This is a genomic window from Peribacillus sp. TH27 (genome assembly GCF_016650915.1).
GTDB lineage: Bacteria > Bacillota > Bacilli > Bacillales > DSM-1321 > Peribacillus > Peribacillus butanolivorans.
This window is the reverse complement of the sequence record NZ_JAEKEV010000002.1, coordinates 4,684,631-4,742,301: the sequence shown is the minus strand read 5'-3', so window position 1 is coordinate 4,742,301 and position 57,671 is coordinate 4,684,631. Positions and strand designations below refer to the sequence as shown.

Sequence of the window (57,671 nt, the reverse complement as noted above, 5' to 3'; positions counted from 1 at the left end):
CATTCACTTTGGAGACATCCTTTTTTCAGGAAACATTATCTTTGATTGATGTAGAAAAAATATAACTAGAAGTGAAACCACTGCATGAATTCCTAGAAAAGGGATCGCAGTGGTTTTTTATCATTGGATCCTTCATGAATTGAAATTCTTCCTGCAAAGGCTTCCCTCTGTCTAAACTGAAGGAAATTCGGGTATAAGAAAGTAAATAACCTAAGGTATTTCAGGTACATAAATTGCATTCTAGGGGGGAAAAAATAATGAAATGGAAGGGAAGATAGGGTAGCTCAAACGTTGAGGACAAAAGAGGAATGAGCGGCAAAGGTGTAGCAGGAATTGGAGGCGGAGTTGGATTAGTCTTGAATTACAGGCCGACTATTTGGCCGGAGTTTGGGCCCATCATGTCCAGGGAGAGAATTTACTTGAGGAAGGTGATCTCGAGGAAGCATTGAATGCAGCCAGCGGAGTTGGTGATGACCGTATTCAAAAAAAAGCACAAGGCTATGTTGTTCCGGATAGCTTCACGCACGGTACCTTCGAACAGAGAAAGCGGTGGTTTAATAAAGGATTTAAATCCGGAAACATGAATGAAGGCGATACCTTTAAAGCAAGTAATCTCTAGGTTTTTTTAAAAGATTCTCATTTTTTCTATCGATACTAATAAATAGAGGGTCTTTTATGAACCCCCTATTTATTATTTAAACAAGATGCTAATCATAATCATCAGTAGATGTTTTTAAGACTCCGAAAAAAACAAATAATCTATTCAAACACGTTCAAGCATTCGGTTCAAAGCTAGAATGGCGTTATCCGCAATCTTCTTTTCTACTTTTATCGGATTAATTACTGTACCTTCTGCAATTGATTCGAGAGCCCAAAGCAGATGCGGCAGATCAATTCGGTTCATCGTGAGACATGGACACATATTCGGGTTCAAAGAGATGATATTTTTGTCAGGATTATTTGCGATAAGCCGCTTGACAAGGTTCATTTCCGTGCCAATTGCCCAGGAACTTCCTGATTTTGCTTTTTCAATCATGTTAATGATATAGGATGTCGAGCCATTATAGTCTGATAAGGCGACTACTTCACGGCGGCATTCTGGATGAACAATTATATTCATTTCCGGTTGCTCAGCCCTAAGCGTTTCAATATTCGCTGTTGTAAAGTTTTCATGAACAGAGCAATGCCCTTTCCAAAGAAGCACCTTCAAGTCTTCTAGCTCCCCTTCATAGATTAATTCATCATTATGAGGGTCCCAAACAGCCATCTGCTTCAACGGGATTCCAAGGTCATAGGCTGTATTCCTCCCAAGATGCTGATCCGGAAGGAAGAGAATTCGTTCTTTTTGCGAGAGGGCCCAAGAGACCATTCCCTGTGCATTTGAAGAAGTTACAGTCGCTCCGCCGTTTTTTCCGACAAAGGCCTTGATTGCCGCTGTTGAATTGACATATGTTAGCGGAAGAATCGTATCACCAAACATGGACTGCAGCTTTGTCCAAGCACGTTCTGTTTGGTCAATATCCGCCATATCTGCCATCGAACAGCCCGCACGCATGTCCGGCAGGATAACTGTCTGTCCTTCTGTTGTCAAAATATCGGCTGTTTCAGCCATAAAATGCACGCCACAAAACACGATAAACTCCGCTTCACGATTTTGCGCAGAAAGTTGAGCTAGCTGAAGTGAATCACCAGTTACATCCGAAAATTGAATGACTTCCTCACGTTGATAATGGTGACCTGGAATATACAATCGGCTCCCAAGTTGCTGTTTAATCTTACGGACCCGCCTCTCCATTTCCTCCTTTGTCATCGCTTTATATGTTTCAGGTAATACATTCCCTGCTGTTTTGGCCATCTCCAGTATGTTCATTTAATTACCCCCTCACGTTCTGCAACCTTTGCACTAATATCAAGTGCCCTAACACTGTGCGTTAAACTGCCCAATGATATATAATCAACCCCTGTTTCCCGATATAAAGCTAAATTACTCAAGTTAATCCCGCCTGAAGCTTCAGTGATAATATGTTCAGGCACCAATTTGATCAGTTGTTTAATTTCTTCAGCACTCCGGTTATCGAACATGATAATATCGGCACCTGCTTCAACTGCTTCTTGCACTTGATCTGCTGATTCCGTTTCCACTTCGACTTTCGTGGTATGTCCCAGCTTAGCTTTGACTGTTTGTACTGCCTTCGTGATAGAACCGGCAAAAGAAATATGGTTGTCCTTAATCATGACGGCATCATACAATCCATATCGGTGATTGAAGGCCCCACCAGATCGGACCGCATATTTTTCAAGCATCCTCAGACCTGGTGTAGTTTTCCTAGTATCACAAGCCCTTGTTTTTGTACCAGCTAAAATCATGGTTGCTTTATGCGCCTGTGTTGCAATAGCGGACATGCGTTGCACTAAATTCAAAACTACTCTTTCCCCTTTTAGAAGCGCAGCCATATTGCCGGTTATTCTTGCAAGCTGTTGGCCTGTTTCAAACACTTCTCCATCTTGAACAAACAGATCAACCAGTATTTGGTGATCCAGTAGCGCAAATCCCGTGTTGATGACAGGACTCCCACTAAAGACGCCATCTTCTTTTGCAATGAACGTCAAAGTACCCTGTTCATCTTGATTAAAAATCGTATCACTCGTTACATCGCATTCACCTATATCTTCTATCAAAAATTGTTGCAGCATCTGCTTAAGCTTCAATGTGTTCATATAGTCTTCTCCCTTTCACTCGGTTTTTCACATCCGTGCAAGCAAGGATAACAGAGTTTTTCAGCCACAAGGAGTCATCTTCCCTTGGATAGTCACTGCGAAAATGACCGCCCCTGCTTTCCGTTCTAGTCAAAGCGGATTCAGCAATCAGCCACGCTACGAGTATGGCATTGATTTTTGTTATTTCGTTTATTGATAATGCAGTAACTTCCATATGCAGCAATTTTTCTATATCAAAAGATTCAAGATAGTCCTTTAAACGAGTTAAACCCGCTTCATCTCGAACAATTCCTGCTTCGCTCATTAACATTTCCTGCAATGTAGCCAAATCAGGTATTGCGGATAAAAGGGTGTAACATTTGGAATGCTCTTTTTCTAACGGTATGGTTCTAGAGGGCATATGAGCAAGGAAATGACCAAGCGTATTTCCAAAAACAAGCCCTTCTAGAAGTGAATTGCTTGCCAAACGGTTTGCTCCATGAACGCCAGTACAAGCTACTTCACCAACTGCATATAAGGAGGCGACAGAAGTTTGTCCCCATTGATCCACTTCAACTCCACCCATCAAAAAATGGTTTCCAGGTGCAACCGGGATTTTTCCGAATTTAAGGTCGATATCGCTTTTTTCACATAATGAAGTCACAGTTGGAAAACGTTTTTTAAAATCCTTAATCATCGAAATATCCAAAAATACCTTTTCACCGCGCTGCAAATAAGAAAAAATCGTCTGTGCCACAATATGTCTTGGTGCAAGGTCTTTCATTCTGTGGACATCTTCCATGATGGGCTTGCCCATTTCATTCACTAATTGTGCACCATCACCGCGGACCGCCTCTGAAACGAGCCCCTCTGCTTTACCATTAATAAAAAGAAGAGTCGGATGAAACTGGATAAATTCCATATCACGCACTCGTGCCCCAGCTTTGAAAGCAAGTGCGATTCCATCTCCTGAAACAGTCTGTGAATTAGAAGTAATTCTGTATAGAGAACCGCAGCCACCTGTTGCCAATACAGTTTGTTCTGCATAGTAAGATACAAATCCGCCTTCCTTTTGCAGCGTTTTGACCCCAATACAAGAACCATCTTTTCCTATAATCAATTCCACCGCTGCAGTATCCTCGAGCACCTGTATCGTTGATTTTTTCAAGCCATCTATTAGATGCTCCATGATGTACTTACCTGTAGCATCTCCATGACTATGAAGGATTCTTCTTTGGCTGTGCGCACCCTCCATGCCAAGCATAAGTCCGCCATCTTGATCGCGGTCGAATTGCATACCGGATTGGATGAGTTCAGATATCACCAAGGGAGCCTCTTCTACTAATTTTACGACAGCATGTACATCGTTATATTTCTGACCGGCTGCCAACGTATCTTTTTTATGATAAGATACTTCGTCCTGATCAGATATTGCTGCAGCAATTCCGCCTTGCGCTAAATAGGAATTACTGTGACGAATCTTTGATTTTGTGATGAGTATCACATGCTTATGCTGGCTTACTTCTAATGCAGTTTTCAAGGCAGCAATGCCGCTTCCTATCACTACGACTTCCGTTCTTTCCATTATTTCATTCCTCCTGTTTACGACAGGTGTCTTGACAACTATATTTACATATTATTAAACTATTATCAAGAGTTTTTTAAGTTTAGAGGATGGAAGTGATTTCTTGATTTATTTAGATTATGCGGCCTCAACACCGATGGATAATGAAGCACTAGATGTCTTTGTTGAAGCATCTCGGAAGTTTTTTGGCAATGCGAGCAGTTTGCATGATATCGGATCAGATGCAGCACGTTTATTAGATATGTCACGGCAGCAAATAGCGGAAATGCTAGACATAAAAAAGGAAGGGATCGTCTTTACGAGCGGCGGTTCAGAAAGCAACATGATCGCAATAGATACATTCATCGCCTCAAAGCCTGCCTGGCAGAATCACTTAATTGTAAGCCAAACTGAACATGCATCCATAGCCAATTATGTCAGCAAACTTGCAAACAACGGCTTCGATGTTACGTATTTACGTCATTTGAAAGACGGACGTGTTGACATCGAACATCTACAAGATTGTATTTCGGGGCGGACTTGCTTAGTCATTGTTCAACATGTAAATTCAGAAATCGGAGTCATTCAACCTATCGAACAATTAAGCAAAATCGTTCGCGACCATGATGCCTTTTTGCATGTAGATTGTGTTCAATCATTTGCTAAATTACCGCTTGATGAGATATCTGCCGTATGTGATAGTCTTGCTATTTCGAGCCATAAAGTATATGGCCCAAAAGGCATTGGGGCCGTCATTTTCCCGGGCATCCATCATCTAAAGTCCTCAATACCCAATATCACTCATGAACATGGTTTTCGTGCAGGGACTGTCAATGTTCCTGGTATAGCTTCCTTCGTTACGGCTGCAAAAAAATTAGCGAAAACCATGGAAGATGAACGAAACCGGATTTTTCAGATTCGGCAGCAATTGATTCGGCTACTCGAGGAAAAAAAGATTGATTTTCAAGTTATCGAAGCGTCAAACCAGCAATTGCCTCACATTCTGGCGTTGACATTTTCCGGATTACAAGGACAATACATCATGCTAGAATTAAATCAGCAGGGCTTTGCGGTATCCACGGGTAGCGCTTGCCAAATCGGCAAACAAAATCCGTCAAAAACAATGAAAGCTATTGGAAAAAGCGAAGAAGAAGCCCATCAATTTGTCCGGCTTTCTTTTGGAAAAAACACGACAGTGGACGATATTCGTATCTTAGCAGACTGTCTTGCAGGAATAGCTGTGATTCGATAAGATTCTCTATTCTGTGGTAAACTGTTTGTAAATAACGAGGTGAATTATTATGGAAAAAAAGAAATTACTTGGTGAAGAAAGACGGACGAAACTCTTACATATATTACAAACAAGCGAGCAACCAGTAACCGGTAGCGAGCTTTCACAAATAACGAATGTAAGCCGGCAGGTTATCGTCGGTGACATCACACTCTTGAAAGCACGAAATGAACCTATCATCGCTACTAGCCAAGGCTATATGTATTTACAAACAGGGAACACTCAAAAGCCGGAGCGGACCATTGCCTGCCAGCACGATCCATCTCGTGCCCAAGAAGAGTTATTTTTACTCGTCGATATCGGCATTACGGTGAAAGATGTCAAAATCGAGCACCCCGTTTACGGTGATCTAACTGCTTCCATTATGGTCAGCAATCGTAAAGAAGTTCAGCAATTCCTCACTAAGGTAACTGCAACAAATGCTTCTTTTTTATCAGAACTAACAAGCGGCATTCATCTCCATACACTTAGCGCGTCTTCTGAAGAACTACTTGACGAAGCCGAGAACGCCTTGAAAAATGCCGGCATTTTAGTTGATTGAATAAACGAAAACATCCTCAAAAGTTATACCTTTTGAGGATGTTTTTTTTAGATAAGAAATGGTCTTATTGATATCCACAACGGACCAATTTCCTTCACATATAAATACGTTTTTCACATGCAAAACACCTCCGATTATTCGTCCGTGACCAGGAATAATTCGACCTTCAGAGAGATTATTCGTCCGTCGCCAGGAATAATTCGACCTTCAGAGAGATTATTCGTCCGTCGCCAGGAATAATTCGACCTTCTAAGAGATTATTCGTCCGTGACCAGGAATAATTCGACCTTCAGAGAGATTATTCGTCCGTGAACAGGAATAATTCGATCTTCAGAGAGATTATTCGTCCGTCGCCAGGAATAATTCGACCTTCTAAGAGATTATTCGTCCGTCGCCAGGAATAATTCGACCTTCAGAGAGATTATTCGTCCGTCGTTACAAATAAATCGACCTTCCATCATTTCATAAATTAGAAAAAACAGTTTGCGTTCCATAACATGAGTTTCTATCGCTTTTCGGAACAGCCATTTGACGATTTACTAAGGAAAAAATAATCCTATTCTATCATCATTGGTTCTGCTTACACTAGAGATATCTCCATCGCCGTTATCTTCATTATTACTTCTCAATTGCCCTATAAGACTAATAATAGAACTCACCGCTTGTATCCAGCCTCCCATTACCTGTATTAATTCCCCTTCTGACTGTTCCTCCTCTATATTCCGATATTGATATTTTTGTTTTTCCTGTTCTTTATCTTGATCCTTATCCTTATCTCTTTCCGCAATAAAAATAGCCATTTCAGTTACCTTCAAAATCCTTCAATGGACATTCATTTCTTTTTGCCTATTTTCTTTATATTTTTACAAAATGTAAGGCAATCGTTTTAGGAACTCGTACACGAGAGAAATACAATTTCTATTGAACACTTGCACAAAAAAATGCCCCGGAATAGACTTCTGGGGCACTTTTCTTATTAAGTATTTTCCCTCATCAATGCACTAAGAGGGTTGTACCATTTACCTCTCTGTGAAAACAATTTGCAACCTTGTAAGCTTAAACGGTTTAATTCCGCATCTGGGTCAAACTTTGAGGAAAGGAACCTTTACTCTCAACTTTAAAGAAATCAACTTTGCGGTACACCATTTTGGACTTTAAAGCATGGATAGCTGCCCATGATTGAAACGGTACATCCAAGAGCCTCAAGCTCAGAAATCGCACCTGGGATGAGAACATCGTCAAGAGCCATTCCGACGTCGATAATGAAAAAGTAATTGCCTAATCCTGTTTTCATTGGTCGTGATTCAATCTTAGAAAGGTTAAGTTTCCTCCAAGAGAAAGCGGAAAGGACTTGGTGCAGCTGCCCTGAATGATCGGCAGGAAGCTGAACCATAAGCGTCGTTTTCCTGTCGCCCTCAGTAGTCAAATGCCCTTCAAAATCTACATCGCTATTAGATACGACGATAAATTTTGTATGATTATGTTCATAATCATGAATATTTTGTTTTACAATCGTCAAACCATACTCCGCAGCAGCCATGTCATTTGCAATCGCAGCAATATTGATATCGGAATTCTCCATCACCATTTTCGCAGCTGCCGCAGTGGACGTGACATATTCATAAGGTATGCCCCTTAGTTCTTTATGTAGAAATTTGCGGCATTGTGCGATAGCATGTGAGTGCGAATAAACCATATCCGGTTTAAAACCAGGATATGCATGATCCGGATGCACCATATAATGTTGTTGGATTGGAATCGTTACTTCCCCTTTAATCGGTAATGTCACGTCATGGACTAAGTAATCCATCGTAATATTTACCGAACCCTCCAAAGCATTCTCGATTGGGACGAGTGCGTGATTCACTTCCCCGTCACGAACAGCATCAAGGCAGTCTGGAATCGTATTCATTGGTATTTTTATATCATTAGGAAATAGTCGCGATACAGCTAAATCCGTGAACGTTGCTTTCGGTCCAAGAAATGCTATTTTTGATGTCATATTATAATCCCCTTTTCACGGAAAATCTACTATTTATGTTATGTCATTTTCTGATTTTTTACAATAGTTAATCGATAAATCGTCCCCTGATAAAAAAACAGCCTGTACATGTGAAATGTACAGGCTGTTTTTTTATGCGCCGTTCCCAATAATTTCGACTTTTTCGACGAACTCCATTTTACGCAGTTTAGTAAGCAGATCATTAATATCCATCGTCATCCCACCCGTGTTTAAAGATAGGGTAACATTGGCTCGTCCCTGCAAGGGAATCGTTTGGTGAATGGTCATGATGTTGCAACCTGATGAGGCGACGAGCCGTAAGAGCTCCGATAGAGTACCAGAACGATCTTCGAGATAGAAGAACAGGGTAATCAGCTTTTCTTTAACAACTGTATGAAACGGAAAAACCGTGTCACGGTATTTGTAAAAGGCACTTCTACTTAAGTCCACTCGCTGTACTGCTTCCCAAACTGATTCTGCTTTTCCCCGTTCAATCATTTCTTTTGCATCCAGCGTTTTTTTCATCGCTTCGGGAAGGACATCCTCTCGAACGAGGAAAAATTTCTGATCGGCCTTATTCAAACTCAGCACGCCTCCTTTTGCCTGCCATCATGGTATCTAATCAATCAACGAATTCAAATTCATATTCAAGGATACGGACGATATCACCATTTGTCGCACCTTTTTGGCGAAGGCCTTCGTCGACTCCGAATGAACGAAGTTGTCTAGCGAAACGACGGATGGACTCTTCACGAGTGAAGTCAGTCATTTTGAATAGACGCTCGATCTTGAATCCAGAGACGGCAAAACTTCCATCCGATTCGCGTTCAATGTCAAATTCATCTGACTGTGATGTATGTTTATAAAGAACACGGTGGATTCCAGTATTCTCTTCTTCATGATCAAGAGGGAACTCAGGTGTTTCTTCGATTTTATCAGCAATCGCATAAAGTAGCTCTCGGATTCCTACACGTGTTACGGCAGAAATCGGGAAGACCGGGAAGTCTTCTTCAAGCTTTTCTTTGAATGCGGCTAAATTCTCTGCTGAATCCGGCATATCCATTTTACTTGCTACAATGATTTGCGGACGTTCAGTCAAGCGCAGGTTATACTCTTCAAGCTCTTTGTTGATTGTCAGGTAGTCTTCATAAGGATCTCTACCTTCAAGGCCTGACATATCAATTACATGAACAATTACCCTTGTTCTTTCAATATGGCGTAAGAATTGATGTCCAAGACCTACTCCTTCAGAAGCACCTTCAATCAGGCCAGGCAAATCGGCCATTACAAAGCTACGGTGATCTTCCGTTTCTACCATTCCAAGGTTTGGTACAATCGTTGTAAAATGGTATTCGGCAATTTTAGGTCTTGCTGCAGATACGACAGAAAGTAAAGTGGATTTTCCGACACTTGGAAAACCAACCAAACCTACATCAGCCAATAATTTCAATTCCATAATTATATCGCGCTCTTGGCCAGGTTCACCGTTTTCCGCAATTTCTGGAGCAGGATTAGCTGGAGTCGCAAAACGAGAGTTTCCACGACCGCCGCGTCCACCCTTAGCGATAACGGCGCGTTGTCCGTGTTCTACTAAATCAGCAATAACTTCCTTGGTTTTTTCATCAATTACAACTGTACCTGGTGGAACTTTAATAATCATATCTTTAGCAGCAGCACCATGCATGTTTTTGGACATGCCATGTTCTCCGCGCGGTGCCTTAAAGTGGCGCTGATAACGGAAATCCATTAACGTACGCAGGCCTTCTTCTACTTCAAAAACGACGTTCGCTCCATTACCACCGTCTCCGCCGGCAGGTCCGCCTTTTGGTATGAATTTTTCACGACGATAAGCAACTATCCCGTTACCACCGTCTCCGCCTTTTATATAGACTTTCGTTTGATCGACAAACATGCTATCACTTCCTTGTTTTCTGCAAGTCATTTCTTGCTGTATACTTCTCTAAAACTTAATATCCATCTTAAAAAATAATTCATCTTCATTACATTCGAGAATATCAATTGATTGCTCCGCAGTTAACGACTTTTCTAAAAATTCCATCACAGCGGCTTGGTCGATAAATCTGCCTTGCATATGAAATGAACAACGCATATCGCTTATCTCTTTCTTACACATAGAAACAGCTAGAATATTTTCAAAAAATGGGTCTAGATTCTTTTCCAAAACTTTAAAGTAATCATTCGTCCAACGATACATCAGCTCGTCCAGCTCAGTAGAGCCTTCAAAAACATCAATAATTTCATATTCGCAATAAAATGATCCGTTATTCCAATTCGACGTCAACAACATCTCGCTGAACTTTGGCAAATTCAAATTGGTAAGGCGTGCTTCATTCTGGGTTTCAATAATGATTTCATCAATAATGCCTTTGACACGATCAATTTTGTTTAACTCCAGATTCCCTTTTATTATTTGAATTCTATTCAGCCAATCATGCCTGGTTTGACGAAGAGTTTCAATAGTCGTCCAATTTTTATCCATTATTAACACCTTCAATTATGATAAAGGAACTTTTTTCAGCTCTATCATGTTGAATACTTCCATTTGTACAGTATATCAAAAAAACAACAAACAGGAAATGAAGCTCGATTCACATGCCTTCACATGAAAGCCCCCGTCCAAAAAATACAGCCACACACCCTGAGTTCTTTGGACGATGGTAGAGCCATTTGAACTTATAAAGAGAATGGGCCTTATTTATGCACCAATTGGAGATATTATAGTTGAATTGGACTGTCTATTTGGCCTAACCAAATGTGATGGATAAAGTAATCTTAGATTTTCCCCTAAAAGGTAAGAAAGCCCGCCTATTGGCGAGCCTTTTGTAAGTCAGAGGTTGTTTTTATTATACTAATGACTAAAGTCTCCTGCAAAAAGCTGGTTATTTATCGTTCCTATAGTATAAATAAAGGGCCGGACCCCTTCTTCACTATATACCATACCATTATTAAAAATGACGCGATATATAGTGTCTTGTAGAAGGAATCAGACCCTTTTGAGTCAGCCTCTGTTCAAAGATGCCAATTATGCTTCTTGTGCAACTGGATATACGCTTACTTTTTTACGGTCACGTCCGAAACGTTCGAATTTAACAACACCGTCTACTTTAGCGTATAGAGTATCGTCTCCACCACGGCCTACGTTCTCACCTGGATAGATTTTTGTTCCGCGTTGACGGTAAAGGATAGAACCACCAGAAACGAATTGACCATCTGCACGTTTAGCGCCAAGACGCTTAGATTGAGAGTCACGTCCGTTCTTTGTAGAACCTACTCCTTTTTTCGAAGCGAAGAACTGAAGATTTAATCTTAACATTTGTTCCACCTCCTATTGGTTGAGGATAATTTTCATGTATTTACCATAATCACGTTCGATAGTTTGCAGCGATATGAGCATACTGTTCAAGAGCAGCTGCACCTTTTCTTCGGATTCCGGTGAAAGATTCTCCGGAATTACGCAGCGAAGATAGCCGCCCTCTCTCCCTTGCTCAATCTCAGGCTCTACATCCGTTAAGGACATAATCGCATTGACTGACCCGAAGGAAACAGCCGATACACCTGCACAAACGATATCTGAACCTTTTTTAGCAAAATTAGCATGTCCGCTTAAGGTGAACGAAGTAATCCGTTCCTGCGGAGCATCAAAGACAACTTTAATCATCTAGAATCAGCCCTTACGCGTTGATTGCTTCGATAACAACTTTTGTGTATGGTTGACGATGACCTTGTTTTTTACGATTGTTTTTCTTCGCTTTGTATTTGAAAACAGTGATTTTCTTTTGCTTACCTTGTTTCTCGACAGTACCTGTTACAGTAGCGCCTTCCACTAGTGGAGCACCGACTTTCACGTCTTCGCCACCTACGAATAAAACTTTGTCAAATGTAACAGTTTCGCCTGCTTCTGCGTTTAATTTTTCAATGTAAACCGCTTCGCCAGCTGCTACTTTAATTTGTTTACCGCCAGTTTCGATAATTGCGTACATACTTGCACCTCCTTAAATGTCTCAGACTCGCCAATCACAGGCGTCTTGTCAAAAAGACAAAAGCTTAAGACCTGTTGTTGAGCGGTTGTAGCACGGGTGCTACAAACATAACATTAAAATCCTATCATGAAACCGGAAGAGCTGTCAATATATTTGTAAGAATTCTCGTCCATCACTTGAAAGCTCGCTCGATTTCCTGAATGCTCCCAAAGCGCTTAATAGAATACGTATTTATAGAACCGGAGTGAAATGAAAGAAATAACTTTTTAGAAATCAATTCTTCCAATGTCGGCCTATATGATTCATTTTCACCTAGTAACACGTCTGCCACCGCTTTGTTTACTTCCACCCAGACCGCTTCATCATCCGCTTTGCGATGTTCCAGCAATTCTCGCTCCAACCGGAAGGCCACTGTTTCAGCACTCTCAACTTTCCCGCTTCCGCTGCATACAGGACAGGGTATCGTCAATATTTCGCTAAGTGACGGTGAGGTTCTCTTTCTCGTAACCTGTAAGATGCCTAGTTCTGTAAAGCCAATAACCTGGACGCGCTTCTCATCCCTCGCTACTTCCTTTTTGACAATGTCGATAATTTCAAGCTTATGCTGTGACTTCTCCATATTGATGAAATCTATTAGGATAATCCCGCTAATATTTCTCAATCTCAGTTGACGGGCAACCTCTTTCGCTGCCGCCTGATTCACTGCAAACAGCGTTGCTTCCTTTTCCACTTTACCAGTGAACTTACCCGAATTGACGTCGATTACAGTGAACGCTTCCGTTTCTTCAAAAATTAAATAGCCTCCGTTATCGAGCCAGACTATTTTCTTCATCACTTTCTCAACTTGCCCATCCACATTCCGTTCAGAAAAAATGTTTTTTGGACCCGTTTCATAGGATAATATCCATTCCTTACCGTTTTCCTGTATCCATTTTTTCAACTCTTGATATGCCTCGAAATCATCGATAGCAAGTTCCCCTGAACCCGTTCTCGACATTTCAGAGATAATCATCTCTAAGAAATTATCTCTCTCATAGAGGAGAGCTGGAGCCTTTAGAGAGGCTGCTTTCAGTTCAAGATTTTTATAGAGCTGACGCAATGAAGATAATCTGTTCAAAAAAACAGTTTCGCTTTCATTCTCCATCGATGTGCGGACAATCAACCCCTCATTAGGCTGTTTAAACTGTACAGCCGTTTCCCGCCACTGTTTTTGCAAGTGCTCGTTTTTGAATTTCTTAGAAACGCCAACATAATCTATTCCATGTATGTAAACGAGGGAATCTGTTGAAAACTCGATCAACCCTGTCAATTTTGCTCCTTTTGTACCGGTTGCATCCCTAGTCACCTGAACTAGCAGCTTTTCTCCTTGGCGGACGTATTGACCAATTGCCGCTTTTCCGTCTCGTTTTGTCAGTTGGAAAGACGGAATTTCGTCACGATGCAAAAAGCCATTCTTGTCTACTCCATAATCAATAAAGACTGCATCCATACCCGGTAATACCTTTGTTACTTTCCCAAGATAAATATTACCGACCGTACTGCATTGGTGAGGCGGCATGATTTCAATTTTACGTAGCACATCATTCTCCAGCACAGCCACTCTTTTTTCGCGCGAAGATAGGTTAGCGATCATCTTTTTCATTAAAAAAAATCCTCTCCTCAATTTGAAGAAAGGATATCATATTTAATAAGAATATAATAGGTCACCTATTTTCCCATTTGTCATTTTCTCTGAAAAATAGGCATGGAGGATTTCCGTTTCATCCAACGAACCACTCTCTTTGCCGTTTTTCATAATGATAACGGGGTGCTTACAGCCGCGTTGAAACATTTCCAGCACCTTATAAATCGGTTCTTGGGAATCCACCATAATCGGCTTTAGTTTCGCCAAATCGTTTGTATGACCATAATGACGCTGTAAAAGAAAGCGGATAAAAGCGTAATACCGCTGCCGCCATTCCATGACAAGTGACAGACTAATAAACAAGATGATCAGCCAGATATTCAAGTTAAGTGGTTCGAGAATGAGCCAAGTTAAAAAAGCCAGGAGTGCGAATGCGGCAGAAAAATAGAGCGTATATTTCTGTGCTTCAAGAAAGGTGCAGTAAAGAGATACACCAATGAATAAAAGCCTCCCTCCGTCCAATGGCCAAATTGGCAGCAAATTAAAAACCAACAACATAAGATTCATATATAAGAAAGGCTGATAAAGCTCATAGGAAATAAAGGAAAGGGAATAGAGCAAAAAAGCCGCTCCGATGAGCCAAACATGTTGAAGCGGACCGGCAAGCACGACGGCCAAATCCTCCTTCAAACTTTTATTTCCATACTCCTCAGTCTCGACCGCCCCTCCAAAAGGAAGCAGATGGATTGACTTAATTCGCCATTTAAAGTGCTGAGCACAGGTTGCATGCCCCATCTCATGAATAAAAACGATGAGTAACAACATCATCACTTCAACGAAATGGGCCGTAAGGATGGCGATTCCAATGACGAACCACAGTGTCGGATGTACTCTGATTTTAAATAGCAATTTTCCATACTCACTCAAAGGTTATCACCTTTTTAGGATCGATGAAGGCGTCATTTTCTTTTATTGCTAAATAAAACCTGCCCTTGGAACCGTCTTCACTTACTGTAACCTGTCCGACTTCGTTCCCTTTATTAACAAACTCATAAAGTTTCACATCAATCTTTTCTAGTTGCCCATACCAGGATTCACTCTTGTTAGCATGCTGAATAACAACCGTCTTTCCAATCCCCTCCTTTTCACCGGCAAAAATGACCACCCCTTCATTGATCGATTCAACCTTAGACCCTTTGCTTGTTTCCAATATGATTCCCTCGCCGTTTGTCTCAAAGGTTTGGGTAATCTTCCCAGAAGCAGGCATCGCATAGCCTTCACCTGAATCGACTGTTTCTTTCCCAGATTTAGTCGGTAAAAAAGCGATAGGCTTACCAAACGCACTTTCATACCAATTGGAAATCGAAGCAAACTGAAATTCCTGCTTCATGTTTTCCGTGACAAAACTCCTTGCAGAATCCAGCCGCGTTGAAGGATGCTTAAACATCACCGCAATAATAAGAAATAGACATACACTGGCCAAGATTTTAAAAAAGAAATATTCTTTCTTAAAGAGCGGATGATCTTTCTCGGAATACCCGTTAAATGAATCAAAACCATACGGTTCCTCATTATTGATCTCCGTCCAACTACCATTTCCTGCTGGTTTATCATTAAACTTCCGTCTCTTGGCAATACGATTGCGGATATCTTTCCTGCGATCATCCATTCCAAATCCACCCCCTGCTCATGTCAAAGCGCTATATTACAACGTATGAGCAACTTGTCCAGACTATGACGGAGAAAAGATTTTCTTTCTAAACACCTCTGAATTTTTCTTTCTAAAATAAATTTCGGAACAACAATTTAATTGAAAACTATGAGTTTTGATGTATTTTATGCTTTGATTTAGAAAATGAAATCATGGAGAAAAAAAATCCAATTGATATTGTTCTTCTTAATTTGTTATAATGAAGTTGTTTTAACATTATTGAGGGGGAACATTTTTTTATGTCAATCGAAATAGGCAGCAAAGTACAAGGTAAAGTAACAGGTATCACTAATTTTGGAGCATTCGTAGAATTACCAGGAGGCTCAACAGGTCTTGTGCATATCAGTGAGGTAGCGGATAGCTATGTAAAAGACGTTAATGACCATCTTAAAGTAGGCGACCAAATTGAAGTAAAAGTGATTAGTGAGAAAGACGGAAAAACTGCCTTGTCCATCAAAAAGGCTATAGATAAACCCGAAGGGCAAACCTCTTCTTATACCAAACGCCCACCACGCCAAGGGGATAGCCGTTCTAAAGACTTTCGTTCAAAAGGTAATTTCCAACCAAAGGAAAATTTCGAAGATAAAATGGTTCGCTTTTTAAAGACTAGTGAAGAAAATTTATCTACTCTTAAACGTAGCACCGAATCAAAACGTGGCGGTAGAGGCGGAAGACGCGGATAACCTGTCGCATTTATTAATACTTAATCAACACATAAAAAAGGCAAGCCAAGATAGATGGCTTGCCTTTTTTATATAATCTAACTCTCCATCCTTAAGCTTGCGATAGGATAAAAGAAAAAAAGCGAGGGCATTGAATGCACTCACTTCATAATTTTTGATTCAAATTTACCGCACGCTAAAGAATTTTTTCAATTTTGACATAAAACCTTTTGGTTCGACGCCAATCGGAGTCAAGGGCACAGATTCACCAAGAATCCTTCGGGCAATGTTCCTATAGGCAAGCGAGACTCTATTGTCCGGATTATAGGCAATGGGTTCCTTTTTATTAGCTGCTACAATGACCTGATCATCATCCGGAATGACGCCGATCAAATCAATTTTAAGAAAATCGGTTACTCCATCGATATCCATTTCCTCATCTTCATGAAGTAAATGGCCGCGTATCCGGTTGATAATCAATTGAGGCGGTTCAATCTGCTCTTCTTTTTCGAGCAGACCAATAATACGGTCCGCATCCCTGACAGCCGGTCTTTCGGCAGTCGTCACGATAATTGCTTTGTCAGCACCAGCTATGGCATTCCTAAAGCCCTGCTCAATACCTGCAGGACAGTCAATGAGGATATAATCATAGTCCGGTTTCATATCACTAATGAGTTTCCTCATCTGCTCTTCGTTTACCGCTGATTTATCACTATTTTGTGGAGCCGGAAGCAAATAAAGCAGATCCTCGAAATGCTTATCTTTAATAAGCGCTTGATGTATTTTGCAGCGCCCTTCGACCACATCGACCAAATCGTAGATGATTCGATTTTCCAATCCCATAATCACATCTAAGTTCCGAAGACCAATATCCGTATCAATCAAACAAACCTTTTTACCTAGAAGAGCTAACGATGTTCCTAAGTTGGCGGAGGTGGTTGTTTTTCCGACACCACCTTTACCAGATGTAATAACTATTGCCTCTCCCACGATTAGAGACCCCCTTCTAATCTATTTAAATTAGGTCTATATTTCTTTAAAACTTGCAGACTTTTCTATTATTATATTTTCTTCTTCGTCCATGAAGGCACATTCCAAGTCATGCCCCCATTTCGTATATTGGTCAGGAGATAAATTCACTTGTCCAGCAATACGCAACTGAGCGGGTTTCATAACAGAGGCTGCAATAATAGCCTCATTATTCCCCTTATATCCGGCATGGGCTATCCCTTTTAACTGTCCCATAATATATATGTTACCACCCGCACGAACCGTTCCGTCCGGATTAACATCTCCAATTAGCAGTAGATCGCCGGGAACTTCAAACACCTGTCCCGATCTTATCACCTTGGTCACAGTTGTCACTTGGTTTTCATCTTTCCAGCGTTTCGCTTCATCCTTTGTCAGGACATTCGAAAGCATCTCGTCAACGAAAAGTTTCTTCTTTTTATGGATAACCTCTTTAATCTTTTCCACTTGTTCATCATCTAGATAGCGGTTCCCTGTATGTACTTTTACGGAAATAGACGGGTCATTTTCTTGAAACTGATAGTTTGCAGAAAGCTTCGCTTCTAACTCTTTCAATAATTCGGAAAATGAGCAAGAATCATCGAGATGAAGCATAAACCCGTCTTTTGTTCCCTTAATCATAACATTTTGCTGAATTCTTTTATTCATGACGTTTGTTTCACCTCAATGAAATATAATTCGACATAGGAAAACAAATTTCCTTTTTCTACTTACATGGAAAAGTGAAAATACATTTTTAACCTACTATTAGAACACAGAAACGTTATTCTAATTCTCCTTGCAAATCAAGCTTTTCGATAATTCTCTTTAATGGATAGCAACTAATAATAATAAATACGAGGTTCAATAATAATGTCGGGACGAATCTCCGGTCCATATATTCCGCAAATCCCATATCTGCAAAAGATAGGATGATATTCATTTGAAAAATAACGACCTCTAAAACTGCCGTAAACAAGAGAGCTACAAGGCAGGAAATAAGTATATTATTTTGCAAGATTTTCATGCATTTTGAAATCAAATATGCAAGAAAAGGGATAAGGAACATGTAAACCCCTAAAATTTCTGTATATACGGCATCATATGTTAACCCAAGAATTGCTCCATAAAGCATCCCTATTTTTCTAGATCCGAACATAGTCAGGAAAAAAACAAAAATCATAATAAACCGAGGAACTAGGATTTTATCAGCGCCAAATACATCACTTGCAAATAACTGGGCAAAGATGCTTTCAAAAACAAAAAAAAGCAAGGCTATAAAAGAAAGGATGAAATGTTTCACTTAACTTCATCCTCCCCATCCATCTCATCTTCTACGCCGCCAACTTCACGTTTGACGACCATTACATTATTAATATCATAAAAATCCGTCGATGGTTCAATATACGCGGTTTGGTTCAATCCATATTGATCCACTTTAACATCGACCACTTTTCCGATTGGCAGACCTTTCGGGAAGATCCCTCCATAACCAGAAGTAATGACCAATGAATTTTTCTTGATTTTTTTATCATAAGGAATCCGTTTCATTAATAAAAGATTCTTTTCATCATCGAACCCTTCAATCAAACCAAATGCTTTATCTTTGCCTTGAATGATTGCAGAGACGCGGTTAGCTTTGTCGATTGAGCTTAAAAGTTGAACAGAAGCAGTGAAATCAGTGGCTACTTTTACCTTACCAACTAAACCAGTGGATGTAATGACAGCCATATTTTTTTCTACTCCATTACGCTTTCCTTTATTAATCGTAAGCATTTCATGCCAGCGTTCAGGATTACGCCCTATAACCGTCGCCTGAATTGGCGAATACTTCCGCAGATCGTCTTCCTTACCGAGGTTATCACGAAGTTCTTCATTTTCCTCTTTTAAATCTTGAACCTGGGTTTTCAATAAAACATATTCATCCAAACGGGCTTTCAACTTTTTGTTTTCATCGTATGTATGTTGAAGTTCTTTTAAGTCCCCTACAAACCCCGTTATACCCGATACAGGTTTATTAAACACATTTCCGACCCAGCCTGTTGTATCCTTTAAGAATTTCTCGGGCCAAGTTAACTCTTCTCTCTCTCTTAATGAAAAACCGATCAATGCCACGAGAACGATAATGCTAACGAGCAAGAGAAGGAGTTTTTTATTAAAAAACTGTGGCATGATGATTGCACCTCTATTTTCAATTTACTCAATTGTAATGATTAAACACATTAATAACAGCTAGCCATCAAATGTTTTTAGACAGCTTAAAGAAAAAGCAAAGCCGGCCCAAAATTGCAACCTTTTGTTGAGCCGGCCCTATTTGAGAAGTAATGCTTGTAATGCTTATCTTGAATCTCTTGATTTAGTCTTGAACAAATGAATGTGGTCCAATGCTTTACCAGTTCCGATTGCAACACAATCAAGCGGATTTTCAGCAATGATTACTGGCATTTGTGTTTCTTCACTGATGACTTTATCCAAATTGCGCAGCAAAGCACCTCCGCCTGTTAGTACAATACCTCTGTCCATAATGTCAGCTGCAAGTTCAGGTGGTGTTTTTTCTAAAGTGTTTTTCACTGAATCTACAATCGCAGAAACTGTATCACTTAATGCTTTAGAGATTTCCTCAGCTGTAATTTCGATCGTTTTTGGTAATCCAGTCAAAAGGTCACGGCCGCGAATTTCCATATTTTCAATACCTTCCGTGTCACCAGCAGAACCAATTTCCATCTTAATCGCTTCAGAAGTACGTTCACCGATCATTAGATTGTAGTTCTTACGAATGTAAACGATAATGGCATCATCCATCTCGTCACCAGCAATGCGAATTGATTGGCTTGTTACAATTCCACCAAGGGAAATAATCGCTACTTCCGTTGTTCCCCCGCCAATATCAACGACCATGCTGCCTGTAGGTTCCCAAACAGGAAGATCAGCTCCGATAGCTGCTGCAAACGGTTCTTCAATTGGATAGGCATCACGAGCTCCAGCTTGTCTAGCTGCATCGATAACTGCACGCTGTTCAACTGCTGTAATTCCAGAAGGCACACAAATCATGACATACGGTTTGTTACCGAATACGCCCTTTTTTTGAGCTTCTTTCATATAATACTTCATCATTGTAGCCGTTGTTTCATAATCGGCAATAACTCCGTCCTTCATCGGGCGAAGGGCAACCACGTTTCCAGGTGTACGACCGATCATGTTTTTCGCATCATTTCCGACTGCGACAATCTGTTTTGTATCTGTTTGCACAGCAACAACAGATGGTTCACGTACGGCAATTCCTTTTCCTTTTACATAAACAAGCGTATTAGCTGTTCCTAAATCAATTCCTATATCTCTAGCGCCAATTCCAAACATTATGGTATCTCCCTTTCGTAAACAAAAATGCCTTTTTATAAGTTCAAATAATAATTTGTCGTTTTTTGACAATAAGAGTTTTGAAAAAGTTTCCTCTTTTAAAAATCATAAACAATATTATATCGTATCATCAAAAATTTTGATAGTGTCATAAATAACCTTTTTCCTTCAAACTAACATATTTGTGCTCCCCAATAATGATATGATCCAATACTTCAATCCCAATTATTTTACCACATTCGACTAATCTTTTCGTTACTTCAATATCTTCTCTGCTGGGAGACGGGTCTCCGGAGGGGTGGTTATGAAGACAGATGATAGAGGCAGCAGACCTTCTGAAAGCTTCTTTGAAGACCTCACGCGGATGCACAATCGAAGCATTGAGACTGCCGATGAAGACTGTCGTTTTATGAAGAACTTGATTTTTCGTATTTAAATAGAGACAGACGAAATGTTCTTGTGTCAAAAAACGCATTTCTTCCATGCAATAATTGGCACCATCTTCAGGAGAGCGGATCACATAGCGGTCTGGATCATTTAATTTTTGAATTCTCCTGCCAAGTTCGACCGAGGCTAAAATTTGAATCGCTTTCGCTTCACCAATCCCTTTAATCCCGGTCATTTCTTCGACAGAGGCTTCTTTTAACAGACGCAGACCCTCGAAAGATTTGATGAGACGACTAGAAAGCTGAAGAACAGATTCTTCCTTTGTTCCAGTCCTCAACAGCAGAGCAAGCAATTCTTGATTGGAGAGGCTTTGCGGCCCGTCTTGCAGGAATCTTTCGCGAGGCATCTCTTCTTTCGGGTAACCCCGCATTTGCATTTTTTCACTCAAAGCATCCACCCTTCCTTATAAAAGGGAGAGTGCCAGAGGAGAAATCTATTACGTCATGTCTGATTGCATCACCTTAAGTTCGCGAGCTAGTCTTGAAACCGGAAGTCCGACAACAGTGAAATAGTCCCCATTAATTTGTTTGACAAGAAGTGAACCGTATCCTTGAATACCATAGCCGCCTGCCTTGTCAAAAGGTTCGCCGCTGTCCAGATAACGTTCGATTTCAGCTTCTGACAGCTCCCAAAAAGTCACTTCCGTTTTTTCTGCAAATACTTTGCTGTGCTTACCGAATATAATAGCGACACCTGTGTACACTTCATGTGTTCTTCCTGATAACATCTCGAGCATTCTTTTTCCATCGGCACGGTTGATTGGCTTGCCCAATATCTCACCATCAAGGACAACAACTGTATCTGAGCCGATTACCCAGCTTTCCTGATGATCAGCCGCAATGGCTGCCGCTTTCCTAGAAGCTAATTCTTGTACCGCCTCTTCCGCACGCATGTTTTCATCAATACTTTCATCGACATTGGAATTCATACTTTCGAAGGGTATTTGAAGGAATTGTAGAAGTTCTTTACGACGCGGTGATGATGAAGCTAAAATCAATGGTTGCATAATAAAAAGTCACCTTTCTTTACATAGAGAGATACATTTCTATCCTATCAAATTATGGAGAAATCCACAATTATTGTTTACTAGGAATCGACAATGGCCGTATCTTATTTCCCGGAAAATAAAAAAAAGTTGTCATAAAGGGGAGCTTGTCCTGTTAAATAACTCCCCTAGATCATCAACTTTCACCCTGTTATTTTTTGGTAATTCAATAAAAAGTCAAGCAGACTTCCTTGAGCCTGTAAAAGATATTCTTCCTTTTTTGATGTTTCATATTCGGTTATCAACTTTGCCGCAGCTGATAGATTATTATTCATTTGGGAAAGTTCTGATGATAAGTTCTCCCCCTTTAGCTTTTCCATATTTTTTTTCAGAGTTTCCTCGTTTACTGTTGTTTCCTTACCCCGAAGCTTGGTTGCGGATGTTTCTGCTAATGAAGAATATACAGCCTTCATAGTGTCGAGTGTTTCCTCATCTTTTTGGCTTTTACTCGCCGCTTCAAAATTGATTTCCTTCCAATAAACGTCTACATCATATGACTTTAAAAACAATGCCAGCTCCTTACTTGCAGTTAGGCTCTCCGCTGATCCTAAAAATAAATAATAGCTGTCTTCTAATTTGAAAATTTCAGCAGGAACCTGCTTTTCAATGATTTTTTTTTGAATTTGTTTCGCCGCATCCTCGCTGCTGAATACACCGCCTTGTACAAGGAATGTTTTCAGCTGAGCTCCTTGTTCCATAGTTTCTGGTTTTGTATCCTCAGCAGGAGATGCCGTTTTGATAGAGGTCTCAACTGAAGTATCAGCTGCCTTTTCCTTAGTAATGGTTTTAACGGCAATTAAGCCAAGTATCGACCCGAAAAACACCGCGCAAATGACTGCAATCAAGAATGGTTTTATTGGTCTTTTGTCCGGACTATTTAACGTGCCAGTACCAAAACCGATAAGCTTCGGCATTTTCTTCTTTTTCGGGGCAGGGACCAATACAACCTTGTTCTCGATTGAATCATCCGGTAGAATCCATTCAAAACTATCATCAGTTTGTTCCTGCTCCTCACCCGCTGCCTCTTGATCTACATTCTTATTTTTATCGGCAAATACTTTTTCTTCCCCATTTATTTTTATCTTAATACCTTTGCTTTTTTCGGACTTGTCCACTTTTTTTCCTCCTCTCCTGATCATTTTTTCCATCCTATCATAGAGGCAAAAAAAAATAACAAGACTTTTGTCGTCTTGTCATTAATAGGTTTCGTCAAATTTCTCTATTCATATTTCCCTAAACTAAGGACATTCTTCAAAATGCATAGGTTCCGTTATTTCTGATCCTTTGCCGTCGCATAATTTGCATTTCTCACCTTAAATAAATTCCTAGTAAACTATGTCAGTTAAAATAGTAACCATGTCCTTTAAAATCAAAAACGCAAGATGTCCAGAAAGTTTTTGACAAATTTCATCAAAACAAGGATCGTCCCTTTATGAAATAGATTCCCCTAATTATTATCATCTTAAAAAGTGCACATACCACTGTAGAATGGACTCGCCCCAAAAATAAGCAGTCAATGTCCCAAAAACGATATACGGTCCAAAAGGAATCAGTGTTTTCTTTTTAATCACGCCTGTTAGCATACCGATGATGCCAAAAAATGCCCCATAAAAGCTCGCAAACAGAAACGATAACAGCACCAACTTCAATCCGAGTGCAAAACCAATCACTGCAAACAGCTTGATATCACCGCCACCCATACCTCCCTTGCTCACCACAGCGATTAATAGAAGCAAACTAAAGCCAACCGTGGCCCCTACAATTGAATCCCACCAAGGAGATAGTGGAAAGAGAACGCGTAGAAATAAAAAAATCACTGCAAAGAAAAGTAGTACCTTATCAGGAATGAGCATATAGGCCACGTCAGAAACAAAGATGATCATAAACAAAGAAATCAATGTCCAGGCAATCCAGAGTTCGTCCACCCTACCAAGGAATAAAGGAGCTGAAACAAACAAAACACCTGTTAGCATTTCTACAACCGGATAAAGGGGGGAAATCCTGGCCTCACAGCCACGGCATTTACCGCCTTGTATCACATAAGAAACAACTGGTAGTAACTCGAACGACGTCAAGGTTCGTCCACAAGATTGACAAGCAGAGCGCCGATTGGTAAATGAATTTCCTATAGGAACACTTAAGCCGACAACGTTATAGAATGAGCCTAAAATTAGACCTAGGGCGAAGAGAAAGAGATAGAAAGGCATCATTTATTTTACTTGCACTCGGAATCTATTTACTTCGATTGAATCCTTAGCATCAATTGTAAAAGTGCCTATATCAGAAATTCTAATTCCTTTTACAGAACATTCTACTTTGTCATAATCACCAGGGTTCTTCATAATTATTCATTCCTCTCGTTCTTTAATTTGCCATCTCTACTTCTGCCTTCAGTAGATCTCCCTCCTAGTAACTAGGATATTTCTCTTTAGATTGCCGAACTATTCTTTAGTCCTATAGAATCAATACTTAAACATATTTTAACAAAAATACAGGATAATAGGGAATTAATATATAGGTTTTTATTAAAAGTAGTTTTCTTCTTTTAAGGCTCTGTTAAACGATTATGCTGATAGTTACCAAAAATAAAAAGGACCTTGAACAGGTCCTTTTTGTGAAAATAACTCATTTTGTCATGAAACCCGTTATTGATTATAGATCTATCAAAATTCAGATATAAATTCCCTCACAAGTGAAAGGAAATAAAGGGAACCTGTAATGACAAGAATCTCTTTTTCCCCTGTTTTCTGTCTCCCTTTCCTTATCGCCGACTGCCAATCCTTATCTATGCTTTTATTTTCATGACTGCATTGTTTATAAAGTTTTTCCGCATCAGCCGCTCGTTCATGGTTGAATTCGGTAATGATGATTTCAATCGCTTCCTTTTCCAGCATATGCAGCATCTGTGAATAATCTTTATCCCGAAATGAACTGAAGATAAATCGGTAAGTGTAATCTGGATAATGTGTCTTAAGTGTTTCTATCAGTACTTCGATGCCAGCAGGGTTATGCGCCCCATCAATGATTACCAACGGCTCGTCAGATATTTTTTCAAAACGGCCATTCCATTTCGCCTCCCTTATTCCCTTTCGAATGCTTTTTTCATCTATGCCTTCTATAACTAACATGACAGCAGCGACGGCCAGTGCTGCATTATCTATTTGGTGACGACCTAACATCTGAAGGTCAATATTCCGGATAGACCTACTATCAAGTGAGATTGAGAAGCTTTGCCCATGTTTACTTTGCTTCACATCATTCACATAAAAGTCCCTTCCTAATTGATAATAGGGTACGTTTGCTGAAGCTGCTTTTTCTTCGATTACTTTTGCTGGCTCCTCGGCCGTGACTCCACTGATAATCGGTGCACCACTTTTAATGATGCCAGCTTTCTCTGATGCAATTTCCGCAAGGGTGTTTCCTAGAATATTCGTATGTTCCAAAGAAATAGAGGTAATGATCGAAAGAAGCGGCTGGATGACATTCGTTGTATCGAGCCTGCCTCCAAGTCCCGTTTCCATTAGAACTAGATCGACTTCTTTTTTGCTAAAATAAGAGAAGGCCATCGCTGTTAGGATTTCAAATTGAGTCGGTCCGTTCCCCGCACTATCCATCTCTTGTACAATTGGCCAGAGTTCCTGGAAGGCAGCGACAAAGTCATTGTCACTGATTTCATCTGTATTTATCTTCAGTTGTTCATTCATGCGTATTAAATACGGCGATGTGAAGGAAGCGACCCGAATTCCTTCTGCTAGCAGGATTTCTTTTATATAATGCAAGGTAGATCCTTTCCCGTTTGAGCCTGCAATATGAATATACTTTAGACCTTCTTGGGGATTACCTAATTTAGTTAATAATGTTTCCATTCGTGATAGGCCAAAATTCATACCTAATTGAACCTGTCGTTGTTCGAAAAAATGATTGATTTCTTTCATGGTCTTTCCCATTTATCAATAAGCCTCCTCTTTCTTTACACCGCTCTTATGCGTTAAAATTATTTTATCAATATATTAACGATTTACCTAGATGAAAGGTAGTGATTTACCGTGAAACCTTCTGCACTCCACTGTTGGATTGTCGTCAACGGCTATTTACAACATGATAAGTTTTCTAGTTTAGCTTTATTTATTAAAGAAGCAGCTGAAAGAAAAGAGATTTCGGCAACCCTTGTCCGTAATTCCGAACTTATTCCTGTAATTGAAAAAGGATTGCCTATGCTAAAAGGAAAATTTGAAAAGTTGCCTGATTTTGTCCTGTTCATGGATAAAGACATTCATTTGGCTCGCCATTTGGAATTGCTCGACATTCCCGTATATAACAGCAGCACAGCGATTGATATTTGCGATAGCAAAGCAAAAACGCATCAAGCGTTAGCAGGGCATGGCATTCCAATGCCGAAAACCTTATTTCCTCCGTTTACGTATGAAGGAATTGAAAGAATAAATGTGGATGCTTTTAAAGATATCGGCCTTGAACTTGGATACCCGCTTATCGTAAAGGAAGCATACGGCTCATTTGGTGAACAAGTGTATTTAATTCAATCAGAGGCTGAATTTTTGAAGACAGTCCATAAGCTTGGACACAAACCATTTATTATTCAAGAATTCATCGAGCACAGTAAGGGCCGTGATATTCGCGTGAATGTCGTCGGAGATCAAGTCATAGCTGCAATGCACCGCAAATCCGAGCATGACTTCCGAGCTAACATGACAGTTGGAGGCCATGCATTACCATACAGCCCCACCAAGAAAGAAGCGGATCTGGCTATCCGATGTGCTTCGATTCTCGGTGCAGACTTTGCAGGCGTCGATTTATTGTTCGGTGAAGATGGCCCACTTCTATGCGAAGTGAATTCGAACTCGCATTTACTAAATATTTGCGACTGTACTGGCATCAACATCGCTGATAGCATGTTTGATTATGTGTTGGACAAATTAGAAAAAGGAAGTATTTCAGATGAACAAACAAACAGGTTGGTTGATCTATAACCGTGATGATGCCGAAAAAAACAGAGGATACATAGACTGGATGCTCGACGAAGCTAAAAGGCTAGATCTTGATTTACATTTTCACTTCCGAGAAGACATCAAAATTGGTCATCGTTTCAATGAGTTGTTCGTGGAACATAAGCAACATCCTATTGAATTGCCAGACTTTGCGATTGTTCGGACCATCGATCCTTTTCTCACAAAACAGTTGGAGCAAGTGGGTATTGCCTGCTTTAACTCCTCTTTCGTATCCGAAATGGCGAATGACAAAGCAAAAACGCATCAATATTTGACCTCAATCGGAATTCCGATGGCCGATACCGTGTATTGCCAAGGAATGCCGAGTGCTGATGATATGGATTTCCCGTTCATCGCTAAAGAAGCCCATGGGCGCGGCGGGAAACAAGTATATTTGATTGAACACGCACATGATTTAGCCGAATTGTCGGAAGGAAATTGGATTGTCCAAAAGCCCTGCGTATTCGGCAAGGATATCCGCGTTTTTGTGATTGGTAAAAAAGTGGTGGCCGCTGTACTTCGAGAGTCCTCCTCCAGCTTCAAGGCAAATTATACGTTAGGTGGATCAGCTTCATTATATGAGCTGTCTGTACCTGAAAAAGCGCTTGTTGAAAGAGTAATCGCAGCTTTTGAGTTTGGCATGGTCGGAATCGATTTTATTTTTGCCGAAGATGACAGCCTAATGCTCAATGAAATCGAGGATGTAGTGGGTAGCAGGACACTTAGTGCACTAAGTGACATTAATATTGTAAGAGAGTATCTTATTTTTATTAAAGATAGAATTTCCTCTCAACCGGACATTTAATCACGACTGATTGAAGATTAATATTTATTAAACACAAAAAAAGGATGAACCAGCATAATAGGCCGGTTCATCCTTTTGCATTTTACAGCTGTTTCAATTCGTTGATTCTGTGGATCACAGAGTCACGTTTTTCGCTGTAGTCTTTTTCTTTGGCACGTTCTTCATCAATAACGCTTGCTGGCGCCTTTTTAACAAAGCCTTCGTTCCCTAATTTTTTCTGTACGCGTTCGACTTCTTTATTAAGTTTGTCGAGTTCTTTTTCAAGACGTTTCACTTCTTCGTCGATATTGATCAGTCCTGTAAGCGGAAGGATTAGTTCAACACCAGTTACAACTGCCGTCATTGCTTGAGCTGGTTCTTCGACTTGGATGCCGATCGTCAAGTGTTCAGGATTACAGAAACGCTCGATATAGCTGCTGTTTTTCTGTAATGTTGCTAAGATGGACTCGTCTTTCGCTTTTAAAATCAAATTGATTTTTTTGCTTAACGGTGTGTTCACCTCAGCACGAATGTTACGAACGGAGCGGATGATTTCAACAAGCAGCTTCATTTCCTCGGCTGCAGCTGAATCTGTCAATTCTTCGTTCACTTCCGGCCAAGCAGCAACAGTGATCGACTCACCTTCATGAGGAAGGTTTTGCCAGATTTCTTCGGTAATGAATGGCATGAAGGGATGCAACAATCTCATCGTGTTATCTAGCACGTAAGCTAAGATTGAACGAGTCGTTTTCTTCGCTGCTTCGTCTTCGCCATATAACGGAAGTTTCGCCATTTCAATATACCAGTCACAGAAATCATCCCAAATGAAGTTGTAAAGCACACGGCCGACTTCACCGAACTCATAACGGTCAGCGAGTCTTGTTACGTTTGAAATCGTTTCGTTCAAACGCGTTAAAATCCATTTATCGGCTACAGATTTTTCACCGCTTAAATCGATTTCGTCATACGTCATGCCATTCATATTCATTAAAGCAAAACGGGATGCGTTCCAGATTTTGTTGGAGAAGTTCCAAACCGCTTCCACTTTTTCGGTGCTGTAACGAAGGTCCTGACCTGGTGAGCTGCCCGTTGATAAGAAGTAACGCAGGGAATCAGCACCGTATTGATCGATAACATCCATCGGATCGACTCCATTACCAAGCGATTTGCTCATCTTGCGTCCCTGTTCGTCACGAACAAGACCGTGAATCAGTACATCTTCAAAAGGACGTTCGCCCGTGAACTCAAGTGCTTGGAAAATCATCCGTGAAACCCAGAAGAAAATGATATCATAGCCTGTCACAAGTGCTCCGGTTGGATAGTATCGTTTAAAATCAACGCTATCTTTGTCTGGCCAGCCCATAGTTGAGAACGGCCATAAAGCAGAGCTGAACCACGTGTCCAAAACATCTGTATCTTGTTCCCAGTTCTCAGCATCCGCAGGCTCTTCATGTCCTACATACACTTCGCCTGTTTCCTTATGATACCAAGCCGGAATGCGGTGGCCCCACCAAAGCTGACGGGAAATACACCAGTCGCGAATATTTTCCATCCAGTGCAGATACGTTTTTTCGAATCGATCTGGAACGAAATGAACTTTTTCATCATCAGACCCTTTTTGAAGCTCAACTGATGTATCCGCAAGAGGTTGCATTTTGACGAACCATTGAGTCGAAAGATATGGTTCAACAACAGCACCGCTTCGCTCTGAGTGACCAACTGAGTGAAGGTGATCTTCTATTTTAAAGAGTACTCCTTCATCCTGAAGGTCTTTGACGATTTGCTTACGGCACTCGAAGCGGTCCATACCTTCGTATTTACCGGCCTTTTCATTCATCGAACCGTCTTCATGCATGACAAGGATGCGCTCCAAATTGTGACGGTTCCCAATTTCAAAGTCATTCGGATCATGGGCAGGTGTAATTTTAACCGCACCAGAACCGAATTCCATATCCACATAATCATCACCGACAATCGGAATTTCTCGACCTGTAATTGGCAAGCAAACCATTTTACCGATTAAATGCTTATAACGGTCATCTTCAGGGTGTACGGCAACAGCAGAATCGCCAAGCATGGTTTCTGGGCGAGTTGTAGCTATTTCAATTTCACCTGATCCGTCAACTAATGGATATTTCATATGGTAAAATGCGCCCTGAACATCTTTGTAAATAACCTCGATATCAGATAACGCTGTTTTCGTTGATGGATCCCAGTTGATAATGTATTCCCCGCGATAAATCAAGCCTTTGTTATAAAGGGACACGAATACTTCACGTACCGCTTTAGAAAGCCCATCATCAAGCGTGAAGCGCTCACGTGTATAATCAAGACCAAGACCAAGCTTTGACCATTGTTCACGGATATGACTCGCATACTCCTCTTTCCATTTCCATGTTTCTTCTACAAACTTCTCACGGCCTAAGTCGTAACGGCTTACGCCTTCTGCACGAAGCTTTTGTTCAACTTTTGCTTGCGTAGCGATACCAGCATGGTCCATACCTGGCAACCATAAAACGTCATAGCCTTGCATCCGTTTCATGCGAGTTAATATATCTTGAAGTGTTGTATCCCAAGCATGGCCTAGGTGCAGCTTACCTGTTACGTTCGGCGGTGGAATGACAATCGTATATGGCTCTTTTTTGTCATCACCTTTTGTTTCAAAAAACTTTCCATCAAGCCACCACTTATAGCGGCCTTTCTCTATCGTCTGCGGATCATATTTAGTCGGCATCGAAATTTGGTTCTCTTCCATAATCATTTCCTCCTTTTAAGGGCATAAAAAAAACTTCCATCATCACAAAAGGACGAAGGAAGTTGTTCGCGGTGCCACCTTTTTTCCGAAAAAGAAAAGAATCTTCTTCGGCTCTCAAATGGGATAACGGCTCTTCACCGGCCATCGCTACTAAATAACTTTCACGAAAACTGCTCGCGGACGACTTCTGATGCTGCCAACTTAGAAACCTCTCACCAACGGTTCCCTCTCTGAAAAGCGCATTTCATCTTACTATTTCCGGTCTTTGCATTCATTTATATTCATATGTAAAATCACTAAACGCATATAGTATATAGTACAAAAAAAATAGGGCTCCAGTCAATCATCTTTCGAATACTTTCTTAAAGTATTCTCACTTTAGGCTATTAAATCTTGTCATTCAGTCTTTTTCTTTATTCTATCCTCTAAGATAAGTTCCTGTGACGGCTTTCTCACCTTTTCCACCTCATACCCATAGAATATAAGAAGTCCTACAAAGGAAGGTAATAATATGAAACGAAAATATTCCCCTTATACTTTACCGCCTTGGATGAAAAAATTCCGCGGTGTTTGCCAGCAGTTCATTATCCCTTTTATAGTATTCCAAGGGTTGCGGACGCTGATTTTCCCTACTTTCTTCGATATGCTTCTGCTAATCGCATTTATTTTCTTAGCTATGTCTTTATATTTCGAATGGATTTAATTATTCCCCTACAGAAAAAAAATATACATGACTGGAGGTAATCCAATCATGTATATTTAGCTTGGGGGTGATTGCTCTTCTTTAACAGCTTCAGTAGCCGCCTTTTTCTTCTGTTCAATATCTTCGATTTTCATCACCATATATTCAATATTCTTCAGGAGCCAAAATTGCCGCTGCAGTTGGGTTACATTATCTAGTTCTGTTCTATGGCCTCTGCCGTCCGAATAATTCTTCACTATATCTAGAGCCGATCCCGGAAAAGCAAGATAGCTTTGCATCAGCAGCAATTCTTCTTCTTTTAACGGGAAATAACGGAGATAGTTATATAGCCAATCGACACAGTCATCACATTGGACAGGATAGGTCCTCGCCGATTTGACTAGGAATGGGAGTAAATCGAAATGAGGCGGTGCCGTATTCGAATTCTCGAAATTAATAAAGTAACCATATCCACGTTCATCATAAACAAAATGCTTTAATGAGACCTTTCCATGCGTGACAACAGTCCGGATTTTTTCACTTTCCTTTGTTTTTTCATACCACGTTTCAAACTTCTTAATCGAGTACCTCAGTGCCTGTGATATATCTGTGAAAAAGGAACAAACCGTCATTTCAAATGGAGACATATACCATTTCTTTTCACAGCTATCAATATACTCATCCATAAAATCCTTCTCGTTATTCCAGGAATCCAATGTTCGCTCATAATGAGATTCTCGTTCCTCAATATCCACTACTATTTCTTTTACAGACAACGTATGCATCCGGGCAAGCTCCCTGAACATTTGCTTATGGCTTTCATCACGCTCTCCGTTTCTCTCGTTATTCAACCAGGGCATCAGGTAATACAAACGACCATTATGAAGAACCGCATAACGTTGATCCATCGTTTGATAAATGGGAACAATTCGGTTATACCCGCGATGATACAGTTTTTGAACATTTTTGATAAAATCAATGCCGTTGTGCGGTAAAATGGACTTCAAGGCAAATGTACCGCGATCACTATAGACTTTTTTCACTCGTCCGAAATCCTCTATATATTGTACATATAGGGCATATTCTTTCAAAACTTCTCCTGTGTCCCTATCCCAATTATTAGTCTGCTGATTCTCGTTTTCCCTCACGAGACTCACTCACTTTCTCTAAAAAAACTCGCCAATTGGATTCCTATAGCCACCAAAGGCGTAGTCACATTCAATCTTAATTTCTTAGATTGTCTTTCGTTTATTAAATTACAACTCAATTACTATAGTAAAAAACAGGAGCAGTGCCATCTGCTCTGCTCTCTGCCGTACTTAATTTTTATAAGCAATCGCCTTCGGTATATAAATGACTTGCCCTTCATGAACGTTCTGATTCGACTCCAATTCATTGCTGAAGAGTATAGATTGAACAGTAACATCATAGCGCTGTGCCAAATCATCCAACGTTTCCCCTTGCTGAACAATGCAAACCTTCATCCTGACCAGTTCTTCCTCTTGTTTTCGTCCGAATAAATCCATAATGGATAAATGCTTATCCGCTTGCTCCGTCGTCTCTTTATCATCACGTTCCGAGGCTTTTTTTCTGCCTTTATAATTTTTAACTTCTTTGGCTGGTGGCTCTGGATTTTCTTTTCTTTTAAACAAATCCCTTATAGACGATTGGTGTTCCTCTTCGTTTGCTACTTTCACATGCTCATTGAGGATAGGACCTGCTTCATCAACAGCTTTTTCCTGCCGGTCGACTTCCTCGGATCCAAATGGCGATACAGGAGTCTTACTAACTGGGACATTTTGTTGATTACTTACATAAACCGATTCTTCTTCTTTCTTAATCTCCGGGTTCTCTACGGCTTTTACCAGTCTGCTAACTTCTGCCTCTAGATGCTCATCTTGAATGGATGACTCCGGAATCTTATCAATTGGATGACTATGGCGATCAATTAGGTAAATCACTTCTTCTTCCTCTTCGGCTTCTTCCCTGTTTACTTCTTCCCACTGCTCCTCTTCTGGATACGGTGAAACAGGAATTTCAAAAACTGGAGCATTATGCTGTTCACTTAAATAGATAGGCTCCTCATCATCTTCTTCCTCGGTTTCAGACACTCGTTTTGCCTCGGCAGAAAATGGCGTGTATAACTCTTCTTCCTGCTCATCACGAAACACCGGTTGAAAATCTGGGATTGGCGGGACCCCAGCCGCATATGGAATGTATGACTCATTTTCTTCGTCTGTTTCTTCTTGTTCCTCGGTTTCTGTTTCCACGACCTCCAGTTCCGTATCGGTACGTTCTTCCACATATGAATCATTATAAATTCCGGTTATCAACAAATCCGCCTGCAATTTTAAACAGTTATGCTCAGGTAGAGCATAATCAAAACTTTGAATCGAGACATCAATTTCATCTAATGAGGCAATCCGATTATTCGGAATCGTTATATCAACCGGAAAACGGTGTGTGAACTCATTGAGTCCATCGAGATTCCTCTCAACCTTTTGAACGGCTTTTGGCATAAAGGTCTGTGAAAATTCCTCTTGTTCACCATTTTCCGAGTCCTTGTATTCACCGCATAAATCTAACGAGCCTCGTATAAAAACATATTGATCACTTTCTTGAATCGTCACATTTGGATCGAGGGAAATGGAATATAGCTCAGCCACTTCCTGTCCCTTCTGGAACCAAACGGATTCCTCTAAAGAAAATCGTAAATACGATTCATTTTCTTGCGACAAGACAACTCCTCCTTTCAGCTTCAGGAAACGGTACCTATACCAATAACAATCTATGAAGAAAGGCTATTGATTATTCCTTAATTTCATTGGAAACCATCTTGCCCTTAAGCCCTTCATCTACTTTTATTCGGCCTTTCCGCCATTTAATTCGTCCTTCATCCACTTTAATTCGGACTTCAACCATTTATTTCGTCCTTCAACCATTTATTTCGGACTTCAACCACTTTAATTCGGCCTTCAACCATTTATTTCGGACTTCAACCATTTATTTCGTCCTTCAACCACTTTAATTCGGACTTCAACCATTTATTTCGTCCTTCAACCATTTATTTCGTCCTTCAACCATTTATTTCGTCCTTCAACCATTTATTTCGTCCTTCAACCATTTATTTCGTCCTTCAACCATTTATTTCGTCCTACAACCATTTAATTCGGCCTTCCTCCACTTTCGGCCTACAAACTTTTTTTGGCCTACTTATTGATTAAAATTCAATAAAAAAACAGGCTACCTTTCTCCAAAAGTTTTTGGATAATGGTAGCCTGTTTTAAGAGTTTTATTAGTGTTTCAATTAGCTTTAGATTATTTTTTTAATTTCGCAAAAGCTTGTTCAGTTGCTGCAATGGTCTTTTCGATATCTTCATCACTATGTGCAGTAGATAGGAATAAACCTTCGAACTGGGACGGCGGCAAGTAGATACCTTGGTTTGCCATTTCCCTATAATAGGAAGCAAAGAACTCTAAATCAGAAGTTTTTGCTGTATCATAATTAACTACATCTTCATTCGTAAAGAAAAGTCCGATCATTGAACCAGCACGGTTAAATGTATGCGGAACACCATATTTTTTAGCAGCTTCTCCAATGCCTTTTTCGAGCATGTCACCTTTACGGGTAAACTCTTCATAAGATTCTGGAGTCAATTGGCTCAGCGTTTCAAGTCCGGCAGTCATGGCAAGCGGGTTTCCGGATAATGTTCCTGCTTGATAGATTGTTCCACTCGGTGCAATTTGTTCCATGATTTTACGTTTACCTCCGAAAGCTCCGACCGGTAAACCTCCGCCAATAACTTTACCAAGACAAGTCAGGTCCGGCTCAATGCCAAAATAGCCTTGTGCACAATTATAACCGACTCGGAAACCTGTCATAACTTCATCAAAAATCAATAGAGCCCCGTATTGGGTCGTCAAGTCGCGCAGGCCTTCCAAGAAACCAGGTTGTGGTGGCACGACACCCATGTTCCCCGCAACAGGCTCCACGATGATACAGGCGATGTCTTCGCCAAATTGCTCAAACGCATATTTTGTTGCTGCAAGATCATTATATGGCACTGTAATTGTATTTTTTGCAATGCCTTCTGGTACACCCGGGCTATCTGGTAGACCTAACGTTGCAACGCCAGATCCGGCCTTAATTAACAAGGAATCACCATGTCCATGATAAGAACCTTCAAACTTCAGGATTTTATCACGGCCAGTATATCCTCGTGCTAATCTTAAAGCACTCATAGTCGCTTCTGTTCCTGAAGAGACCATACGAATCATCTCAATCGAAGGAACCCGTTCAATGACGAGCTTAGCCAATTCATTTTCAACCACGGTAGAGGTTCCGAAGCTTGTACCTGATTCCGCTACCTTTTTCAGTGATTCAACGACACGATCATTCGTGTGACCCAGGATAAGCGGTCCCCAGGAAAGAACGTAGTCTATATATTCATTGCCATCGATATCATACATTTTCGAGCCTTTGCCACGCTCCATGAAAATGGGGTCCATGTCCACAGATTTAAAGGCACGGACCGGGCTGTTCACGCCGCCCGGCATCAAATTTTTTGCTTCAGCAAACGCTTTTTTCGATTTTTCATATGACCGCATGATTCAGTCCCCTTTTCTCTAACAGGTTATATTTTTTTATCTTTTATTATCTTCATCAATCCAGCGTGCTACCTCTTTTGAAAAATACGTAATGATTAGGTCCGATCCTGCACGTTTTAAGCCTGTCAGCATTTCCATTACAATTGCTTTTTCATCAATCCAGCCATTATTGGCCGCAGCTTTTACCATGGAATATTCTCCGCTCACATTGTATGAAACAACAGGAAGATTAAAGTTATTTTTTACATCTCTGATGATGTCCATATAAGAAAGGGCTGGTTTCACGATTAAGAAATCCGCACCTTCAGCAACATCTGATTCCGCTTCACGGAACGCTTCAAGACGATTCGCAGGATCCATTTGGTACGTCTTCCTGTCACCAAATTGTGGCGCGCCATTCGCAGCTTCACGGAATGGGCCGTAAAAGGCTGAAGCGTATTTTACAGCATAGGACATGATTGGGATATCTTCATAACCCGCTTCATCCAAACCTGCACGAATGGCCGCAACAAATCCGTCCATCATGTTAGAAGGTGCAATGATATCAGCGCCCGCTTCGGCCTGGCTAATAGCTGTTTTTGCAAGAAGGTTAAGAGAAGCATCGTTTAAAATCTTGTCTCCCTCAACGACTCCACAATGGCCATGGCTTGTATACTCACAAAGACATGTATCAGCAATGACAATGATTTCCGGGTATTGTTTTTTGATAAGACGGGTCGCCTCTTGTACAAGACCGTTATGATGAAAAGCACCTGTGCCATGTTCGTCTTTATCATGATCAAAAGGGACACCAAATAAAATGACTGATTTAATGCCTAGACTCACGACTTCATCCATTTCTGCTCCCAGATTATCCATAGAAAGCTGATAAATACCGGGCATCGAGCTAATTTCATTTTTTACGTTTTCTCCGTCAATGACGAAAATCGGATAGATTAAATCCTCTTTATGCAATTGTGTTTCACGGACTAGAGCTCGCATGCCAGCACTTGCACGCAGGCGACGGTGGCGATTGAATGGAATGTCTTTCATTTTAAAGTTCCTCCCTTATTATTCTTTTTTACAATGAATCGTATTAATTCCTCAACCATTGCTTCTGTTGTATAAACATCTGGACACACATCGACAGTTAAACCATGTTTAGAAGCCGTTTTAGCAGCAATTGGTCCGATGCAAGCAATGATAATGCTTTCTATGTATGTACCCAATTTATTGCGGTCTATAATCTGTAAGAAGTGCTCTACCGTTGAAGAGCTTGTAAAGGTTATGATATCAATTTTTCGACTCACTATCAGTTGAACAAGTTTTCTTTCACTCTCATCAGGAAGTACGGTATGATAAACAATCACTTCATCACAGGAGGCACCAGTTTTATTAATCTCATCCGCAATGACCGTGCGCGCGAGATTTCCTTTTGCCAGCAAAACGCGGGATCCAGGTTGAAGTAGTGAAATGAACTCCGAAACAAAACCTTCAGCAACAAACTGAGATGGAATAAAATCCGCCACATATCCATGGCGCTTCAGTGCTTCTTCTGTTTTTGAACCGATAACAGCTATTTTTGGAAGCCTAACAGGCTTTTTTCCGAGAAGTGTAAAGAGGAATTCAACCCCATTTTGACTAGTTAAAATAATCCAGTCGTAGCTATCTAATTCTTCTAACCGCAGCTGCACTTCTTCCCGATGATCAGGAAGAGTGAACTCAAGCAAAGGAACGAGAAGCGGAGTTCCACCATTTTTTTCAATCGAAGCTTTTAATCCATCAGCCTGTCTTTTCCCTCTGGTGATTAACACCTGATAATCTTTGAGAGGTTGAAAGGGCTTCATTACTGATCAAGCTCCTCTTTTACACGATCGATTAACTCTTTACCGCCAAATTCACTAATAAGTTTAGCAGCATTATGTCCAACTGCTTCTGGGTCAGACCCTTCAACCATTTCTTTATAAATCAATTTACCATCCGGAGAAGCGACCAATGCAGTTAATGAAATATCTCCATTGTCTTTTGCTACCGCGAAGCCGGCAATCGGCACCTGACAGCCGCCTTCCATTTTATCTAAAAATGCACGTTCTGCTTCAACTGTTCTTTTCGTTTTTTCACAGGTGAATTTCGCAAGCTCAGCCAGTAAATCTTGATCGTCAGCACGGCATTCAATAGAAAGTGCTCCTTGGCCAACTGCTGGTATACAAATATCTTCATCTAAAAATTCTGTTACGACGTCCTGCTTCCATCCCATTCTTGAAAGTCCGGCTGCAGCTAAAATAATAGCATCGTAATCTTCAGTTTTCAGCTTATTCAGGCGGGTATCGATATTACCGCGAATCCACTTAATTTCAAGGTCTGGTCTTCTTGCTAGGATTTGAGCACCACGGCGTAAACTGCTTGTCCCAATGATAGAACCTGGCTTCAGTTCAGATAGAGTTTCATGGTTTTTTGAAATCAAGGCATCTCGGTGGTCTTCTCTCGGTGGAATGCAGCCAATCGTCAAGCCTTCTGGAAGTACCGCCGGCATATCTTTCATACTATGTACAGCCATATCGATTTCTTTATCAAGCATAGCTTGTTCGATTTCTTTTACAAATAAGCCTTTGCCTCCTACTTTAGAAAGCGTTACATCGAGGATTTGATCCCCTTTTGTGACAATTTCCTTCACCTCGAACTCGTATGGAACACCAAGCTCTTTAAGTTGATTAATAACCCAGTTCGTTTGGGTAATCGCTAATTTACTACGTCTAGAACCGACAATAATTTTTCTCATAATTTCCTCCTATGTATTCCAAAAGTGGAATGTTGAAAGGCTTCCAAAAAGGAAAAAGTTAATTAACACAATCATGAAAGATCCAATATTCAGAAAGGCTAGTGTCCTTCCATACATTTGTTTCCGAATTTTCAAGTATAAAAACACGCTGTAACCGATGAGCAAAATAAATGAGCCGATAATTTTCATATCCAGCCAGGATACTCCAGGTACTTTTATATAGGCCCATTGAATTCCCAAGATAAGGGAGACCACTAATAATGGGACTCCGATTACTGCAAGGACATATGACATATGCTCAAGTTTTGTTAAATCTCCGAGACGAAGCAGCCGTTTCCCCCATTTTTTTCGTTTCAATAAATCATATTGAATTAAGTAGAGTAGGGAAAATACGAAAGAAAGTGTAAAAGCCCCATAAGATAGAATGGCAAAAGTAATATGTATGAGCAAAAGCTCTGAAACGAGCTGCTGTGCGAGCACTTCTGATTCTATCTGAACTGGTGCAAAGGTATGAATAGCCATAACCATAAAGCCTAATACATTGGTAAAGAAGACCGTAAAATCGACTCTAAGCAATCGATTAATAATTAATGATAACGAAATGAGGACCCATGCATAAAAATATAAGCCTTCAAAAATCGTCAATACTGGAAACCTTCCCGTTTTAATTACATATAGAAACAAAAAAATTGTTTGCAGCACCCAAACAATAGAAAGCAACCAGAAGGCAACTTTATTCGCCTTCTGGTTATTATTAAGGAAGTCAATAAAATATAAAAGCATACTGATGGCATACAACAATACAGTGGCTTCATGTAATCTTGTCATTAGTAATTCCATATCTACCTCATTACTGGACAGGAACTGGATTTAATAGGGATGTCTTGGCGCTGTTCCGTTCATTTTCGTCATCCACTACCAACTGTTCTTCAATCAATTCCTCTAAATGAAAGATCTTCACGAAATTATTTAATTGCTCTTTTGCATTCGGCTCATCTGCAAGTTCTTTGGCATATAAAATCGGATCTTTCAGCATTTGGTTGATAATGCTCTTCGTATGCTTGTTCAGAACTTTTTTGTCGCGTTCGCTTAAGTGTGGAAGTTTTCTCTCAATGCTTTCCATCGTTTCCTTTTGAATCGACAGTGATTTTTCACGTAAAGAGGAAATAACAGGAACTACGCCAAGCAAATTAATCCACTGATTAAAATCAACAATTTCTGATTCAATCATTAATTCGATTTTCTCCGCTGCTTTTTTACGCTCCTCAATATTCGCTTGCACTATTCCCTCAAGATCATCAATGTCATACAAGAAGACATTCTCCAGCTCAGCTAATTTTGGATCAAGGTCACGCGGTACTGCGATGTCGACCATGAAAATAGGACGACCTTTGCGAAGCTTGTTCACGAACGTCATCATTTCTTTTGTTACGAGAAGATTTTTTGAACCAGTGGAAGTAATTAAAATATCCGCTTCCACTAAGGCACATTGCAACTCTTGAAGCTGTTTTGCTTTACCATTAAATCTTTCAGCCAAGTCGACTGCTTTCTGATACGTACGGTTGATAACCGTAATACTATCTGCACCGTTACTGTGCAGATTTTGAATAGCCAGTTCTCCCATTTTTCCTGCACCAAGAATCAAGACATTCTTGCCGTTTAGTCCACCGAAGATTTTTTTTGCAAGCTCGACTGCCGCATAGCTAACAGAAACTGCATTCGTATTAATTTCCGTTTCTGAATGAGCCTTTTTTGCTAATGTAAGGGATTGCTTGAAGAGATGGTTAAAAACCGTACCAAGCGTATCTTCTTTCTGACCTAACATATAGCTTGAGCGAACTTGTCCCAAAATCTGTGTTTCTCCAAGAATCATGGAATTCAAGCCGCAAGTAACTGAAAATAAATGCTCGACTGCTCCATCGCCTTCATAGATAAACAGATATTTAGAGAATTCTTCCTTATCGATGTTAAACCATTCTGAAAGAAATTCCTTGATATAATATCGGGTTGTATGAAGTTGGTCACCGACCGCAAATATTTCCGTTCTATTACATGTTGAAATAATAACATTTTCCAAGATGCTTTTTTTATTTTTAAGAGCTTTCATTGCCTCGGCAAGTTCGGCTTCGTTAAACGACAGTTTTTCCCGAATTTCTACAGGGGCAGTTTTGTAATTAATACCAACCGCTAGAATATGCATCCTTTTTTTTGCACCCCCAAAATTTTTCATGTAAATTTATTATACCATGTACTAAAATTGATTCACGCAAATAATATGAACAGTTTATGAAAACGTATGCTACCATTAAGACTGCCAAAACACCTGAATAGCTACAAAAGGTATTAGAGCGGTGATTTGTAATTTATATACATACTTCGACATTGTGTACAAAAGTACCATATCAAAAATGCCCAAAAACTTCAAGTAATCGAATTGGATAGGAGGATAAAATGAAAACGCATCGTATTTTCCCTGGAATCGTTTTAATCGGTTTCGGACTCTATTTTTTTCTTGAACATTCACAAATAGAAATCTTTCCAGGCTTTTTTAGCTGGCCCACCTTATTATGTATCGTTGGTATCGCCTTCTTAATACAGGCTTATAGCGGTAATGAATTTGATTCAATCCTTCCCGGCGTCATTTTGCTCGGGTTCGGCGCTCATTTCCATATCGTTGAGAACCTAGATATTTGGCCGGATAATATAGGTATCTTTATTTTAATCATATCTCTAGGATTTATTCTCCGTGCCCGCAAAACAAATTCTGGAATGTTACATGGGATGATATTATTTATCATCTCAATCCTTATTTTATTTTATGATAAAATCTCTACTTCTTTCGGCATCCTCGAAACAAGTACGGCAAATATTGAAAAGTTTTGGCCGTTTGTGTTGATGGGAATTGGGGTTTACATATTAATCCGAAAAAAATAAAGCTTTAAAAAACTAAGGCGAATTTCATGCAGAAAAGGGTATTTCCATATACGGAATACCCTTTTCTTTTTGTTACATATATTTCTTAAGAACGCCCCAGGCCTGTTCTTTTCCTTCGCCTGTTTCTCCTGAGAAAAGAAGCAATTCATCTTCCCTTTCCATATTAAGCGTTTGGCGTGTCACTTTTAAGTGCTTCTGCCATTTGCCTTTTGGAATTTTATCCGCTTTTGTGGCGATAACAATCCGTGGCAGGTCATAATGCTTTAGGAATTCATACATTGCGATATCATCCTTAGTCGGTGGATGACGCAAATCGACGATTAAGAGCGCAGCACGAAGCTGGTCACGGGAGGTGAAATACGTTTCGATCATTCTCCCCCATGCATCACGCTCAGTTTTAGAAACCTTTGCATAGCCATAACCCGGTACATCCACAAAATGAAGTGCTTCATTTATGATGTAAAAATTCAACGTCTGCGTCTTACCTGGTTTAGAGGAAGTACGCGCCAAATTTTTTCGATTAATCATTTTGTTAATAAAACTCGATTTCCCTACATTGGAACGGCCCGCTAAGGCAAACTCCGGGATTGGAGTGTTTGGATATTGTTCAGGCTTTACAGCACTTATGACAATATCTGAACTTGTTACTTTCATTCGTTCACACCTACCAATGCATGCTCAAGGACTTCATCAACGTGTGAAACTGGAACAAATGTTAATTCTTTACGGACACTTTCCGGGATATCATCAATATCCTTTTCGTTATTTTGCGGGATGATGATTTTCGTAAGTCCTGCCCGGTGAGCCGCTAAAGATTTTTCTTTAAGGCCGCCGATTGGAAGAACTCGTCCGCGTAATGTAATTTCGCCTGTCATGCCTACCTCTTTTCTGATCGGCCTATTAGTAAGGGCCGATATTAACGCTGTTGCAATCGTGATGCCTGCGGAAGGACCATCCTTAGGGACAGCACCTTCAGGAACATGAATATGAATATCATATTTTTCATGGAAGTTCGTATCAATATGAAGTTTCTCGGTTTTCGAACGGACGTAACTAAAAGCAGCCTGAGCCGATTCTTTCATTACATCGCCAAGTTTTCCTGTCAAAATAAGCTTGCCTTTACCTGGTGATAAAGAAACCTCGATTTGTAGCGTATCGCCACCTACCGACGTGTAAGCTAATCCATTAGCGACACCGACTTGGTTCTCGACTTCCGCTTGTCCATAATGGAACATCGTTTTCCCTAAAAACTCCTCGACATTCTTTTCAGAAATGACAACCCGTTTTTTATCTCCGGATACGATGATTTTCGCAGTCTTTCGACAGATGCTTGCAAGCTGTCGTTCCAGACTCCGGACACCAGCCTCCCGGGTATAATAACGGATGATTTTAGTAAGGGCTTCCTCACGAATTTGCAGTTGGGTCTTCAATAAACCATGGTTTTCTAACTGTCTAGGCAGTAAATGATCCTTGGCAATATGAAGTTTCTCTATTTCAGTATAACCCGCAATCGAAATGATTTCCATACGATCACGAAGCGGCCCCGGAATTGTGCCCAAATTATTCGCAGTTGCAATGAACATAACTTTGGAAAGGTCATAGGTTTCCTCTATATAATGGTCACTGAAATTATGATTTTGCTCCGGATCGAGCACTTCAAGCATCGCTGCAGATGGATCTCCCCTAAAGTCATTTGACATCTTATCCACTTCATCCAGTAAAAAGACAGGATTAATCGTTCCAGCTTTTTTCATACCCTGGATGATCCGGCCTGGCATTGCCCCTACATAGGTACGGCGGTGCCCACGGATTTCTGATTCATCACGCACTCCACCTAAGGAAACCCGAACGAAATTCCGGTTCAGGGATGCAGCGATTGATTTAGCCAAGCTTGTTTTCCCAACCCCAGGAGGGCCCACTAAGCAAAGGATTGGTCCCTTCAATGAATTGGTCAATTGCTGAACAGCTAAATACTCAAGTACCCGCTCTTTTACCTTTTCCAACCCATAATGGTCACGGTTTAGAATTTTTTCAGCTTTATGAATATTCAAGTCGTCTTTCGAAGCTTTAGACCAAGGAAGCGAGATTAACCAATCAATATAGTTGCGGATGACGGAACTTTCAGCTGAGCTTGACGGAACCTTTTCATAACGGTCCAATTCCTTTAATGCTGTTTCTTTAATATGCTCCGGCATATCCGCTTCTTCTATCTTTTCAGTAAGAACGGTAATTTCACCTGTTTTGCCTTCTTTATCTCCCAATTCCTTTTGAATCGCTTTCATCTGTTCACGCAAATAATATTCTTTTTGCGTCCGCTCCATGGAACGTTTAACACGCTGACCGATCTTTTTCTCAAGAAAAAGAACTTCTTTCTCGTTATTAATGATCTCAATAACACGGCTTAAACGTTTTTTCATATCAATAGTCTCAAGTACTTCTTGCTTTTCCTTCAATTTCAAAGGCAAATGCGAAGCAATTATATCAGCTAGTCTTCCCGGCTCTTCAATATCGGAAGTAGCTGAAAAGGTTTCACCGGTTATTTTCTTGGACATCTTTATGTATTGTTCAAAATAATCCAGCAAAGTACGCATTAATGCTTGATGTTCCGCATCTTTTTCATCGCTGTCTTCATATATTTTAATCTTGGCACCATAATGTGTCTCATAATCGTAAAATTCGATGACCTCTGCTCGGTTTAATCCTTCCACCAACACTCGGATTGTACCGTTTGGAAGCTTCAACATCTGTTTTACCTTTGTTAAAGTCCCCATTGTAAATAAATCTTCTTCACCTGGTTCGTCCAACGAAACATCTTGCTGTGTCGTCAAAAATATAAGATGGTCTTCCACCATTGCTTTCTCAAGGGCTTGTACCGATTTATCTCGGCCTACATCTAAATGAAGTACCATCGTTGGATATACAAGCAGTCCTCTAAGCGGCAGGAGGGGGACGATGATTTCTTTATCAGTCATTTCCTGACACCTCCATCTAATTAGTATCGTCGTTGTAAACTATTTACCCATGTTCTCAACCTTTTAACAATTCTATCCTATTTATATAGAAGTGTCTATTTGTTTACCTTAACACGTTTCTACTGCTTTTATTATCTCCAATATTAGATAAAAAAGCACGTATGAATAAGCTATTATTTTTCTGTTAGGTTTATTTCGTGAAATTGTTATGGTCCTTAAAATGCCCCGGTCTGATCAAACCGGGGCATTTCTTTTATACACTTTCTTTTTTCGATAGGTCCAAGGATGTGAGAATTTGTTCCGACATCAACTCTTTTTTCAGTGCCCGGTCAAATACTTCTTTCACATTCGAAACGGGAATGATCTCAATATCCTTGATTTCTTGGAGCAATGGCTGCATGTTTTCTGCTGGAATGATTACTGTCTTTGCTCCAGCCAGTTTTGCAGCCTTGATTTTCGGAATAACTCCGCCAATCGGTTTAACGCCGCCATGAATGCTGATTTCTCCAGTCATCGCTAGTGTGTGATCAACAGGGATTTTATAGATTGCCGAGTATATACCTGTAGCCATTGCAATTCCCGCTGAAGGGCCATCTACAGGACTTCCACCAGGAAAGTTTACATGGATATCAAATTGGTCGGCCGGCACTCCCATCGAACGTAAAACCGTGATTACATTTTCAATTGAACCTTTTGCCATGCTCTTGCGGCGGATTGATTTCCCATTCCCCCCGCCGATGCTTTCTTCTTCAACAATACCGGTTATATTTATCGAACCGGTTTCATTAGAGGCCGCCATAACCGTTACCTCAATTTCTAGCAATGCCCCGCTGTTGGGCCCATAGACGGCAAGACCGTTAACGAGGCCTATTTTTGAATTAGATTCAATTTTCCGATCCATTCGCGGTGTCAGTTGACTGCTATGAGCCATCCAATCAATATCTTCTTCCCTTATAAATGATCGGTTTTCATTAATCGAAATACCCGCGAGAGTCTGAATCATATTAACAGCTTCTCTACCATTTCGGGCATAATCCGAAATCGATTGTAATCCTTTTTTACTAATCGTGATTCCTACTTTATCGGAGGCATTTTTAGCAACTGTAATGATTTCTTCCCGGTCAAGTTCACGGAAAAACACTTCAATACATCTCGAGCGAATCGCAGGTGCAATTTCATTTGGCGTCCTGGTTGTGGCTCCAATCAAGCGAAAGTCAGCCGGGAGTCCATTTTTAAAAATATCATGAATGTGAGTAGGAATATTTTGATTTTCTTCTTGATAATAGGCACTTTCGAGAAACACCTTACGATCTTCCAACACTTTTAACAGCTTATTCATCTGTATTGGATGAAGCTCTCCTATTTCATCTATAAACAATACGCCTCCATGAGCATTGCTAACAGCACCCTGCTTTGGCTGTGGAATACCAGCCTGGCCCATTGCTCCAGCTCCCTGATAAATTGGATCATGCACAGACCCAATTAATGGGTCGGCAATACCCCGCTCATCGAATCTAGCTGTAGTCGCATCCAATTCAACAAACACAGCCGAATTTTTAAAAGGAGATTTCCCATTTTTTTTCGCCTCTTCTAATACAAGCCTAGCAGCTGCTGTTTTCCCTACTCCTGGGGGACCGTAAATAATCACATGCTGAGGATTCGGCCCACATAAGGCCGCCTTTAAGGATTTAATGCCATCTTCCTGACCGACAATTTCGTTAAACGTACATGGCCTAACCTTTTCGGCCAATGGCTCTGTTAACGAAATCGACCTCATCTTTCGTAATTGATCCATTTCTTTTCGTGAATCACGGTCAATAGAAACTTTTTGCGTCCGCTGACCTTTCAATAAATTCAAAAAATACAATCCAATTACAATCCCAAAAAACAGCTGGATAAACAACGCTATTCCTGTCCAATTCATCGTATTCCCTCCTGCACTCGCCTAGTTTGTCATTTCTGTTAGTATCTCCTAGGGCAGGTCGAAATTATCCAAGAAATTCAGGTTGTAAATTTTGGAGTTTTAATCGTAAACATCAGCAAATTTCCATCATGACATCCTAAAAAGCAAAAAAAAGACTGCCAGCATGAACTGACAGTCTTTACGTTTTTATTAAGTTAAGCAGATGTTTTCTTTTCTTGTCCTTTGATGGTTGTACCGTCTTTAAGGACTAGCTTTGGAGATTCATTTTTCGAAATCGTACTACCTGTGATTACGCATTTTGCAACATCGTCACGGGAAGGAAGATCAAACATCACTTCAAGAATGATGCCTTCAATAATAGAACGCAGACCACGTGCACCTGTTTTACGTTCTATTGCCTTTTTAGCAATTTCACTTAGCGCTTCCGGTTCGAATTCCAATTCAACATCGTCCAGCTCAAGTAATTTTTGGTATTGTTTCACAAGAGCATTTTTCGGTTTTGTCAGGATTTCAATCAATGCAGCTTCGTCTAATTGCTCAAGAGTAGCAATTACTGGAAGACGGCCGATGAATTCCGGAATCAATCCGAAACGAAGTAAGTCTTCAGGAAGAACTTTAGAAAGCAATTCTTTTTCTGCAACATCATCCTTTTTCACATCAGAGCCAAAACCGATAACTTTTTGACCAAGACGGCGTTTGATGATTGGTTCGATGCCATCAAAGGCACCGCCGCAGATGAATAAAATATTGGTAGTGTCGATTTGGATGAACTCTTGATGAGGATGTTTACGTCCCCCTTGTGGCGGTACGCTAGCAACCGTTCCTTCAAGAATTTTTAGCAACGCTTGTTGCACACCTTCACCAGACACATCTCGTGTAATAGAAGGGTTTTCAGATTTACGGGCAACTTTATCAATTTCATCGATATAAATGATGCCTTTTTCCGCTTTTTCCACATCATAATCAGCAGCTTGGATCAATTTAAGAAGGATGTTTTCCACATCTTCCCCTACATATCCAGCTTCCGTTAATGAAGTTGCATCAGCAATAGCAAAAGGAACATTCAGAAGACGTGCTAATGTTTGCGCAAGAAGAGTTTTCCCGCTTCCCGTCGGTCCGATTAAAGCGATGTTACTTTTAGAAAGCTCTACATCGTCGACTTTGCTATTGGAATTGATACGTTTGTAATGATTGTAAACAGCAACAGCTAAAGATTTCTTCGCCTGTTCTTGTCCAATCACATATTCGTCAAGAATTTCACGAATTTCCATTGGCTTAGGTACATCCCTGAATTCAACTTCTTCATCAGTACCCAGCTCTTCTTCAACGATTTCCGTACAAAGCTCGATACACTCGTCACAAATATATACACCTGGACCAGCAACCAGTTTACGGACTTGTTCTTGTGTTTTACCGCAAAAAGAACATTTTAACTGTCCTTTTTCATCATTAAATTTAAACATGAACATTCACCCCTTTAAATACTCTTCCAACTCTATTACAGTAGTGGTATCTAATTCCTAATAAAAAAAGACACACATCTACTAAAGCATTCCAAAACTCCTAGTATGTTTTGCATTTTATCATGTTTCTTGGAAGTTTAGTAACAATAATGCTCACGCTTGCGAGTTGTTCAATAAGTACAATAATTCAATCAATATGTATTTGCCCTTTACCAGTATGCCCAAAACTTTTGATTTTTAAAATAAGGATTTGTTGTATAAATATGTATATGCGGTATTAGAACTAATCTACACTGAAATCCAAAAAAAATCAATCAGGAAATAACTGATAATTTTAAATTTCCACAAATTCTCAATATGTATAAAACAAGGCACGATTACTCGCGCCTTGTTTTTTTGAAGAAAATATTAAAATCTACTTACTTATTAAAATTATTTTGCTTCAACTGTTTTGCTGTTTTCAACCAAGAAGTCAATTGCTTTCTTAATTTTAAGATCGCCTTTAATTCCATCTAAGTTTCCAAGAGCTTGTTTGATTGCTTCTACTTCCATTTTGTACATTTCAGCCATTTGACCAAGTTCAGCTTCTACATCTTCGTCAGTTGCTTCAAGTTTTTCAGCTTCAGCAATTGCTTCAAGAGTTAGGCTTGTACGAACTTGTCCTTCAGCTTCTTCTTTCATTTGTGCTTTTAAAGCTTCTTCGTCTTGACCTGAGAATTGGTAGTAAAGATCCAAGTTTAGTCCTTGTGATTGAATGCGTTGAGAAAACTCATTCATCATGCGGTCTACTTCGTTTGAAATCATTGCTTCAGGAACGTCCATTTCTGCACCTTCAACAGCTTTACCAATTACAGTGTTTTGTACGAAGTTTTCTTCTTCGTGTTTTTTGTCATGCTCTAATTTATGTTTTGTTTTCTCTTTAAGTTCAGCTAATGTTTCAACTTCGTCGTCAACATCTTTCGCGAACTCATCATCCAACTCAGGAAGTTGCTTTGTTTTGATTTCGTGAATTTTCACTTTGAATACAGCTGGTTTACCTGCAAGTTCAGCAGCATGGTATTCTTCTGGGAATGTTACTTCGATATCTTTTTCAGCGCCAGTTTCAAGACCAACTAGTTGTTCTTCAAAACCAGGAATGAAAGAGTTAGAACCGATTTCTAATGAATGGTTTTCAGAAGCTCCACCTTCAAATGCTTCACCATCAACGAATCCTTCGAAGTCAAGAACAACTGTATCGCCTTCAGCAGCTTGTCCTTCTTCTTTAACAACAAGCTCAGCTTGACGCTCTTGCAAAGTTTTTAATTCATTTTCAACATCTTCGTCAGTTACTTCAGTATTGAATTTTTCAACTTCAACACCTTTGTAATCTCCTAATTTAACTTCAGGCTTAACTGTTACAGTTGCAGTGAAAATTAAGTTTTCGCCTTTTTCCATTTTCTCGATGTCGATTTCTGGACGATCTACAGGCTGAATTCCAGCTTCTTCGACAGCATTTGCATAAGCATCTGGAAGAATAATATCAAGAGCATCTTGATAAAGAGATTCTACGCCGAATTTTTTTTCGAACATTTGACGTGGCATTTTACCTTTACGGAAGCCAGGTACGTTTACTTGTTTTACTACTTTTTTGAAAGCTGCGTCTAAACCTTCGTTTACTTTTGCAGCGTCAACTTCAATTGTTAATACGCCTTGATTACCTTCTTGTTTTTCCCATTTTACAGACATGTGTTTCCCTCCAAAAAATCTATATACTTCAATAATAAGCATTGGATGAATATGCTTTGCAAGTGTTAACAAGTCATCCTTCAAAAATACCCAAAAAAATTATTGGGAAATCGTCAAAATTAGACGATTATACATTACAACCACTACATTATACCACAGGATTAATCTGTTACAACAGCTATAGGTTAAATAATGGGATAAGAAATTTCCTCGATTTCTTTAATATAGGATAGAATATCCTCAACTGCTTCCTCATCAGCCAAGTATATGTCCGCTATCTTCCCGCTGATATTTTCTCCTGCCATGTATTCTTCTGCTAATGCATGATAGGCAGCCGCCCATACTGGCAGGCTTTCTGGTTCCGGTTCAAACGGATATAATAGAAAGGAATGCCGCTCGATTAAACTATGCACCATTTCAAATAAGCTTGGGTTTTTCTGACTGATTTCCGCTTCTGTAAGACTGGTAACCTTCTTATAAAATTCCGTCTCCTTCAAGCCTGCTAATTCTTTTGGAATTACGGACTTTGCTTTAGAGAATTTCTTAAGTGTCACTTCTTCGTTATATTCCTGGTCGGTAAGGATGTTAAGGAGCATCGTTTTAAAAAACGGATGGCCTTGTTCTTGTTGTAGAAATTGTTCGATTTGAGGGATAAATGGTCGAATATTTATATTCGTCAGTTTTGAAATAACTAAGAACATTTCATTATCCGTTTTCCCTTCAAACAGCTCATCCTCTTTTAATTCCTCTGCAAGCTGTTGTTTTTGCCTGTCCGCTTCCTCTTTTTTATCTTCAAGAGCCCTTTTACTGAACTGAAGCATCTTTTCAAAATGTTCCTCTTTATCAAATGGTATTTGATTTTCTTCAAATAGCATTTCAATAGTCGTAACCATTTCCTGATGCTCACTTAATTGTAAAAGCACCATTAAATAGATATTGATGAGTTGAAAATAATCACCGATGCCTTTGTTCAACATCTCTTGGCACAACTCTTTTGACTCCTCATAATACTCAAGTTCGACCAGGGAGACCACTAGTCCCATACAGACTTCATCATTTTCGGGCTCAAACTCCCGAGCTTGGCTAAAGAGCAGTGCAGCATCTCTAAAGTTTCTGTTCCCGAGCTCATCTAACCCTTTTACTATCAACCTTTCACCGAGATTTGGAAAGGAGATAATCTTGGTCTCTTCAGCTTTCTTTTGGTTGTTCTTATTATCCATCCTGTTTTCCGCCTCACCGTCGCTTTTTGAAAAACAGTTTAGCATGTAATAGTATGAAATACAAAAATTATAAGGGTGAATGAACACTTTCCACCTTTTTTTCTTCACAAAAAAAATCCCGGCCCCTTTCAAATAAGAAAGAAAGAACGGGAGATTTGTTCTTCAATTAAATACTAGAAACAACCTTTTTTTGTTGTTCATAAGCAGAAATCTCTTCATCATATTGAAGTGTAATAGAAATTTCATCCCAGCCTTTGACTAGCATTTCCTTCCAATATGGATGAATCTCAAAGCTTGCTTCAAACCCTTGACCATCTATCAATGTTTGATTAGGCAGATCAATCGTCAACTCATAGTCAGGCGCTGACACTCTCTCCATTAAATACTTAACTTCATCCTGCGTTAAAGCAATAGGAACCATCCCATTTTTCATGCAGTTACTTTTAAAAATATCAGCAAAAGACGGTGCGATGACAATATCAAATCCGTAATCTTTCAACGACCATGGAGCATGCTCACGTGAAGAACCACAACCGAAATTTTCACCTGCAATTAAAATGGACGTGTTTTGATTATGAGGCTGATTTAATTCAAAATCGGGCCGTTCCTTTCCATCCTCATCAAAACGCCAGTTATAGAATAAAAATTCACCAAATCCACTTCGCTCGATTCGTTTTAAAAATTGCTTTGGAATGATTTGATCTGTATCCACATTTTTACGGTCAAGTGCCGCGGCTCTTCCTTTATATATAGTAATGGGTTCCATTCTCTGCACCTCCAGCTAATTCGTATTCTTAATGAACTTGTTCAGCTTTTTTCAAGTTTCTAATATCGACAAATTTCCCATAAATGGCCGCTGCTGCAGCCATTGCCGGGCTAACTAAGTGAGTCCTTGCTCCAGCACCTTGACGTCCTTCAAAGTTCCGATTACTAGTGGATGCACAGTGCTCACCAGATGGAACGGCATCCGGATTCATACTTAAGCACATGCTGCATCCTGATTCACGCCACTCAAAGCCTGCGGATTTGAAAATTTCATCCAAACCTTCATCTTCCGCTTGTCTTTTAACACTTTGTGAACCTGGTACGACCATCGCTCGAACACCTTTTTGAACAGTCTGACCATCTATCATTTCTGCTGCTTGTCGCAAGTCCTCAATGCGGGAATTTGTACAAGATCCAATGAATACATGCTGAACAGGAATATTCGTTATTGGCATACCTTCTTCAAGACCCATATACTCCAGAGCACGATTCAGTTCTTTTGAATCGATGATATCTTCAGCAAAGGTCGGCACATTACCGTCAACTCCACTCGCCATTCCTGGGTTTGTTCCCCAGCTGACCATCGGCGAAATTAGGCTGCCATCAAGAGTTATTTCCTGGTCATAGACCGCATCTTCATCACTGGCAAGCGACTTCCAATCCTGAACATATTGTTCGAATTCCACTCCTTTTGGCACATATTTACGACCTTTTAAATAAGAGAATGTTGTTTCATCAGGAGCCACAAGCCCCGCTCTTGCTCCGCCTTCAATCGACATATTACATACCGTCATTCTTTCTTCCATTGACATATCTCTGAATACTTCGCCACAGTATTCAATGATATGTCCAGTACCAAAATCGACACCGAATTTAGAAATCACATATAAAATGACATCTTTCGCCATCACACCTTGACCAAGCTTTCCATTAACCTCAAGCTTTAATGTTTTTGGTTTTGTTTGCCATAGAGTTTGTGTAGCCAAAACGTGTTCGACCTCACTTGTTCCTATGCCAAACGCAATCGATCCGAATGCGCCATGTGTAGAGGTATGACTGTCACCACAAACAATCGTCATCCCCGGCTGTGTAAGACCTAATTCAGGACCAATAACGTGAACGATTCCTTGTTCCGGACTGTCTAAATCAGCAAGGCGGATGCCAAACTCCTTACAGTTTTGGTCAAGTGCTTCTAACTGTTTTCTTGCAATATCATCCTCGATGAAATAGCGATTAACAGTTGGTACATTATGATCCATTGTCGCGAATGTACGATCCGGTCTTCTAACTTTACGCCCTTTTAATCTCAATCCTTCAAATGCTTGAGGAGAGGTTACTTCATGAATATATTGAAGGTCTATATACAATAAATCCGGTTTATTTTCCTCATCATTTACAATATGCCGATCCCATATTTTTTCTATTATCGACTTGCCCATCTGTATCCACCTCGATTAATTTTATATTTTTTTAAAAAACACGGCCTAATGTTAGGCCGTGAAAGAAGTTTATGCATAAGCTCCCATGATGTTGGAAATAGCTTCCTGGTCTAAAAGATTCGCTTTTATTTCGGCAATCATTTCTGAAGTAGAAGTAATGTTTGATTGCCCATTTGCAATATCACCTGTTCTTAACCCATAATCGAGTACCGTTTCCACAGCTTGCTCAACAGCATTTGCCTCATTTTCCAAGCCAAAGGATAAGCGCAGCATCGATGCCGCCGATAAAATAGTTCCGATAGGATTAGCTAAATTTTTGCCTGCAATATCAGGTGCAGAGCCATGAATTGGTTCATATAAATTCGGCCCTTGAGTAGATATTGAGGCGGAAGGAAGCATTCCAAGCGAACCAGTTAATACAGACGCTTCATCGCTTAAAATATCGCCAAACATATTCTCTGTTACGACAATATCAAATTGTTTTGGATTTTTAATAAGTTGCATGGCTGCATTATCCACAAGCATATGTTCAAGCTCTACATCCGGATAATCCTTTGCAATTTCTTCAGCCGTTTCACGCCACATCCGGCTGGATTCAAGCACATTGGCTTTATCAACAGATGTTACTTTTTTCTTTCGATCAGATGCTAATTTAAACGCAAGTTCAATGATGCGCTGCATTTCGATTTTTTGATAGAAAAGAGTATCGACAACCGCTTCTTTTCCTTCTCTTTCTACCCGTTCACTCGGCTTTCCGAAATAAAGGCCGCCCGTTAGTTCTCGGACAATAACAAAATCTACATCTTCAATGAATTCCTTTTTAAGAGGTGAAGATTCCGATAAGCTGGAATAATAGCTGATTGGTCGAATGTTAGCATAGAGATTCAAATCTTTTCGGATTTTTAATAATCCTCGTTCCGGTCTTAGGTGTGCAGGTTGATTATCCCACTTCGGTCCCCCAACGGCACCTAATAATACCGCATCGCTGTTTTTACAAATCTCTACTGTTTCATCCGGCAGGGGCGATCCTGTGTTATCGATTGCCCCGCCACCAATTTCACCATATTGAAATTCAAAATCGTGACCATATCTTTGGGCAACGGCTTCGAGAATTTCTACAGCGCCTCTTGTTACTTCTTTCCCGATGCCATCTCCTTGAAGCACCGCAATATTCCTTTTCATCGAAATCTCCCCTTTCTATTGTAATACTGCTTTTTCTTCTAATTCCTTCATGATGATCACACGGTTCACCGCGTTCAAATATGCTTTAGCAGATGCTTCCAAAACGTCTTGATCGAGACCGCGTCCGCTCGTTTCCACACCGTTAAAATCGATTTTCACAAAAACCTGTGCAAGGGCATCCATTCCGCCACCTACAGATTGAATCCGATAGTCTTTCAAGTTAATCTCGCTACCCAAACATCTTTCAAGCGTGTTATAAAGCGCTTCAACACTTCCTGCACCAGTTGCCGCTTCCTGAATTTCTTCGTTATCGCCTTTTTTCAGCGTAACAGTCGCTGTCGCAACCTGATGTGTACCGTGAGAAATCTGGAAAGAAACCAGGTCGTAAAAACTGATATCTGTCGCTTTTTCTTCAAGCACTAGTGCCACGATATCTTCATCCGTCATTGTCTTTTTGTTATCAGCCAATTCCTTGAACTGAACGAATAAAGAGTTCATTTCTTCATCAGTTACCGAAAAATTCAACTCTTGTAATCTTTCTTTGAAAGCATGTCGTCCGGAATGTTTACCTAAAACGAGTGAATTAGATGCAACGCCGACAAGTTCCGGTGAAATGATTTCATACGTTGTTTTTTCTTTTAACATACCATCTTGGTGAATACCCGATTCATGCGCGTAAGCATTGGCACCAATTATGGCTTTATTAGCTGGAACCTGCATCCCCGTTAGACGGCTGACCAAATCACTGGATCTTTTAATTTCATTTAAAACAAGGCCCGTTTCAGCTTGATAGAAATCTTTACGAATGTAGAGAGCCATTGCTACTTCTTCGAGTGCCACGTTACCAGCACGCTCTCCAATGCCGTTGATTGTACCTTCAACTTGTGTTGCTCCGCCTTCGATGGCAGCCAAGGAGTTAGCTGTTGCCATTCCAAGGTCGTCATGGCAGTGTGCAGATAAACTCACCTTATCAATAGAAGGAACGTTTTCACGCAGGTAACGGAAAATGTTGCCGTATTCGATTGGAGCAGCGTAGCCTACTGTATCCGGAATATTAATAACCTTTGCACCCGCTTGAATGACCGCTTCGACGATTTCAGCCAAATATTCAAGTTCTGTACGGCTCGCATCTTCTGCAGACCATTGTACGATAGGAAAACGTTCTGCCCCGTACTTAACCATCGCAATCGATTGTTCAATCACTTGTTCTTTTGACATTTTCAGCTTATATTCACGGTGAATGGGAGAAGTTGCGATGAACGTATGCAATCTTGGTTCTGCCCCGACTCTTAATGATTCCCAAGCTGCATCAATATCTCCTTTTACAGCGCGCGCCAGCCCTGTAACAGAGCTGTTTCTGATTTTGCGCGCGATTTCCTGAACCGAGTTGAAATCTCCTTTGGATGCTGCCGGAAAACCGGCTTCGATAATATCTACACCCAATCTTTCTAACTGATAAGCAATTTCAAGCTTTTCTGTAAAGTTTAAATTTACACCAGCGGATTGCTCCCCATCTCGAAGTGTAGTTTCAAATATATTAATTTTTCGCAACGGCTACCACTTCTTTCTCTTTTTGTTGAGGTTTTACAAATGGCATCATTTTTCTTAACTCACGACCAACTACTTCGATTTGATGTTGGTTTTCACGATTATTGATAGCATTGAAGACTGGACGATTTGCTTGGTTTTCCAAAATCCATCCTTTAGCGAACTCACCGTCTTGGATATCTTTCAAAATAGCTTTCATTGCTTCTTTAGTAGTTTCTGTTACAACGCGTGGTCCAGAAACGAAATCTCCCCATTGTGCTGTATCAGAAATGGAATAGCGCATGTTTTCCATTCCGCCTTCATACATAAGGTCGATGATTAATTTAAGTTCATGTAAACACTCAAAGTATGCAACTTCCGGTTGGTATCCAGCTTCTGTCAAGGTTTCGAAACCGGCTTTTACAAGGGCAGTTAAGCCGCCGCAAAGTACTGCTTGCTCTCCGAATAGATCTGTTTCTGTTTCTTCTTGGAATGTTGTTTCCAAGCCACCAGCTCTTAATGAACCGATTCCTCTAGCGTAAGCAAGTGCTAATTCTCTTGCTTCCCCTGTAACGTCTTGATAGATGGCAAACAATGCTGGTACACCTGCTCCTTGTTCATATGTGCGGCGAACAAGATGTCCAGGACCTTTTGGAGCTACCAATAACACATCTACGTCTGCTGGCGGAACGATTTGATTGAAATGAACGTTGAATCCGTGTGCGAACATTAACGCTTGGCCTGCACGCAATACTGGTTTAATTTCTTCTTGGTATACTTTTGGTTGAGTTTCATCCGGTAATAGATTCATGATAACATCCGCTTGTTCAGCTGCTTCTTTAACTGTGTATACATTGAATCCGTCTTCTACAGCTTTATCGAAGGATTTACCTTTTCTGATTCCGATGATTACTTCAACGCCGCTGTCACGTAGGTTTTGTGCGTGTGCGTGTCCTTGTGAACCGTATCCGATAACTGCTACCTTTTTATTGTTGAAGAAATTCTCGTTTGCTTCTGCGTTATAATATACTTTTGCCATAATAATTACATCTCCCTTTTCTTATCCATTAGTTTTTTGTTGTTTTTGTTTTTAGTCTTTAAACGATTGTTGCACTTTTTGCATGTGCTAATTGCATTCCACGTGGGAATGCAGCTGTCCCTGTCCTTGCCAATTCCTTGATGCCATAAGGTTTGATTAGTTCAATAAAAGCTTCAATTTTGTCTGACTCCCCAGTGATTTGAACCGTCAGACTATCTTTACTCACATCTATTACAGATGCTCGGAAAGGTTCAATGACTGAATAAATTTCAGCACGGGTCTGGGTACTCACTAATATTTTAATGAGTGCCAGCTCCCTGGCCACAATCGATTGATTCGTAATATCATATACTTTTAAAACATCAATCTGCTTGTTTAATTGCTTTGTGATTTGTTCAATGACGTTTTCGTCATCAACATCGACCACGAAGGTCATCCTTGATATACCTTCCTGTTCGGATGGTCCGACAGTCATGCTTTCAATGTTATAGTTCCTTTTTGTGAACAGGTTCGTAATCCTATTAAGGACGCCTGGCCTGTTGTTCACGGTGAGGCTAAGAATTCCCTTCATTGATTAAACTCCTTCCATTTCATCAAGCCCTTTTCCTTGCGCTACCATCGGAAAGACATTTTCTTTTTGTTTAACACGGAAATCAATTAATACCGGTCCATCAATTGCTAGCGCTTCATCGAGGCAGTTGCTTGCTTCTTCTTCCGTAGTTACTTTGAATCCCGGAATTCCATAAGCATCAGCCAATTTCACGAAATCAGGGTGCGATTGGAAAATGCTGTGTGAAAAACGGTTATCATGAAAGAGTTCCTGCCATTGTCTTACCATTCCAAGTGCTCCATTATTGACGATGATAATTTTGATTGGTAGATTCATTTCAGCAATAACCGAAAGTTCCTGAAGGCACATCTGGAAGCCACCATCTCCG

53 protein-coding genes, 1 pseudogene and 2 other annotated features (1 of these 56 cut by a window edge) are annotated in these 57,671 nt (G+C 40.3%); of the genes and pseudogenes, 8 read left to right on the top strand and 46 right to left on the bottom strand.

Going from position 1 to position 57,671, the window contains the following annotated elements:
* Positions 1 to 313: 313 nt before the first annotated feature.
* Positions 314 to 619, top strand: a pseudogene (locus tag JFU24_RS24190) (neutral zinc metallopeptidase); the annotation flags it as partial.
* Between the two features lie 144 nt (positions 620 to 763).
* Here the strand turns inward: JFU24_RS24190 and nadA are convergent.
* The 3 genes from nadA to nadB are packed head-to-tail and all read right to left on the bottom strand — an operon-like array spanning position 764 to position 4,282.
* Positions 764 to 1,870, bottom strand: a complete 1,107-nt coding sequence (nadA, locus tag JFU24_RS24185; protein ID WP_201223501.1) for a quinolinate synthase NadA — start codon at positions 1,868 to 1,870, stop codon at positions 764 to 766.
* Positions 1,867 to 2,718, bottom strand: coding sequence for a carboxylating nicotinate-nucleotide diphosphorylase (gene nadC, locus JFU24_RS24180; protein WP_201250608.1), 852 nt, complete (start codon positions 2,716 to 2,718; stop codon positions 1,867 to 1,869). The genes nadA and nadC overlap by 4 nt, the downstream gene beginning before the upstream one ends.
* A complete protein-coding gene (gene nadB / locus JFU24_RS24175; protein WP_201223497.1) occupies positions 2,699 to 4,282 on the bottom strand; it encodes an L-aspartate oxidase in 1,584 nt (527 codons plus the stop codon). The genes nadC and nadB overlap by 20 nt, the downstream gene beginning before the upstream one ends.
* 103 nt (positions 4,283 to 4,385) lie before the next feature.
* On the opposite strand from nadB, the gene JFU24_RS24170 reads away from it, so the two are divergent.
* The gene (locus JFU24_RS24170; RefSeq protein WP_201250607.1) at positions 4,386 to 5,513 is read left to right on the top strand and encodes an IscS subfamily cysteine desulfurase; all 1,128 of its coding nucleotides are present in this window, start codon (positions 4,386 to 4,388) and stop codon (positions 5,511 to 5,513) included.
* Positions 5,514 to 5,559: 46 nt separating this feature from the next.
* Positions 5,560 to 6,093 carry a transcription repressor NadR gene (locus JFU24_RS24165; protein WP_201187975.1) on the top strand — a complete coding sequence of 178 codons (534 nt, stop codon included), beginning with the start codon at positions 5,560 to 5,562 and terminating at the stop codon, positions 6,091 to 6,093.
* 539 nt (positions 6,094 to 6,632) lie between these two features.
* Here the strand turns inward: JFU24_RS24165 and JFU24_RS24160 are convergent.
* From JFU24_RS24160 to JFU24_RS24110, 11 genes are all read right to left on the bottom strand, one after another.
* Positions 6,633 to 6,893, bottom strand: a complete 261-nt coding sequence (locus JFU24_RS24160) for a hypothetical protein (RefSeq protein ID WP_201223493.1) — start codon at positions 6,891 to 6,893, stop codon at positions 6,633 to 6,635.
* A gap of 326 nt (positions 6,894 to 7,219) precedes the next feature.
* Positions 7,220 to 8,095 (bottom strand): prephenate dehydratase, encoded by an 876-nt coding sequence (pheA, locus tag JFU24_RS24155; protein ID WP_201223491.1) that lies wholly within the window; start codon positions 8,093 to 8,095, stop codon positions 7,220 to 7,222.
* A 132-nt stretch (positions 8,096 to 8,227) separates the two neighbouring features.
* Positions 8,228 to 8,677 (bottom strand): ACT domain-containing protein, encoded by a 450-nt coding sequence (locus JFU24_RS24150; RefSeq protein ID WP_053347150.1) that lies wholly within the window; start codon positions 8,675 to 8,677, stop codon positions 8,228 to 8,230.
* 40 nt (positions 8,678 to 8,717) lie between these two features.
* The gene (obgE, locus tag JFU24_RS24145; RefSeq protein WP_056525531.1) at positions 8,718 to 10,007 is read right to left on the bottom strand and encodes a GTPase ObgE; all 1,290 of its coding nucleotides are present in this window, start codon (positions 10,005 to 10,007) and stop codon (positions 8,718 to 8,720) included.
* Between the two features lie 48 nt (positions 10,008 to 10,055).
* On the bottom strand, positions 10,056 to 10,595 hold the full coding sequence (locus JFU24_RS24140) for a Spo0B domain-containing protein (protein ID WP_201186030.1): 540 nt from the start codon (positions 10,593 to 10,595) through the stop codon (positions 10,056 to 10,058).
* Positions 10,596 to 11,138: 543 nt separating this feature from the next.
* Positions 11,139 to 11,429, bottom strand: a complete 291-nt coding sequence (gene rpmA / locus JFU24_RS24135) for a 50S ribosomal protein L27 (protein WP_034308845.1) — start codon at positions 11,427 to 11,429, stop codon at positions 11,139 to 11,141.
* Positions 11,430 to 11,441: 12 nt separating this feature from the next.
* Positions 11,442 to 11,774 (bottom strand): ribosomal-processing cysteine protease Prp, encoded by a 333-nt coding sequence (locus JFU24_RS24130; protein WP_201186032.1) that lies wholly within the window; start codon positions 11,772 to 11,774, stop codon positions 11,442 to 11,444.
* A 13-nt stretch (positions 11,775 to 11,787) separates the two neighbouring features.
* On the bottom strand, positions 11,788 to 12,096 hold the full coding sequence (rplU, locus tag JFU24_RS24125; protein ID WP_034308849.1) for a 50S ribosomal protein L21: 309 nt from the start codon (positions 12,094 to 12,096) through the stop codon (positions 11,788 to 11,790).
* Between the two features lie 13 nt (positions 12,097 to 12,109).
* Positions 12,110 to 12,193: a sequence feature (ribosomal protein L21 leader region), on the bottom strand.
* 75 nt (positions 12,194 to 12,268) lie between these two features.
* Positions 12,269 to 13,738, bottom strand: a complete 1,470-nt coding sequence (locus JFU24_RS24120; RefSeq protein WP_201250606.1) for an Rne/Rng family ribonuclease — start codon at positions 13,736 to 13,738, stop codon at positions 12,269 to 12,271.
* 42 nt (positions 13,739 to 13,780) lie between these two features.
* On the bottom strand, positions 13,781 to 14,647 hold the full coding sequence (locus JFU24_RS24115; RefSeq protein WP_201186036.1) for a M50 family metallopeptidase: 867 nt from the start codon (positions 14,645 to 14,647) through the stop codon (positions 13,781 to 13,783).
* A complete protein-coding gene (locus JFU24_RS24110) occupies positions 14,640 to 15,389 on the bottom strand; it encodes a M23 family metallopeptidase (protein WP_201186038.1) in 750 nt (249 codons plus the stop codon). Before JFU24_RS24110 ends, JFU24_RS24115 begins: the two co-directional genes overlap by 8 nt.
* A 281-nt stretch (positions 15,390 to 15,670) precedes the next feature.
* Here JFU24_RS24110 and JFU24_RS24105 point away from each other — a divergent pair, with 281 nt between their 5' ends.
* Positions 15,671 to 16,114, top strand: coding sequence for a S1 domain-containing RNA-binding protein (locus tag JFU24_RS24105; protein ID WP_053347157.1), 444 nt, complete (start codon positions 15,671 to 15,673; stop codon positions 16,112 to 16,114).
* 165 nt (positions 16,115 to 16,279) lie between these two features.
* Here JFU24_RS24105 and minD read toward each other — a convergent pair whose 3' ends face one another.
* The 10 genes from minD to JFU24_RS24055 all read right to left on the bottom strand — a co-directional run bounded on the left by minD (position 16,280) and on the right by JFU24_RS24055 (position 25,897).
* Positions 16,280 to 17,083, bottom strand: coding sequence for a septum site-determining protein MinD (gene minD, locus JFU24_RS24100; protein ID WP_053347158.1), 804 nt, complete (start codon positions 17,081 to 17,083; stop codon positions 16,280 to 16,282).
* Between the two features lie 36 nt (positions 17,084 to 17,119).
* Entirely contained in the window at positions 17,120 to 17,770 is a 651-nt protein-coding gene (gene minC, locus JFU24_RS24095; RefSeq protein WP_342214708.1) for a septum site-determining protein MinC, read from the bottom strand.
* 115 nt (positions 17,771 to 17,885) lie between these two features.
* Positions 17,886 to 18,404, bottom strand: coding sequence for a rod shape-determining protein MreD (gene mreD / locus JFU24_RS24090; RefSeq protein WP_057218889.1), 519 nt, complete (start codon positions 18,402 to 18,404; stop codon positions 17,886 to 17,888).
* A complete protein-coding gene (gene mreC, locus JFU24_RS24085; protein WP_053347161.1) occupies positions 18,401 to 19,273 on the bottom strand; it encodes a rod shape-determining protein MreC in 873 nt (290 codons plus the stop codon). Before mreC ends, mreD begins: the two co-directional genes overlap by 4 nt.
* Before the next feature lie 165 nt (positions 19,274 to 19,438).
* Positions 19,439 to 20,458: a rod shape-determining protein gene (locus tag JFU24_RS24080; RefSeq protein WP_053347162.1), complete on the bottom strand. Its 1,020-nt coding sequence runs from the start codon at positions 20,456 to 20,458 to the stop codon at positions 19,439 to 19,441.
* A 148-nt stretch (positions 20,459 to 20,606) separates the two neighbouring features.
* Complete coding sequence (radC, locus tag JFU24_RS24075) at positions 20,607 to 21,281, bottom strand: RadC family protein (RefSeq protein ID WP_201187977.1); 675 nt, start codon at positions 21,279 to 21,281, stop codon at positions 20,607 to 20,609.
* Positions 21,282 to 21,341: 60 nt separating this feature from the next.
* Entirely contained in the window at positions 21,342 to 21,911 is a 570-nt protein-coding gene (locus JFU24_RS24070; RefSeq protein WP_201186040.1) for a Maf family protein, read from the bottom strand.
* Positions 21,912 to 22,093: 182 nt separating this feature from the next.
* Positions 22,094 to 23,065, bottom strand: a complete 972-nt coding sequence (locus tag JFU24_RS24065) for a hypothetical protein (protein WP_201223487.1) — start codon at positions 23,063 to 23,065, stop codon at positions 22,094 to 22,096.
* A gap of 342 nt (positions 23,066 to 23,407) precedes the next feature.
* Complete coding sequence (locus tag JFU24_RS24060; protein ID WP_446728142.1) at positions 23,408 to 24,160, bottom strand: prepilin peptidase; 753 nt, start codon at positions 24,158 to 24,160, stop codon at positions 23,408 to 23,410.
* A gap of 453 nt (positions 24,161 to 24,613) precedes the next feature.
* Entirely contained in the window at positions 24,614 to 25,897 is a 1,284-nt protein-coding gene (locus JFU24_RS24055) for a bifunctional folylpolyglutamate synthase/dihydrofolate synthase (RefSeq protein WP_201250605.1), read from the bottom strand.
* A gap of 99 nt (positions 25,898 to 25,996) precedes the next feature.
* Here JFU24_RS24055 and JFU24_RS24050 point away from each other — a divergent pair, with 99 nt between their 5' ends.
* Both JFU24_RS24050 and JFU24_RS24045 read left to right on the top strand, forming a co-directional pair.
* Positions 25,997 to 26,938, top strand: a complete 942-nt coding sequence (locus tag JFU24_RS24050) for a RimK family alpha-L-glutamate ligase (RefSeq protein ID WP_201250604.1) — start codon at positions 25,997 to 25,999, stop codon at positions 26,936 to 26,938.
* Complete coding sequence (locus JFU24_RS24045; protein ID WP_201223483.1) at positions 26,907 to 27,761, top strand: ATP-grasp domain-containing protein; 855 nt, start codon at positions 26,907 to 26,909, stop codon at positions 27,759 to 27,761. Before JFU24_RS24050 ends, JFU24_RS24045 begins: the two co-directional genes overlap by 32 nt.
* 82 nt (positions 27,762 to 27,843) lie before the next feature.
* Here JFU24_RS24045 and JFU24_RS24040 read toward each other — a convergent pair whose 3' ends face one another.
* A complete protein-coding gene (locus JFU24_RS24040) occupies positions 27,844 to 30,495 on the bottom strand; it encodes a valine--tRNA ligase (protein ID WP_201250603.1) in 2,652 nt (883 codons plus the stop codon).
* Positions 30,496 to 30,540: 45 nt separating this feature from the next.
* Positions 30,541 to 30,770, bottom strand: a binding site (T-box leader).
* A 236-nt stretch (positions 30,771 to 31,006) separates the two neighbouring features.
* On the opposite strand from JFU24_RS24040, the gene JFU24_RS24035 reads away from it, so the two are divergent.
* Entirely contained in the window at positions 31,007 to 31,198 is a 192-nt protein-coding gene (locus tag JFU24_RS24035; RefSeq protein ID WP_056525571.1) for a hypothetical protein, read from the top strand.
* Between the two features lie 56 nt (positions 31,199 to 31,254).
* On the opposite strand, the gene ysxE is transcribed toward JFU24_RS24035, so the two are convergent.
* From ysxE to hemA, 8 genes are all read right to left on the bottom strand, one after another.
* Positions 31,255 to 32,325 (bottom strand): spore coat protein YsxE, encoded by a 1,071-nt coding sequence (ysxE, locus tag JFU24_RS24030; protein ID WP_201225115.1) that lies wholly within the window; start codon positions 32,323 to 32,325, stop codon positions 31,255 to 31,257.
* Between the two features lie 171 nt (positions 32,326 to 32,496).
* Entirely contained in the window at positions 32,497 to 33,915 is a 1,419-nt protein-coding gene (gene spoVID, locus JFU24_RS24025) for a stage VI sporulation protein D (protein ID WP_201250602.1), read from the bottom strand.
* A gap of 580 nt (positions 33,916 to 34,495) precedes the next feature.
* Positions 34,496 to 35,785: a glutamate-1-semialdehyde 2,1-aminomutase gene (gene hemL, locus JFU24_RS24020; protein ID WP_056525582.1), complete on the bottom strand. Its 1,290-nt coding sequence runs from the start codon at positions 35,783 to 35,785 to the stop codon at positions 34,496 to 34,498.
* A 36-nt stretch (positions 35,786 to 35,821) separates the two neighbouring features.
* A complete protein-coding gene (gene hemB / locus JFU24_RS24015; protein ID WP_053347173.1) occupies positions 35,822 to 36,817 on the bottom strand; it encodes a porphobilinogen synthase in 996 nt (331 codons plus the stop codon).
* A complete protein-coding gene (locus JFU24_RS24010; protein ID WP_201223474.1) occupies positions 36,814 to 37,611 on the bottom strand; it encodes a uroporphyrinogen-III synthase in 798 nt (265 codons plus the stop codon). The genes hemB and JFU24_RS24010 overlap by 4 nt, the downstream gene beginning before the upstream one ends.
* A complete protein-coding gene (gene hemC / locus JFU24_RS24005; RefSeq protein ID WP_053347175.1) occupies positions 37,611 to 38,543 on the bottom strand; it encodes a hydroxymethylbilane synthase in 933 nt (310 codons plus the stop codon). Before hemC ends, JFU24_RS24010 begins: the two co-directional genes overlap by 1 nt.
* Positions 38,544 to 38,552: 9 nt before the next feature.
* Positions 38,553 to 39,383 (bottom strand): cytochrome C assembly family protein, encoded by an 831-nt coding sequence (locus tag JFU24_RS24000; protein WP_201250601.1) that lies wholly within the window; start codon positions 39,381 to 39,383, stop codon positions 38,553 to 38,555.
* 10 nt (positions 39,384 to 39,393) lie between these two features.
* Complete coding sequence (hemA, locus tag JFU24_RS23995; RefSeq protein WP_201186056.1) at positions 39,394 to 40,743, bottom strand: glutamyl-tRNA reductase; 1,350 nt, start codon at positions 40,741 to 40,743, stop codon at positions 39,394 to 39,396.
* Between the two features lie 251 nt (positions 40,744 to 40,994).
* Here hemA and JFU24_RS23990 point away from each other — a divergent pair, with 251 nt between their 5' ends.
* Positions 40,995 to 41,477: a LiaF transmembrane domain-containing protein gene (locus JFU24_RS23990; RefSeq protein ID WP_201250600.1), complete on the top strand. Its 483-nt coding sequence runs from the start codon at positions 40,995 to 40,997 to the stop codon at positions 41,475 to 41,477.
* 72 nt (positions 41,478 to 41,549) lie between these two features.
* On the opposite strand, the gene yihA is transcribed toward JFU24_RS23990, so the two are convergent.
* From yihA to ilvB, 13 genes are all read right to left on the bottom strand, one after another.
* Positions 41,550 to 42,131 (bottom strand): ribosome biogenesis GTP-binding protein YihA/YsxC, encoded by a 582-nt coding sequence (gene yihA, locus JFU24_RS23985; protein WP_053347179.1) that lies wholly within the window; start codon positions 42,129 to 42,131, stop codon positions 41,550 to 41,552.
* A complete protein-coding gene (lon, locus tag JFU24_RS23980; protein WP_053347180.1) occupies positions 42,128 to 44,449 on the bottom strand; it encodes an endopeptidase La in 2,322 nt (773 codons plus the stop codon). The genes yihA and lon overlap by 4 nt, the downstream gene beginning before the upstream one ends.
* A gap of 253 nt (positions 44,450 to 44,702) precedes the next feature.
* Positions 44,703 to 46,373, bottom strand: coding sequence for an ATP-dependent protease LonB (gene lonB, locus JFU24_RS23975; protein ID WP_201250599.1), 1,671 nt, complete (start codon positions 46,371 to 46,373; stop codon positions 44,703 to 44,705).
* Positions 46,374 to 46,567: 194 nt separating this feature from the next.
* On the bottom strand, positions 46,568 to 47,836 hold the full coding sequence (gene clpX, locus JFU24_RS23970) for an ATP-dependent protease ATP-binding subunit ClpX (protein ID WP_053347182.1): 1,269 nt from the start codon (positions 47,834 to 47,836) through the stop codon (positions 46,568 to 46,570).
* Positions 47,837 to 48,268: 432 nt separating this feature from the next.
* The gene (gene tig, locus JFU24_RS23965) at positions 48,269 to 49,561 is read right to left on the bottom strand and encodes a trigger factor (protein WP_201186062.1); all 1,293 of its coding nucleotides are present in this window, start codon (positions 49,559 to 49,561) and stop codon (positions 48,269 to 48,271) included.
* Between the two features lie 185 nt (positions 49,562 to 49,746).
* Positions 49,747 to 50,781 (bottom strand): tetratricopeptide repeat protein, encoded by a 1,035-nt coding sequence (locus tag JFU24_RS23960; protein WP_056525606.1) that lies wholly within the window; start codon positions 50,779 to 50,781, stop codon positions 49,747 to 49,749.
* Positions 50,782 to 50,947: 166 nt separating this feature from the next.
* Positions 50,948 to 51,547: a 3-isopropylmalate dehydratase small subunit gene (gene leuD, locus JFU24_RS23955; RefSeq protein ID WP_201186063.1), complete on the bottom strand. Its 600-nt coding sequence runs from the start codon at positions 51,545 to 51,547 to the stop codon at positions 50,948 to 50,950.
* 28 nt (positions 51,548 to 51,575) lie between these two features.
* Positions 51,576 to 52,985 (bottom strand): 3-isopropylmalate dehydratase large subunit, encoded by a 1,410-nt coding sequence (leuC, locus tag JFU24_RS23950; protein WP_201186064.1) that lies wholly within the window; start codon positions 52,983 to 52,985, stop codon positions 51,576 to 51,578.
* Positions 52,986 to 53,054: 69 nt separating this feature from the next.
* A complete protein-coding gene (gene leuB / locus JFU24_RS23945; protein WP_053347187.1) occupies positions 53,055 to 54,167 on the bottom strand; it encodes a 3-isopropylmalate dehydrogenase in 1,113 nt (370 codons plus the stop codon).
* A 15-nt stretch (positions 54,168 to 54,182) separates the two neighbouring features.
* A complete protein-coding gene (locus JFU24_RS23940) occupies positions 54,183 to 55,718 on the bottom strand; it encodes a 2-isopropylmalate synthase (protein ID WP_201186065.1) in 1,536 nt (511 codons plus the stop codon).
* A complete protein-coding gene (ilvC, locus tag JFU24_RS23935; protein ID WP_053347189.1) occupies positions 55,705 to 56,733 on the bottom strand; it encodes a ketol-acid reductoisomerase in 1,029 nt (342 codons plus the stop codon). The genes JFU24_RS23940 and ilvC overlap by 14 nt, the downstream gene beginning before the upstream one ends.
* Before the next feature lie 58 nt (positions 56,734 to 56,791).
* A complete protein-coding gene (gene ilvN, locus JFU24_RS23930; protein WP_053347190.1) occupies positions 56,792 to 57,304 on the bottom strand; it encodes an acetolactate synthase small subunit in 513 nt (170 codons plus the stop codon).
* A 3-nt stretch (positions 57,305 to 57,307) separates the two neighbouring features.
* Positions 57,308 to 57,671, bottom strand: the final stretch of a protein-coding gene (ilvB, locus tag JFU24_RS23925) for an acetolactate synthase large subunit (protein WP_201250598.1). The gene runs 1,352 nt beyond the window's last position; the window shows 364 of its 1,716 coding nt (coding positions 1,353–1,716); its start codon lies beyond the right edge, outside the window; its stop codon occupies positions 57,308 to 57,310.

Bases quoted from the DNA above. Each gene is read 5' to 3' on its own strand.
- JFU24_RS24110 (WP_201186038.1), bottom strand. From the start codon at position 15,389: ATGGATGATCGCAGGAAAGATATCCGCAATCGTATTGCCAAGAGACGG.
- nadC (WP_201250608.1), bottom strand. From the start codon at position 2,718: ATGAACACATTGAAGCTTAAGCAGATGCTGCAACAATTTTTGATAGAA.
- clpX (WP_053347182.1), bottom strand. From the start codon at position 47,836: ATGTTTAAATTTAATGATGAAAAAGGACAGTTAAAATGTTCTTTTTGC.
- hemA (WP_201186056.1), bottom strand. From the start codon at position 40,743: ATGCATATTCTAGCGGTTGGTATTAATTACAAAACTGCCCCTGTAGAA.
- hemB (WP_053347173.1), bottom strand. From the start codon at position 36,817: ATGAAAGACATTCCATTCAATCGCCACCGTCGCCTGCGTGCAAGTGCT.
- rpmA (WP_034308845.1), bottom strand. From the start codon at position 11,429: ATGTTAAGATTAAATCTTCAGTTCTTCGCTTCGAAAAAAGGAGTAGGT.
- lon (WP_053347180.1), bottom strand. From the start codon at position 44,449: ATGACTGATAAAGAAATCATCGTCCCCCTCCTGCCGCTTAGAGGACTG.
- JFU24_RS24045 (WP_201223483.1), top strand. From the start codon at position 26,907: ATGAACAAACAAACAGGTTGGTTGATCTATAACCGTGATGATGCCGAA.
- JFU24_RS24070 (WP_201186040.1), bottom strand. From the start codon at position 21,911: ATGCAACCATTGATTTTAGCTTCATCATCACCGCGTCGTAAAGAACTT.
- hemL (WP_056525582.1), bottom strand. From the start codon at position 35,785: ATGCGGTCATATGAAAAATCGAAAAAAGCGTTTGCTGAAGCAAAAAAT.
- JFU24_RS24120 (WP_201250606.1), bottom strand. From the start codon at position 13,738: ATGAAAAAGATGATCGCTAACCTATCTTCGCGCGAAAAAAGAGTGGCT.
- lonB (WP_201250599.1), bottom strand. From the start codon at position 46,373: ATGAATTGGACAGGAATAGCGTTGTTTATCCAGCTGTTTTTTGGGATT.
- mreC (WP_053347161.1), bottom strand. From the start codon at position 19,273: ATGCCACAGTTTTTTAATAAAAAACTCCTTCTCTTGCTCGTTAGCATT.
- JFU24_RS24105 (WP_053347157.1), top strand. From the start codon at position 15,671: ATGTCAATCGAAATAGGCAGCAAAGTACAAGGTAAAGTAACAGGTATC.
- JFU24_RS23960 (WP_056525606.1), bottom strand. From the start codon at position 50,781: ATGGATAATAAGAACAACCAAAAGAAAGCTGAAGAGACCAAGATTATC.
- yihA (WP_053347179.1), bottom strand. From the start codon at position 42,131: ATGAAAGTAACAAGTTCAGATATTGTCATAAGTGCTGTAAAGCCTGAA.
- minC (WP_342214708.1), bottom strand. From the start codon at position 17,770: ATGAATAAAAGAATTCAGCAAAATGTTATGATTAAGGGAACAAAAGAC.
- JFU24_RS24130 (WP_201186032.1), bottom strand. From the start codon at position 11,774: ATGATTAAAGTTGTCTTTGATGCTCCGCAGGAACGGATTACTTCGTTC.
- tig (WP_201186062.1), bottom strand. From the start codon at position 49,561: ATGTCTGTAAAATGGGAAAAACAAGAAGGTAATCAAGGCGTATTAACA.
- hemC (WP_053347175.1), bottom strand. From the start codon at position 38,543: ATGAGAAAAATTATTGTCGGTTCTAGACGTAGTAAATTAGCGATTACC.
- JFU24_RS24140 (WP_201186030.1), bottom strand. From the start codon at position 10,595: ATGGATAAAAATTGGACGACTATTGAAACTCTTCGTCAAACCAGGCAT.
- pheA (WP_201223491.1), bottom strand. From the start codon at position 8,095: ATGACATCAAAAATAGCATTTCTTGGACCGAAAGCAACGTTCACGGAT.
- JFU24_RS24010 (WP_201223474.1), bottom strand. From the start codon at position 37,611: ATGAAGCCCTTTCAACCTCTCAAAGATTATCAGGTGTTAATCACCAGA.
- rplU (WP_034308849.1), bottom strand. From the start codon at position 12,096: ATGTACGCAATTATCGAAACTGGCGGTAAACAAATTAAAGTAGCAGCT.
- JFU24_RS23990 (WP_201250600.1), top strand. From the start codon at position 40,995: ATGAAAACGCATCGTATTTTCCCTGGAATCGTTTTAATCGGTTTCGGA.
- obgE (WP_056525531.1), bottom strand. From the start codon at position 10,007: ATGTTTGTCGATCAAACGAAAGTCTATATAAAAGGCGGAGACGGTGGT.
- JFU24_RS24055 (WP_201250605.1), bottom strand. From the start codon at position 25,897: ATGGGAAAGACCATGAAAGAAATCAATCATTTTTTCGAACAACGACAG.
- JFU24_RS24040 (WP_201250603.1), bottom strand. From the start codon at position 30,495: ATGGAAGAGAACCAAATTTCGATGCCGACTAAATATGATCCGCAGACG.
- ilvN (WP_053347190.1), bottom strand. From the start codon at position 57,304: ATGAAGGGAATTCTTAGCCTCACCGTGAACAACAGGCCAGGCGTCCTT.
- ilvC (WP_053347189.1), bottom strand. From the start codon at position 56,733: ATGGCAAAAGTATATTATAACGCAGAAGCAAACGAGAATTTCTTCAAC.
- leuD (WP_201186063.1), bottom strand. From the start codon at position 51,547: ATGGAACCCATTACTATATATAAAGGAAGAGCCGCGGCACTTGACCGT.
- nadB (WP_201223497.1), bottom strand. From the start codon at position 4,282: ATGGAAAGAACGGAAGTCGTAGTGATAGGAAGCGGCATTGCTGCCTTG.
- leuB (WP_053347187.1), bottom strand. From the start codon at position 54,167: ATGAAAAGGAATATTGCGGTGCTTCAAGGAGATGGCATCGGGAAAGAA.
- JFU24_RS24080 (WP_053347162.1), bottom strand. From the start codon at position 20,458: ATGTTTGGAATTGGCGCTAGAGATATAGGAATTGATTTAGGAACAGCT.
- JFU24_RS24160 (WP_201223493.1), bottom strand. From the start codon at position 6,893: ATGGCTATTTTTATTGCGGAAAGAGATAAGGATAAGGATCAAGATAAA.
- leuC (WP_201186064.1), bottom strand. From the start codon at position 52,985: ATGGGCAAGTCGATAATAGAAAAAATATGGGATCGGCATATTGTAAAT.
- JFU24_RS24035 (WP_056525571.1), top strand. From the start codon at position 31,007: ATGAAACGAAAATATTCCCCTTATACTTTACCGCCTTGGATGAAAAAA.
- JFU24_RS24060 (WP_446728142.1), bottom strand. From the start codon at position 24,160: ATGATGCCTTTCTATCTCTTTCTCTTCGCCCTAGGTCTAATTTTAGGC.
- radC (WP_201187977.1), bottom strand. From the start codon at position 21,281: ATGCAAATGCGGGGTTACCCGAAAGAAGAGATGCCTCGCGAAAGATTC.
- JFU24_RS24000 (WP_201250601.1), bottom strand. From the start codon at position 39,383: ATGGAATTACTAATGACAAGATTACATGAAGCCACTGTATTGTTGTAT.
- nadA (WP_201223501.1), bottom strand. From the start codon at position 1,870: ATGAACATACTGGAGATGGCCAAAACAGCAGGGAATGTATTACCTGAA.